Source organism: Acetobacter sp. UBA5411 (assembly GCF_002409645.1).
Classification (GTDB): domain Bacteria; phylum Pseudomonadota; class Alphaproteobacteria; order Acetobacterales; family Acetobacteraceae; genus Acetobacter.
In genome coordinates this window covers 2255-45326 of sequence record NZ_DHNR01000034.1, presented here as the reverse complement: position 1 = coordinate 45326, position 43072 = coordinate 2255, and the positions used below count along the sequence as shown (strand labels likewise).

Below are 43072 nucleotides of genomic sequence, written 5' to 3'. Positions count from 1 at the left end.
ACCGTGCATCATCTGGATAACTCCCGTTCTCAGAGGGTTCTGTGGCTGCTGGAGGAACTGGAACTTCCCTATGATATCCAGTTCTACAAACGTGACCCCAAAACCATGATGGCACCAAAATCTCTACGGGCCATTCACCCATTGGGCAAGTCTCCGGTCATAACGGATACGGATGGGAACGTAACGCTGGCAGAAAGCGGTGCTATTATCGAATACCTCATCAATAAATACGGTAATGGCCGGCTCGCACCTGCGCGCAATACTCCCGAATATACCCGCTTCATATACTGGCTGCATTATGCAGAAGGGTCAGCGATGCCCCCGCTATTGCTCAAACTGATATTCGGGATGTTACCAAAACAGACTCCTTTGCCCTTCCGTCCTTTTGCTTTCCTGATTTCAAAGGGAGCGCAAACAGGGTTCATAAATCCGCAGGTTAAACTGCATATGGATTATTGGGAACGCAGCCTGTCTGAAAGCAAGTGGTTCGTGGGGAGTGATTTTAGCGCAGCAGATATTCAAATGAGCTTCCCTCTTGAAGCGGCGGCTGCACGTGCAGGGGCAATGGATAATCGGTCGCATGTCAGAGCATTCCTGCGCTGTATTCATGACCGTCCTGCATATCAGCGCGCCCTGCATCGCGGTGGGGCATATGCTTACGCCGGCGAGGGCGGTACGCCTCCATCCTGAGCTGTGAAAGGGCATATACTCCTATGCTAGACTTAGGACCCATAGCCAGAAGATGAGGGTTGCTGCGAGACAGATGGCCGAGAAGAAGACTGTTGGACATCTGTCGTAGCGTGTTGCGACACGCCTCCAGTCCTTGAGCCTTCCGGACATGATCTCGATGCTGTTGCGCCGTTTGTATTTCTGCCTGTCTTATTTGACAGGTTTTCCGCAGGATCTCCGTCCTGGGATGCAGGGTCTGAGAAACGCGGTAGCGCCAGAGCAGAAACGGTTTAGACATCTCCTTGCCGTAGTCTCGCGCTATGGTCAGCAAGGATAACAGAGATGCTTGAGAGGGTAGTCATGGACGACGCAGCGCAAACAGTCGGGGCCGACAAGGGGTTCATGACCGACTATCTGCGTCAGTCAGCCGAGGCGATGGCGGCTTTTGCGCAGGATGAAGCGTCTCAATCTGTTATGCTGGATATGGGCGCACGGATTGTGACTGCGCTGGAAAATGGCGGACGGCTGCTGATTGCAGGCAATGGCGGCAGCGCTGCGGATGCGCAGCATATCGCGGGCGAGTTCACCGCCCGGCTGATGTACGATCGTCGCCCTCTGAGCGCAGTCGCGCTGACAACCGATACATCCGGCATCACCGCCATCGGCAATGATTACGGCTTTGCCGATATCTTCTCGCGTCAGGTCATGGCGCTGGGGCGGGAAGGGGACGTCTTTCTCGGCATCACCACATCAGGACGTTCTCCCAACATCCTGCGGGCCTTTGAAGCTGCGCGTGAAATCGGTTTGGTGACAGCGGCGTTCACAGGTCATGCAGGTGTACAGGGTGTGCACTGCGATGTGACGCTCGCGGTACCTGCCAACTGGACGCCCGTGATCCAGCAGTTGCACATCACCGCCGCGCATATCGTCTGCGGGTTGGTCGAACGGGCGCTCTGCCCGCGTCCCGTTGGTGTGTGAGCAGAAAACGGCTGTGACAGGTGAAAGCAGAGAGCGGTCGGGGGGAGACTTTTCCGTGCCTCCGGTCGATCCTGTGGAAGAACAGGCTTTTCTGGAACGGCGCTTGCTGGAGCTTCTGGAGAAGCGTCAGTCTGACGACCGGCACATTCAGGCGCTGGAAAGCCGTGTAGCCGATCTGGAAAGACAGCTTGCGGAGGCGCGTTTCGGCAGGATTGGGCCGGTTGTACTGCTGGTCGCGAGAAAACTGCTCAGACGGTTGTGGTCATACAGACGATTGTAAGAGACGGCTCCAGAAATCTGACTGAAATTTTTACAAAACAAAAAACGTCGCCCTCCTGAGAAAGGCGACGTTCGGAATATTACAACAGCCGCGGGGACACAGCTTTTCCTGAACCGCTTTCAGAGCGGCTGGAGAATATGAACCGACAAGGGGGCAGCCAGAAGCGGCTCCAGAATAGCGGCCATTTTCTTGAAATGCGGTGTTTCCATATGAGCCTGCAAGGCCTCACGGCTGTCCCAACGCTCAATGAAAATCAGCGTGTCGGGATTATCGAGATCGCGATGCGGCGTGTAACCGTGGTTGGTGCTTTCCGCCCGTGAGGGCTCCACACACGCCTTCATGGCTGCGGCGGCTTCCGCTTCCTTGCCGGGTTTCACCTTCACAATGGCGACAACTTCAATCTGAGACATCTGCGTGACTCCCTGATGCGTGGACAGACGATGCGGCATTCTGACGAAGCCAGCACCGATAACAGGCGCATAGTGTGGACGGGATCAGTGGTTCCGCCAAGTGCCGTGCCTCTATGGGGAGTTACCGTCAGTCGTGTATAAGCTGGTTAGATATCAGCATTGAACGCGGCACAGGGCTTCTGGCGTCGTGGTTTTCACGACATGGGAGAGAAAATGGCAGACACGCGTGAGCAGGCCGCAGCATGACACAGGATGCAGCCTTTCTTGTCTTCCTTGTTTTCTGCGGCGGCATGGCGGCGCAGTGGATTGCCTGGCGTTTCAAGCTTCCCGCCATTGTTCTGCTTTTTGGGTTGGGACTGGTTCTGGGGCCGGGACTGCATATCCTGCACCCCTCCACCCTGATCGGCCCGCTGTTCCACCCCATTGTCTCGCTGGCCGTGGCTCTGATCGTGTTTGAAGGCGGTCTTGCACTGGATTTCCGACAGCTCAGCGTGGCGGGTGAAGGCGTGATCCGCCTGACTCTTGTCGCGCTTCCCATCAACTGGATTCTGGGATCCGCCGCCGCGCATTATGTCGGCGGCTTGGCATGGGGCCCATCCTGCCTGTTCGGCTCCATCGTCGTGGTGACCGGCCCGACGGTCGTGCTGCCCTTGCTGCGTCAGGCCAAACTGAAACCGCGTATCGCCGCCTTTCTGCGCTGGGAAGCCATTGTCAACGATCCGGTAGGGGCGATTCTCGCCACTCTCGTGCTGGAAATTCTGCTGATGAAGCCGAACGAAGGCACGTCGATCTACTTCACCGAGATGATGCCGCATCTCCTGATCAGCATGATCGTGGCAATCGGTCTCGGCATTGGCGGCGGCTGGAGCGTCAAGCAGCTCTTTGTCCGCGATCTGATGCCCGAAACGCTCAAGATGCCGCTCCTCCTAACATTGGCGCTGGCAGTCTACGGGCTCGGCTCCCTGTTCATGGACGGGGCCGGTCTCATGGCGGCGACGGTCTTCGGTATGGCGCTGGCCAACATGCGTGTGCCGGGATTGAGTGAGTTGCAGCGGATGAAGGAGAGCCTCGTCGTTCTGATCGTCTCGCTTCTGTTCATTCTGCTGACTGCTGACCTTCATCGCGTCGTTCTGGCCCGTCTGTCCTGGTCCATCTTCGCACTGACCCTTGCGATGATCTTTATCGTCAGGCCGCTGGGCATTTATCTGGCGACGCTGCGGAGTGGTTTGAGCTGGAACGAGCGGATCTTTGTCGGCTGGATCGCGCCTCGCGGTATTGTCGCGGCGGCTGTGGCTGGTGTGTCAGGGATTCGCCTGAGCGAAGCGGGTTTCGCCAGCTCCGAATTCGTCATGCCCGCCGTGTTCGCGCTCATTGCGGCGACCATGCTGCTGCATGGATTTTCGCTGACCCCTCTGGCGCGAAAACTGAAACTGACGCTCTCCAATGTGCCCGCACTGGCGATTGTCGGGGCCAATCCCTGGACACGCAACATGGCTGAGATTGTGGTCAAGGCAGGGACGCCGGTGACCATGGTCGATACGGCGGCGCGAGGGCTGGTTCCTGCAAAGCGGGCGGGTATTCCGGTGCTGCACGCCGAGATGCTGTCTGATGCCGGCGCCGAGAGTCTGGAGGAGCTGCCTGCGGACTATCTGATCGCCGCCACACCGGACGCAATCTACAACGGCATGGTCTGTGCGCACCTCGCGCCCCATTTCGGACGGGCGCGCGTGTATCAGGTGAGCCCGGGCCTCAAGAAACTGGATGAGTATCGTGGTCTGAGCCGGGATGCGCGCGGCAAGCTGCTGGGTGAACCGGCATGGAACTTCACGCTTCTGGATACGCTCTATCAGGACGGCTGGCGCTTTGTGGCGCTGCCGGTCACGCCGGAAACCGAAGTGCAGCTTTCACGACGTGTTGAAGATCGCCTCGATTTTCTTACTCTTCGTCCCGGTGGCAGAATCATGATCCATTCTGCGGAAGAAGGACGGGATGCGCCGCCCGCTGTCGAAGAAGTGATCATCTCCATGGTGCCGCCCAGACCCAACGTTGCGCAGGTTAAGACGCCGCCTCAACCGTGATGGAGGCGAGACCCATGGCAAGGGCTTCCCTCAGATCGGCTTCGGTCAGGGCGATGCAGCCTTCCGTGGGAGCTTTGTCCGGCGACTGGAGATGCAGAAAGATTGCTGAACCACGGCCCGCGACCGGCGGTTCGTCATTGTAACCGAGCACGCCGATGATGTCGTAGACATGGTCCTCGCGCCACAATTCTTCGTGACGAGCGGGGTGCGGCAGCGTGATCTGCCGGTTGTAGTCGGCATGTGACTGATCATCGCACCAGCCATCCTGTCGGGTGATCGGCTCAAGTAAAAGGCGGGAGCCGTCGGCATGAACAGGCCCCAGTATCGGGCGGCTGATCCGGTCTGCGCGGTAAAACAGTTTGCGCAGCGGAAAGGTGCCCACCGGAGTGGCGTGATCCCCTTCTTCCTTGTGGAGTGTGATGCCGGCAGCGCCGATTACAGCCGGGAAAACCCGGTTTGCGCAATGCAGTCGTGCAGTGCAGCCGCTTTCAGGAATGAGTGTCGCATGTATCATGATCACGGTTCCGGTTTCAGATGAGGTTATCGGGGATCTGACTGTTGACGGGTTCTGTATCACCGTGTTGCTGCAAGAGCGTCATGGAGAGCCGGTATTTTGTATCGGCATGATGGCAGAGTGGAATTGGCGTTATCCTCCGTTTCATGCAAGTCTGTCACGACGCCGTGAAGCAGAGGTTCGGCACTTGTCCGCCGAAAGGGGGAAGTGAGTCGGTTGCCTCTTGCCGTAGGGGTAAAGGGCGCTTACTGAGCCCGCAAAAAGAAGAGGTAGTGAATGTCGGGCGCACGTCCAATCCTGATCGTTGATGATGACCAGACGCTGCGACAGATGCTGGTTGAGCAGCTGCAGGTCGAGGGTGAATTTCAGGCTGTAGAGGCCGATTCCGTTGCCGCCGCATGGGAGGCTCTGAAGGCTCCTGATGCGCGTTTTGACGCGATCATCCTCGATGTGACGCTTCCGGACGGAGATGGCCGCGACTTCTGCGTGGAACTGCGTCGGGCAGGGCTGCGGATGCCGATCGTCATGCTGACCGGTTCGGATGACGAGGCAGACATCGTGCGTGGTCTGGATGCCGGTGCGAACGATTACGTCGCCAAGCCCTTCCGCATCGCTGAACTGCTGGCCCGTCTGCGTGCCCAGCTTCGTATTTTCGAAAACAGCGAAGACGCGGTCTTTACGGTTGGTCCCTACACTTTCCGTCCCTCCGCCAAGCTGCTGGTTGAGACGACCCGCAACAAGCGTATCCGTCTGACGGAGAAAGAGGCGGCGATCCTCAAGTTTCTCTATCGCGCCGGAACACGTCCCGTGCCGCGTCAGGTGCTGCTGAACGAAGTCTGGGGCTACAACGCCGCTGTCACGACACACACGCTTGAGACACACATCTATCGTCTGCGTCAGAAGATCGAGCCGGATCCTTCCAACGCGACGCTGCTGATTACGGAGGGCGGTGGTTACCGTCTCGATCCGGAAGCTGGCGTTCCAGCCGCTTGATGGACAAACGCTCTTTCCTTCAGGAAAGGGCGTTTTTTATGGTGGTAGCCAGCTTTGTAAAGCGCTCCGCCAAGGATACAGCTCAAGCTTTAAATGACAGACATGCTCCTCCTGAATTCAGGAAGAGCCTGTCACGGTTTTTACTCCGGTTGCGGTGTGCAATCTGGCGTAACCGGCTGCCCTGCCATAACGGCCTTTGTGAAAACCTCTGAATCTGCAAGAGACGCGTTGACTGTCTGATCGTGATTCAGACCTTTATAGATATGAGCCTGAACGGTTGTTCCCGCCGCACAGGCAGCTTTGATCAGACCGAACTGAAGCGGAGGCGGAACGTCTTTATCCAGTTCCCCGGTGCCCATGAACAGTGGCTGAGCGAGCTTGAGAGTTGGATATTTCATCGCGGTCAAAGCCGGAGCAAGCGTCCTTGCAAAATCAGGCTTCAGCGCATTGCTGAAATTGAGCCCGTCTTTCTTCACCTTGTCCGTCAGTTCGTAGACGCAGAGATCGGCTGCTGCACGATAGGCAGGCATCGCCTTGGCCGTGAAGGTGTTTTCAGGACGGAAAGTCGGATCGTATCCCGATAGACCCTGTGCCAGATACAGGGTGTAGACCATCACAGGATTATATCCGGCATTTGTCTTCTGAGTTGATGCTGGAGCCGCTGTCATCTGCTGAAGCAGTTCCGGCGTAATATAGGGTGCACCGGTGGCAACGGTTCCACGGATATTCAGGTCGGGGGCGTAGGTCGGCGCAAAAGCCGCTGAAGCAAAAGCCGCTCCACCGCCCTGTGACTGTCCGACAATCATGATCTTGTTCTGTAGATCGGGAACGTTTTTTAGCGCAGCACGAACGCCATCCAGAAGACTGTAAGCTTCGACGCGCGTGTTGAGATAAGGATGCGTTCCTGCTGTGCCCAGGCCCTGATAATCGGTTCCCACGACGGCAAAACCCCGCTTCATCCATTCGGAAAGATAGCGACGGTTACGCTCGGTCCATGGATTGCTGGAGGGCGCACAGCGATCCGCCACGCCTACGGTCCCATGCGCCCATGCAACGATGGGCCAGCCTCCTTTGGGTGGCTGACCCGCGGGCAGAATGACTTCCGCCGTCACGGGAACCAGCCCAGTGCCGGTGACGCCGTTTGTCGAGAGATAGGTGATCTTGAGTGCCTTTCCTGCGTCTGGAAGGCTGAAGGAAGCAGGCAGTGTTTCAGAGGCGGAAAGGCTGCCCGGTCCGGATGGGGAAGGGGCTGTCTCTGCGGAGGCATGGACTGTCACAGCGGAAAAACAGAAGCTCCCGAGAAGGCTTGCCAGCATAAGGCGGGAACGACGAGAAAACATAAGACATCCTTTTCTTGAACGGCATTGTGCAGCCAGTGTCGAAAGTTAAACTTATCAATGATAAGATTCTTCTGGGCGCTGCTTGTCAAGGCGTTGAACTGATCGGATGGGTGGGGGATAAGCGAAAGATGCAGACCCAGCATTTAAAGAAAAACTATCATCACGGAGACCTGCGTGCCGCTCTTCTGCATTCGGCACGCACACTCCTTGAAGAGCAGGGCATTGCCGCTCTTGGGCTGCGGGCGATCACGCGGCATGCAGGGGTGTCATCTGCCGCCGCCACGCCGCATTTTGGCAATCTGACGGGTCTGCTGAGCGCGCTTGCGACGGCAGGATATGAAGAACTTGCCGCAGCTCTTGAGCCAGTCCTTCCGGAGGGCCCGCATGCAGCCGGGTTGGTTTATGTGCATTTTGCCATGCGCAATCCCGGGCTGTTCACGCTTATGTTCCGAAGTGATCTAATCGATCGGTCCGATCCCGCGCTGGCAATGGCGGCAGACCGCACATCCCGCATGTTCACTCAGTTGATTGATGATCTTGAAGACAGACTGCCGCAAAAGACGCGGGCAGGAACGCGCGCCGCCCTGTGGGGAAAAGTGCATGGATTGGCTGTGCTGGCGATCGACGGGCTACTGGACGCGCTGCTGACCAGTCGGGGCGAGGGGCTGACGCTTGAGGAGCTTCTTGAGGATGCCTTGCGATAGAAGGCGATCTGTCGCTTCACGCGGTCTTATACTGATTACCGACTAAAGCTATGGACGAGCGGTGCGGGCGGCATTTCGCGGGCGACCGCATCCCGGACATTTTGATCAATTTTCTCAAGAGTAAATAATCCACCCCCTGCAAGGGCGATTAAAGAGACCAGAATCAACAGCTGTTTTTCTTCATGGGTTGATTTTCCTCGCTTCTCATGAGGGAGGACTGGGCGGTTCTGAAAACCCTGAAGTGCAACTGCACCCATAGAAAAGCGATTTTCAATAAGGAATATTTTTAATGGGTGTTTCTGGAATATCGTTTTTCCGTTTCGGCCTTTTTTCCATTGCGTCAGTGCAATTCTGGCTCTCCGAACGGCCATGATATGGAGTGTCAGGAAACCCTCCGATACTGTTCCATAACGCAAAATTCTGTCTGTAACTGACTTTACAGGCGTTTACATTGTCAGCGCTGTTGAGGATGATCTCGTTCCGATACCGTAAGAACGGACCAGAGACAGGAAGTTATGACTGAGACAACGACGTCCCGATCAGAAGAGAGCACCAGGCCGCAAGACTATTCCCGTCGGCAGTTCGCCCGGCTGGCAGGGCTTCTCGGAGCCGGAGCGTCCTTTTCCCGGATCGTCCCCTCTGCGCGGGCGAATACGCCTGGCACCGGACAAAAGACTTCCTCCATCTTTCTGGATAAAAATGAATACTGGACCGGTCCGCTGCCACAGGCCGCGCAGGCGGCACAGCGAGAAATCCTCTCAGGTAACCGGTATGACCCGGACAATCTGCATGACGATTTTCTCCGGACCGTCGCCAGCGTGGAACATGTTCCGCTCGACCGCGTACTGGTCTGGCAGGGATCGACGGACCCGTTGATCCGTAGCGTCCCGGCCTTCTGCTCACCAGAACGAGGATTGGTGACGTGCGATCCGACCTTTGAGGTTGTCTGGGAAGTAGCGAAATATCTCGGAATTCCGCTCCAGCGCGTGCCGCTGACGGCTGCGGACCGTTATGCGACAAACGCCAGAGCCCTGCTGGCGGCCAACCCGAAGGCCGGTCTCTATTATCTCTGCGCGCCGAACAACCCGACCGGCACACCCACATCACTGGATGAAGTCAGGTGGCTTGTGGACAACAAGCCGTCTGACGCCGTTGTTCTGGTGGACGAAGCCTATATTCACTTCTCAAACAGCCCGAGCGCCCTGTCCTTGATGGGAGAACGCAAGGATCTTCTGGTTCTCCGGACCTTCTCGAAACTGTTCGGTATGGCGGGCCTTCGGGTGGGCCTGAGTTTCGCTCATCCCGATCTGCATCAGCGCATGATGCGATATGATGGGGAGGCCGCCACCGGCTACACCAATGTTTCCGCGCTCGCTGGAGCCAGAACCAGCCTTCTCTTGCCGGATCAGGTCAGAAAACGGCGCGAAAGCATGACGGCGGTCAGAAACTCTGTCGAGCAGCATCTTATAAAAAGAGGAATCAAATTCATCCCCGGCAGTCAGGCCAACATGATCATGGTCGACTGGGGACGCCCGGTGGCGGAAGTAACCAAGGCTTTTGAACAGGGCGGGATTATCATTGGTCGTAGCTGGACGATCTGGCCGAACATGTCGCGTGTCACGATCGGCTCGGCGGAAGAGATGCAGCGTTTCAACCAGCAGGTAGACCGGATTTTCGGAACCTGATGGGAGTTAAGCCCCCAGATCCAGCATCACCGGCACATGGTCTGACGGCGAGGCCCAGTTTCGCGCCTCCCGGATGACCTGCATGCCGTGCAGCACATCCGTCAGGTCAGGCGTCACCCAGATATGGTCCAGCCGCCGCCCGCGATTGGAGGCGCTCCAGTCTCGGTTGCGGTAGGACCACCATGTGTAGAGCTTTTCTGTCGGTGGCACGAAGTGGCGCATCGCGTCGACAAAGCCCGTGTCGAGCCACGCATTGAGGCGCGTCGTCTCCGGCGGAGTGTGGCTGACGATCTTGAGAAGCTGCTTGTGGCTCCAGACGTCATGCTCAAGTGGAGCGATGTTCAGATCGCCGACAATCACCGTGCGCTTGCGATGATGCGTCTGAAACCACTCGGTCACCTGATCCACAAAAGCCAGCTTGTGGGCGAATTTCGGGTTTTCCTCGACATCCGGAATGTCGCCACCCGCCGGCACATAGAAATTGTGGATTTCGACCGGACCATGCTCGCCGGCAATGCTGGCTGCTGCATGACGACAATCCCCGCGTTCACACCAGTCGGGTGCATCCGGAACGGGTGACAGCGGGTGACGGGCAAGGATCGCTACGCCGTTGTAGCTTTTCATGCCGCGTCGGACCTGATGCGCGTAACCCAGCTCGGTCAGTGCCTCGGACGGGAACAGCTCGTCCGGCACCTTGGTTTCCTGAAGGCAGATCACGTCAGGACGCAGTTGCCTGTCCAGCTCCGCAAGCAGCGGAAGACGGAGGCGAAGCGAGTTGATGTTCCAGGTCACGATACGCATGGGGCGTGGTGGATCGCCCAAACGCCGCTCCGAGGCAAGGGGGATTCTGTCGGGTCTGGTCAGCGCTGTGTCACGCAGGGCACAGTAGGGACGGCCCGTTTGACGGGCGCGCTCTTGCAAACTCCCGATATGGACCCGATTTCTCAGCCATGACATCCGATTCCAGCCGTCAGGCCGCTCCCGCCCCGATTACCGAGGAGGTGCTCGCCCTCCATAATTCGCTGCTCACGCTCGACAGCCACATCGATATCCCGTGGCCGGACCGGGATGACGCGTTCCTCGACACGCCGGATCGCTTTGTCGATTTCCCCAAGATGCAGCGCGGCCATCTGTCGGCAGGTTGCTTCGTCGCCTATCTGCCGCAGGGAAAGCTGGACGCTGAAGGGCACAAGGCCGCGCAGGAACAGACCATCGCCATGCTTGAGGCGATCAACCGGATGCAGGGCACGCGCAACGGCATCACGGCCCGCGTCTGTCCCACGGTGGATGAGATCGAAGCCGCGTGGCGTGACGGAGCGCTGGCGGTCGTGCCGGGTGTGGAGAACGGCTACGGCATGGGCGACGATATCGGCATGCTGGCGAAGTTCCGGACGTTCGGGGCGCGCTATGTCACCCTGACCCACAACGGGCACAACGCTCTGGGCGATTCCGGCCAGCCGAGCCGGGTGCTCGGTGATCCGGCAGCGATGCACGGTGGTCTGTCAGCGCTTGGACGGGAGGCCATCGCCGAGATGAACCGTCTCGGCATGCTGGTCGATGTCTCGCACACGGGTCGTGAGACGATGCTTCAGGCTGTCGAGGTCTCTTCGGTGCCGGTGGTGGCGACCCATGCCTGCGTGAAAGCCCTGTGCGATCATCCGCGCAATCTCGACGATGTGCAGCTTGATGCCTTGAAGGCCAGCGGCGGTCTGATCCAGATCACTGCGATTGGGGGTTTCCTGCGCCCTCGTGCGGAACTGGCCGGACGTCGGGCGACTGTCGCGGACTACATGGATCACCTCGACTACGTCGTGAAACGGCTGGGGGTCGAGTATGTCGGGATTTCATCGGATTTCGACGGCGGTGGACAGCTGGAAGGCTGGGAAAACGCAGCGGCGTCTCCCGCGTTGACAGCCGAACTGATGCGTCGTGGATACGACCGCAGCGAGATCCAGGCGTTCTGGGGCGGCAACTTCCGACGGCTTCTTCGCAAGGGTGAGGAAGCTGCCACGGCGGGTCTGTAACAGGGGCGGATTCGCCTCTGTGAACAAACCGGGATCGCTGCGTGAAGCGGCGATCAGAATGGGATTGTCGATTTTGTCCACCTCCGGGATTGACTCCCTGTATTTCCATTCACTTTTGCCGATTCGGCCCTTCGGGGAAAATGTTCAGGTGATAAAATACATTAAAAACAAAGAGTTAACTGCTTTGATTAAAAAATATGCAATCCAAGATTCAAGGCGGAAGACCGGGGGGTCCATCAATCTGTCATCTTTTCTTCCACAAAGTTATCCACACGTTCGGTGGATGAATACTCCATGACAGACGAAATCCTTGGAGCGACTGCGGAAATGCCGGAGTCCCCCCTCACGGGCGTGGAGGTCATTCAGACCGCGCTGAAGACCATGCCGTTGTCGCCGGGCGTCTACCGGATGATCAACGCGAAGGGCGAGGTGCTCTACGTCGGCAAGGCGCGGGCGCTGAAGAAGCGTGTGACCTCCTACACGCAGCTTTCCCGCCTGCCGGAGCGTCTGCGCCGGATGGTGTCCGAGACGGCCTCCATGGAGATCGTCACGACCCATACCGAGGCCGAGGCGCTGCTGCTCGAGGCCAACTACATCAAGCGCATGAAACCGCGCTTCAACATCCTGTTGCGCGACGACAAGAGCTATCCGTGGCTGATGCTGACGGGCGGACATGAGTTCCCGCAGCTCGCCAAGCATCGTGGCAAGATGGACAAAAGCTCCAGCTACTGGGGACCGTTCGCTTCGGCATGGGCCGTGAACCAGACGATCAATATCTTGCAGCGGGTGTTCCAGCTTCGGACCTGCTCGGACTCCGTGTTCTCGTCCCGCACGCGTCCCTGCCTGCTGTTTCAGATCAAGCGCTGTTCCGCGCCGTGTGTCGACCGGATCAGTCGTGAGGATTATGCGGGGCTTGTCCGGCAGGCGAAGGAGTTTCTCGCCGGTGAAGGCGCGACACTGAAAGCCGAGTTCGCGGCGGAAATGGAGCAGGCGGCGGAGGCTCTGGACTATGAGCGGGCGGCTGTTCTGCGTGACCGTATCCGGGCGCTGGCCAGCATGCAGGAATCGACGGTCGTCAATCCGTCCAGCATCCGTGACGCCGACGTCATTGCGGTCTGGCAGACGGCGGGGCAGGCCTGTATTCAGGTGTTCTTCATCCGTGGTGGGCGGAACAACGGCAACAGAGCCTTCTATCCCGCGCACACGAAGGACGAGACGGACGCCGACATTCTGGCGGCCTTTCTGGCGCAGTTCTACGACGATAAACCCCCACCGGCACTGCTGCTGGTGAATCGCGAGCTTGAGGAAGCGCCTCTGCTGAGCGAGGCGCTGGGGATCAAGCGCGGCCACAAGGTCGAGATCCTGCGTCCTCAACGAGGCGAGCGTCGCGAGGTGGTGGAGCATGCCGAGACCAACGCCCGGGAGGCGCTGGAACGCAAGCTGGCCGAGAGTGCCGGACAGGCGAAGCTGCTGGACGGGGTCGCGAAGGTGTTCGGCCTTGATGAGCCACCGAACCGGATCGAGGTGTATGACAACAGTCACATCATGGGGACGAACCCCTATGGCGTGATGATCGTCGGCGGTCCGGAGGGCTTTGATCGACGGTCCTATCGGAAATACAGCATCAAGAGCGGGATCACCCCCGGCGATGACTTCGGCATGATGCGTGAGGTTCTGGAGCGACGCTTCGGGCGTGCGCTGAAGGAGGCGGCGGAACAGGGGCGGGAGAAGTCGGCCGACTGGCCGGACGTGCTGCTGATCGACGGTGGCGCGGGGCAGTTGTCCGCCGTGCAGAGCGTTCTGGACTCGCTGGGCGTGCGGGATGTGAAGCTGGTGTCGATCGCCAAGGGACCGGACCGCAATGCCGGGCGCGAGTGGTTTCACACGCTTGACGCGCCGCCGTTCCAGCTCGAACCGCGCGACCCGGTGCTCTACTACCTCCAGCGGCTGCGTGATGAAGCACACCGGTTCGCCATCACCACGCATCGCGCCGGTCGCTCCAAAGCCTTCGTGAAATCGGAACTGGACGAAATTCCGGGCATCGGTCCGACCCGCAAGCGGGCTCTCTTGAACCATTTCGGCTCGGCGCGCGGCGTTAGTCAGGCGGGTCTTGCGGAACTGGAAGCGGTGGCGGGCGTGAACCGGGAGACGGCCCGCGCCATCTACGGACATTTCCATCCCGACTGGACGCCTGCCTGACAGGCTGACGCTTGCTGAGGCTGAGTTGAAGATCATCGGAGTATGATCAGGCAACGGGTTTCTCCGGACCTCACGTTTTTTTAACGTCGGGGAAATCTCTCGTCGCAATAGCTTTCCTGCTGATAAAAAAGGCAGATCTTCTGCTATGCGCCGTTCCTGTTCGTGGCAAAGTGGAGTAACGTGGTCCCCATGATAACCGATCTGCCGAATCTCCTGACCCTGTCGCGGATCGTCGCCATTCCGGTTCTGGTCGTGCTTGTGGCCATGAATCGTGCGGAGGCGGCTGCCGGGGCGTGTCTGCTCTTCATTGCGGCGGCGGTGACGGATTATTTCGATGGTCATCTGGCCCGCTCCCGCCAGATGCAGTCGGATCTTGGGCGGATGCTGGACCCGATTGCCGACAAGCTGCTTGTCGGTGCGTCCCTGATGGTGCTGGCGGGGCTGGACAAGCTCACCTATGGCGCGCTCTGGCCTGCCATCGTGATTCTGTGTCGTGAGATTCTGGTCAGCGGTTTGCGGGAATATTTGGCGGGCACGCGTATCAGCCTGCCTGTCACACGGCTGGCGAAGTGGAAGACCGGCTTCCAGATGACCGCCATTGGTTTCCTGCTGGCAGGTGACAGCACCGGCGTGCTGCTGCACATGCCGTGGCTGCCGGTTAGCCTGATGGGGTCCGTGATGCTGTGGATCGCGGCGGTTCTGACGCTGATGACGGGATGGGATTATCTGGTGGCCGGATTGCGGCATGTGGAAAAGGCCGGAGGCACCGAAAAGACAACGGGCTGAGCGTGACCTGTTCGCCACGCTCCCACCTTCTCATGCCGTGAGAATGTGAAAGAACATGACTTTCAGGTAAGCTGGAATTTACCTGTGGCTGTCACGCTTGTATCAAAGCCCGCACTACGCGGACCATCTGGACGAGGAAGAACTTATGCGGAAAGCCGCTCTTGTAGCGTCATTACTGGTGTTGAGCGGTTGTTCCGGCTTTGACAAATGGCTTACCGATACGGCGACACTCCCGGGAGCCAATCCCAACGCGCCTAGTGGGGAATCGGAGACGCTGCGTCGCGTGCGTGGATACGCCACGACGGAAACACCTCTGCTGCCGGAGGCCGGAAATATCTGGCCGGGCGCGCCGAAGCCTCTTCCTTCACTGTCTGATGTGGCTTCTGACCATGATTCCCAGGTGGGAGGAGCCGCTGGCGATCTTCCTGATGGCGGCAAGCTGTCTATCGGCGAGGATTTCCAGGATTCCTTCTCCGGTGCAGGCACAGCTGCCGCGCTGCCCAGCGTAGAACCTGATGTCGCCTCCAAATTCGGCGGCGGAAAAACCGCCAGTTCCACCATCGAAATTCCGAACGGTGACGGCACAACGACCCTGATTCATCCGGATGGCTCGATCAAGACCGTGCAGACATCCTCTCTCCATCACGGTGACGCGGCAGCTGGCGCTGCCAAGAGTGGTGGTGCAGGAAAGGCTTCAGCACATCCTCCGGTTCCCCCCAAGGATGAAAAAGATGTCGTTATTCCGGTAACGCCGCTGCTTTCGACCGATCCGGCGAGCAAGCAGTAAGAAGCATTGCTCTCGAGAGAAAAATTACGGGCTGCCGTACATGTCGGGTAGGATGAGAGTCCTGCTGCCTGATTGGTAAATGCCAGTCCCGTATAACTGGAGCGCGGCAGACAGTCAGAACAGGAATTCGGCATGAGCGATAGTGTGACAGTTCTCTATTTCGCTGGTCTGCGCGAGCAGGTTGGACGTGAAAGTGAAACGGTCACTCTCGCTCCGGATGTTCAGACGGTAAAAGACTTTCTGGCAGTGCTCCGCCAGCAAGACGCTGCTTTTAACACCGTTTTTTCCCAATTTCCCCGCATGCGAGTGGCGGTCAACAAGGTCATGGGTGACCTTTCAACCGCCGTGCAGAATGGGGATGAAATCGCTTTTTTCCCTCCCATGACCGGAGGATGAGCGGCATGACGCAGCAGTCTAGAATCCGTGTTGTGGTGCAATCCGCGCCCTTTGACGTGGGGACGGAAACGGCGCGACTGCTGGCCCTTGATCCGGAGACGGGTGGTTTAGGCTCTTTTCTTGGCGTTGTGCGCGGAGGTGGCGGACTGGTCGCTCTTGAACTGGAGCATTATCCCGGCATGTGCGAGCAGACCCTGATGACGCTGGCGGAAGATGCGTTGCAGCGATTCAGTCTGGTCGGATGCACGATCATTCATCGTGTGGGACGGCTGGTTGTTGGAGAGCCCATTGTGCTCGTGCTGGCCTCAGCCGCGCATCGTGGTGCGGCGCTGGACGCCACGCGCTTTCTGATTGATCGTCTGAAAACCGGTGCGCCGTTCTGGAAAGCCGAAGAGTTTGCCGACGGGCGGCGCGTCTGGGTGGAAAGCCGACAGGAAGACGAGGCCATCGCTGCAGGGTGGTGAGCCAGTCCCACTTATGAGCAAGATGGCCGCGCTTCCTGACGCTCTACGCTGACAGCACCTTGTAGATGGCCTGTGTCAGCGTTCGCAGCTCTTCTGGGGTAATAGTGAAAGCCGGTGTCAGGTAAACAATATTCCGGAATGGCCTGATCCAGACGTTTTCGGCGATAAAGCGTGTCCGGAGTGCTGCCGGGTCGGCAATCCTGTCCAGTTCCACCACACCGATGGCACCCATAACCCGCACATCCTTCACACCCGGTAGTGTGCGGCAGGGCTCCAGTTGTTCACGAAGAGCCGTTTCAAGGGCAGCAACCTGTTCAAGTCGAGGTTCCTGTTCGAACAGGTCGAGCGACGCGTTGGCGCAGGCACAGGCCAGTGGGTTGGCCATGAAAGTCGGGCCGTGCATCAGGGCATGTTCGGGATTATCGGAAAGAAACGCTTCGTACACATGACGCCGCGCAACGGTCGCAGCCAGCGCCATGGTGCCGCCGGTGAGCGCCTTGGACAGTGTGATGATGTCCGGCACGATTCCGGCCTGCTGACAGGCGAACATCGTTCCCGTCCGGCCAAAACCTGTGAAGATTTCGTCCAGAATCAGCAGCAGTCCATGCCGGTCGGCAGCATCGCGCAGACGGCGCAGCACATCGGGCGAGTGAAACAACATGCCACCCGCGCCCTGCACCAGCGGTTCGACAATGATGGCGGTGATTTCGTGAGCGTGGGTGTTCAGAAATGCTTCAAATGCCGCCGTGGTCGCCTCATCCCGGGGCAGGTCGATCACATGCTGTGCGGGCATCACCCCGGCGAACAGATGATGCATCCCTTCCTCGGGATCGCAGATTGCCATCGTGGCCAACGTGTCGCCGTGATAGCCGCCCTTGAATGCCAGCAGTTTCGTGCGTCCGGTCTCTTCGCGATTGAGGCGATACTGGATCGCCATCTTCATCGCCACCTCGACGGCGACGGAGCCGGAGTCCGTATAGAACACCCGTTCCAGATCACCCGGCAGCAGAGCGGTCAGTCGGGAAGACAGCCGCAGTGCGGGTTCATGTACCATGCCGCCAAACATCACATGCGGCATGCGGGCAAGCTGGGCCTCCGCACAGGCACGGATATGCGGATGGTTGTAACCGTGGCACGCCGTCCACCATGCCGCCACGCCGTCCACCAGAGACCGTCCATCCTCAAGGATGATCCGGCTGCCTTCCGTCGCGTAGGCGGCCAATGGGGCTGGAGCGGTCTTCATCTGGGAGTAAGGAAGCCAGATATGGGGCAGACCGTCTTCATACCAGTCGGGTGAGGACAAGGGAGAACTCCTTTGGGGCGGCATTGGGCGTCTCTCTCATATCAGCGCGGTGGCTGGTTGCCATCCTTGCAACGATGGAAAGCCCCCCTTCGGGTGGGTTTGAATCCGCGCTTCATATCTTCAGATGTAGAGGTAATTCTAGAAATCCCTTTATGATATCAGTAATAAATGGAAAGAAGTAAGTGCAGGAAAGCAGCACTATCCGTCTGTAGAAAGAAAGGTTCCGAGAGTGGGAAAAGCAGCGAACGCCATTGCATGATTGACCCTTAATCAGCGTTCCGGCACCACCTTGGCAGCATGACCCGATTTGATTCCCTTTTCAGGCAGGCCGTCGATGCGCTTCAAGCGCAGGATCGGCGGCGCATTCTCCGGCCCATGACTGCAGTGGGTGGGGCGCGTTTTGAACGTCCGGATGGCGCTTGTCTGATTGATTTCTCATCGAATGACTATCTCGGTCTGTCGCAGCATCCCCGACTGAAAGAGCGGGCCGCCGACTGGGCGCTGCGTTATGGAGCCGGGAGTGGCGCATCCCGCTTGGTGACCGGCACGCGTCTGCTGCACGAGCAGGTTGAGGGACGGGTCGCTCGTCTCAAGAAAACCGAAGCGGCCTTGCTGTTCGCTTCCGGCTGGCAGGCCAATGCCTCGCTGGTGCCGGCTCTTGGGCGTCTGTCCTCGGAACAGATGGGGGCCGCTCCGCTAGTTTTTGCGGACAGGCTGAATCACGCCAGTCTGCATCAGGGATGTGCTGCGGCGGGCGTCCGGCAGATCCGGTTCCGGCATAATGACCTCGATCATCTTGAAACACTCCTGAAAGCCCGTGACAGTGAACCGGGCCTGAAGCTGATCCTGACCGAAAGTGTCTTCAGCATGGATGGCGACCGGGCCGATGTCCCCGGTCTGGCTGCTTTGGCGGAGCGGTATGACGCTTTCCTCTGCCTCGACGAGGCGCACGCCACGGGTGTGCTTGGGCTTCACGGCGCGGGGCTGGCGAGCGAGGCGCCAGAAGGCGTGCATCTTATCATGGGCACGTTCAGCAAGGCGCTGGGTGGAATGGGTGCCTACATTGCAGGTTCCCGCGCCCTGTGTGACTGGCTGATCAACAGCGCTTCCGGCTTCATCTATTCCACAGCCCTGCCGCCTGCCATGCTTGGAGCTGCGGATGCGGCGCTGGAACTGCTGCCTGATCTGGATGCGGAGCGGACGCGTGTTGCGCGTCATGGAGAAATGCTGCGGCAAAGCCTGCATGAAGCCGGACTGACGACAGGCGCTTCCAGCACTCAGATCGTGCCTGTCATGCTGGGCGAGGCGGTGACTGCGCTGTCTGTTGCGGCAAGGCTGGAAGCGGACGGAATGCTTGTCGCCGCGATTCGGCCGCCGACCGTGCCAAAGGGCGAGAGCCGCCTGCGGATCACCCTGTCAGCCGCGCATACGGAGGACGATGTGCAGCATCTTGCGGACGCGGTTGTGCGTCTGTGTGGTGTGGCCTGATGCAGATTGTTCTTGTGCATGGCTGGGGTTTTATGCCCGCGATGTGGAAGCCGGTGCAGGACAGGCTCGGACAGCCCACCGTAACGCCCGATCTGGGATTCTTTGGTCCGGCGGAGACAGACTTGCCGACCGGTCAGCCTCTACTGGCGGTTGGACATTCTCTCGGACTGCTCTGGCTACTGACCCAAATTTCTCTGCCGGAAGGCAGTGTTGTCCTGGGGATCAATGGATTTACACGCTTCAGCCGGGCGAATGATTTTCCGGCTGGTTGCCTGCCTCGCGTGCTGGATCGGATGATGAGGGGGCTGGAGCGGGATGCTGTACCGGTTCTGCGTCAGTTTCGTGAGAACTGCGGTCTTTCCGGACAGGAAACAGAGAATTTCGGCAATCCGGAAACGACACGTCTCATGGACGGACTGAGCCTTTTGCAGAAAGGTGACGCTCGCGCAAAGGGAAATCGCGTGCATGCTACTCTGGCAAGTCGGGACGATGCGATTGTCAGTCAGGCTATGACGGAGGCGTCGTTTCCGTCGGAACAGATCGAGTGGCTGGAAACAGGGGGGCATCTCCTACCTCTGACCCATTCGGATCAATGCGCGACATTCATTCTGAAAGCCTGTGAGGAAATCTCTGCCGATGGTCGATAAACACCCGCAGACGAAGCAGGAACGCACGGCCATAGCGGCGCGATTTGGTGCGGCTGAAAAGTATGATTCAGCGTCGACTATTCAACGGCTGGTGGCACGTCGACTGCTCGACAGGATCGTTCGTAAGCTTGGTGACCACAAGCCTGCGCGTATTCTGGAATTTGGCTGTGGTACCGGCGCTTTTACGGCGCTGTTGAAAGAACGCTGGCCAGATGCAGAACTGCTCGCGACCGATCTGGCTCCCGAAATGCTTGAGCGGGCCAAGGCGCGGTGCGGGAATGATGTAGCGTTCGCCGTCATGGATGCGGCGTCGCCGAACCTCACAGGCTCTTTTGATCTCGTCTGCGGCAATCTGGCTCTGCAATGGATCGATCCGCCGGAGCAGGCTCTGTCGGCGCTCTATGGTTTGCTGGCCCCGGGAGGTCTGCTGGCGGTTTCCACGCTTTCCGCAGACTCTTTTTCGGAGTGGCGACAGGCGCATGCGCAGGAAGGCGTTGCGGCGAATATCCGTGTTTACCCGACACGCACCTCCTTTCAGAAAGGATGGCCAGCGAATGTCGTCGGTGCAGCGCTACAGGCTCCGTTTGGACAATGGGTTTTTGAAACACTTGTCGAGCAGACGCAGGGTGGCTTGGCTTTTCTGCGTGGCCTGAAGCAGATTGGCGCAACCGCGCCCGTTGACGGCGGACATCCTTTGACCGCCGGCGCTCTTCGGAAAGTGGTGCGTCGTTTCGATGTGCAGGGAGCGGCGCTGACATGGGATGTCGCGCTCGGTCTTTTCCGCCGTCCGCCACGGGCGGGCGTTTTTGTGACGGGCACAGATACCGGGGTGGGCAAGACCTTTATCTCCGCCTGTCTGACCAGAGCGTGGGATGCGCTGTACTGGAAGCCCCTCCAGACCGGACTGGCGGAGGAGGCGGGAGATACGCCCACGGTCACGGAGCTTGCAGGCGCGGATGCGGATCGCATCCTTCCTCCGGCCGATACTTTTCTCGCGCCTTTATCTCCGCAGGCTGCGGCAGCCGCGGAGGGGAGGGCAGTTGATGTGAGCCGTCTGGTTCTGCCATTGAACCAGCCAGAACGTCCTCTTGTCGTGGAAGGGGCTGGCGGCGTGGATGTGCCTGTCACGAAAGATCTTCTGCTGATCGATCAGATTACGGAGTTTGGTCTGCCAGTGGTGGTCGTGGCGCGCAGCGGACTGGGAACGGTCAACCATACCCTGCTCACTCTTGAAGCGCTGCGTCGCCGAGGGATCGGGATTGCCGGTGTCGTGCTGAACGGGCCGCCCAATCCGGGTAATCGGGCGGCGATTGAGGAGCATGGTCACGTCGCAGTGCTGGCGGAAGTGCCGTTCTTTGAAAATGTCACTGCGGAAAGTGTGAAGGACGCGGCGCGTCTCATGCCGCGGTGGAGCTATCTGGAGGAGTGAAAGACAACGGCTCTTCCTGCGCAAGGCCGGTGTCGTAAACTCCTTCGCAGTAAACCTTCAATAAGGAACAATCAAAGTTTTTGGGTGTCGCCTTTTTTCCAAAAAGGTGACGTCGTCAAAAGCTTTTTGCAAAAAGCTTCACCAAAAACTTCCTTGTGATTTACCGTAGGGTTTGTGAGCAGGTTCTGCCGAGACCGCTCACCGCCTGCGCGAGCGTTGCGGCGTGTCACGTGACGGTGTTGTGTCCCGTGGAAGAGCAGGCACCGGCAGCGCCACTAGTTTGAGGCCGAGCGTGCTTTCCACTTTCCGCATCGTCTTGCGTTCTTCCGCGGAACAGAGTGTTGCCGCCCATCCCATGCGTCCCGCCCGTCCTGTGCGGCCGATCCGGTGCAGATAATTGTCGGGCAGTTCGGGAGGGGACATGTTGATGACCTGTCCCACCTGCTCAACGTCCAGACCGCGTGCGGCGATGTCGGTGGCGACAAGAATTGTGGCTTTCCCGCTCGAGAAAGCCTCGATAGCGGTATTTCTCGCGGGCTGGGTCAGGCCGCCATGCAGCCCTACAACTTTAAGTCCCCGTTTGCGGAATTGTTTTGTCAGAAGATCGGCCTCGTCGCGGGTCGATGCGAATACGATTGCGCTGCGGTCAGGATGACGACGCAGGAGCGCTTCCGCAGCCGCCGGTTTGGCGGCCTTGTCAACGAACAGCACGGCCTGCCGGATGCTGGGTTTTTCATCTTTTGCCGGTTCGATCCGCACCGGTTTGTACAAAAACTGCTGGGCAGCGGTCATCGTTTCCTGTGAGCCGGTGGCGGACACAAGGACGGTCTGCCGGTCACGCGGCAGAAGCGCCAGAATACCCAGCATTTCGTCACGGAATTCGCCGGTCATCAGACGGTCACCCTCATCGAGGACGAGAAAGCGGCATGATGCCGACTCAATGCGTTCCGTGCGGAGCATGTCCAGCAGACGACCGGGCGTCGCCACGATCAGACGGGCGGTTTCAGGTGGGGCGTCATATTCCCTGTCAGGATCGTCTTTTGTGCCACCGTAGACAGCAAAAGGTTCAAGCTCAGGGCGAGTGGCCAGCAGCGTGCCCATTTCGGCGACCTGTCGCGCCAGTTCCCGCGTCGGGACGATGATCAGGGCCGTATTTTTTTTCTTGCGAAGAAGATAATCGAGCAGTGGCAGAAGATAGCAGGCGGTCTTGCCTGTTCCTGTCGGGGCAAGAATTTCCGCATCATGGCCGGAAAGCAGCGCCGGAATGGCCGCTTTCTGAATGGGAGTGGGATCCTTCAGGCCTGCCTTTCCAAGTCGGGCAAGCAGGGCGGGATTCAGCTTTAGAGAAGAAAAACCGCCGTTTTCCGCGCTTTTCTGGTTTGTGGATGTGTGGGAAGACGCTGCGGTCGATGAAGGCATGATGAGTATCCGAAGGAGTCCGGTGGACGTAATCGCGGCACGGACCACGGTCGGTCCGGACAGTCTGCCAAAGACAGAGGCAGAGCGTTACGGCAGACATATGCCAAAATACCATCGCGGATGCCATGTTTCCATGACATCCGTTCTGGCCGAAGGGATACTATCCTGAGAGTCGTAAGTGTTCACACGATCGATCTGTTCTGGATAGACTGTATCGTTTCGCTTTTCGAAACGGGTTTGCGGCGATCAGACTTCAGGCTGCTTCTGCAAGCTGTGAAAGATCTTCGTTATTATTGTGGTTGTTATACAAACGGGCCTGCCGGGGTGTCTGTATGGCGAGCCAACTGATGGGGTGGCCAGCAGCCAGCGGCTCAAGCCCGGCCTGTTCACGCACAGTACTGCATGAATGAAAATGGATCTCACTCTGCATCTTCTGTGATCGTCTATGAATAAAACTTCTGCTGACTCCAAGTTCTTTTGCTGAACTTCTAAGTGTCATCTTTTTCTTATTAAGAAGAAATGAAAGTTTTTCGTCCTGCTCGGTGGACCATATCAGTGCGCGAGGCATTAAATACTCTCTTTCTTTTGTGATCGGGTGAACATCTCCATTATTGCGATACCAACTGAAAAACGAAGGCAATATTTAACGATGGATTAACGGAAAGGGGGGTGTTGCGATAATAAGTGGTATAATTTTATTTTTTGTTTTTATATTTATACATTCATTTCTGCATATATTAGTTGCGTTATAGAGATACGATGTATCGAATAATATGTTTTTATTCATGATAAAAAATATCAAAAAATATAATTGGATAATAAAAAAGAATAAGTCCGCAATAAATTGCTGGTTCTGAAAAGGGTTATGATACGCTATCTCATTGAAATGGCTTGATTAAATCAGAGACAGCTTCATCCGGGATGCGTGGAGGGAAAGTTGCTCGGAAAATGGTACAAAAAGAACGACTTCGTCATTCTTATTGTGCCATATTGTGAAGCCCGTCCAAATGAGAACATTGCGGGCTTCTTTCCCTAAAAATGCCGTTTTTTGTGTCTCACCACACGAGACCGGCCAGACAGGCGAGTGCGAATCCAACACCTATGTCCCTGTTGGCCCGGAATTGGATGAGACAGAGACGCGGATCCTGTGGATTGACGGAAACAGCCTGCTTCAGCAGCAGGGCGATGCAGACAAGCGCAGCGGGATAGAAACCGACACCGGTATGCGCGAGAAAGCCTGCGCCCACAAAAGCAAGGCCTGCGGCGGTGTAACAGACGCCGACAAACTCTCTGGCGCGCCCCTGCCAGAGAAGAGAGGTGGATTTCACGCCAATCCGGGCGTCGTCATCCATGTCCTGAAAGCCGTAGATGGTGTCGAAACCCAGCTGCCATAGGATGGTCGCAGAGTACAGCAGGATCTGGGTCATGTCGCAGCGGTCCGCCACCGCGGCGTAGCCCATGGGTGCGCCGAAGCCGAACGTGAAGCCCATGACAAGCTGCGGCCACCATGTGAAGCGCTTCGCCAGCGGGTAAAGCCCGACCAGTATAAGAGAAGAAACGCCGAGCAACTGGGTCAGAGGATTGAGTTGCAGAAGGATACTCAGCCCGATCAGCAGCAGAAGGAGCAGAAACAGCGCCGCATGACGCATTCTCAGAGCGCCGGATGCAAGCGGTCGGCCTGCGGTGCGTGTGACCTGCCGGTCGATATCCCGGTCCCACATGTCATTGACGACACATCCGGCGGACCGCATCACAAGACTGCCAATTCCGAACAGCACCAGCAGGCGCACGCGCTCAAGCGGTGAAGTTGTCCCTCCGGCATCTGGCAACAGGATGCCCCATGCGCCCGGAAGGAAGAGAAGCCATGTGCCGATCGGCCGGTCCAGACGCGCCAGAAGCGCATAGGGACGTAACGGCGCGGGAAGGCGGGAAATCCAGCCGGTGCTACGAATATCCGTGTGCGGAGTGGCTGTACCTGACACTGCAATCCCTCTTCACTGGTTCTCTGGCCGGGGCTTTTCACCCTGGGCCGGGCCATCCGTCAGCCCGGTTCTTCGGAAACAACACTGACCCGGGCTTCATAGGCTTCGGGGGCTTCGGACTTGACCGGAGAACGAATCCCGTCGAAACCGCGCCGATTGATGCGGGGCAGACCCGTCGGGGTCAATGGTGTCAGGTCAACCTGACGGATTCATGGCCTTTGCACTGCTCCGAGCCTGCGAGAAAGCGCCCGCCGATGTCAGCCCATCATACTCTTCCACGCCTGTATCTCCCTGCGGATGTTCCGCTGACTGGCGAGGCCGTCATACCGATGTCTCCCGAACAGGCCCGGTATCTTGGGACCGTCCTGCGCAAAGGGGAGGGGGACGCCGTCAGGGTCTTCAATGCCCGGGACGGGGAATGGCTGGCCCGGATCGCGTCCGTCAGAAAGGACAAGGGCTCTTTCACGATCACGGAGAGACTGCGTCCTTTCATTGATGAGCGCGGCTGTGTTCTCGCTTTTGCACTTTTAAAGCGTGATGCGACGGACCTCGTCATCCGGATGGGAACAGAGCTTGGCGTATCGCGCTTCGCGCCACTGATTACTGAACGGACGGTCGGCCAGCGAGTGAATGAAGCACGGCTCGAATCGATTGCCATTGAGGCCGCCGAGCAGTGCGAGCGGCTGACAGTTCCGCAGATTTCCGCTCCGGTGCGTCTGGTTGATTTTCTGGGAGCATGGCCTGCTGAAAAACGCCTTTTTGTTGCCGTAGAACGACTTGAAAGCCAGCCGGAGACGCAGAAAACCGGGAGTGACCTTTCCGCGAATCCTTTTGCAGGAGCAACGGATGGGGACGGTATTCTGACGGGTCCGGAGGGAGGTTTCAGTCCGGGGGAACTTGACGTTACGCTGGCGCGCCCCTTTGTTACGTCCATCACATTGGGAAACAGGGTACTGCGCGCCGAGACAGCCGTCGCCGCCGCGCTCTCCCTGTTCGATTCCCAGCTCCGAAATATCTGAGGTCGGGACGCAAGCCCGATCGCCCCTGAGTGGAAGCACAGAAGCCCGATGTCGAATCCTGCCGATCAGGACACCCGCTCCATCACATCCACACGCGATCTCGTGGATGTTCTGGCTGCAGGAAACAAGCCCCGTGATCTCTGGCGGATCGGCACGGAGCATGAAAAATTCGGTTTCATCCGGCCTGAAGCCGCAACAGCGGAACGTCCGGCCTTTTCCTCTCCGGACTATGAGCATGAGGGGATCGGCGCGCTCCTGAAGGGCGTCGAGCAGCAGGGCGACTGGACACCCATCACAGATGGACCCGCTGTGATCGGGCTGAAAGGCGCCGGGATCAACAAGGGAGCGGCCATCTCTCTGGAGCCTGCCGGCCAGTTCGAACTGTCAGGCACGCCGCTGGCCAGCCTGCACGAGACGCGGACAGAGCTGGAGCGTCATTTCGACACCATCCGCGCTCCTGCTCGCGCCCTTGGGCTCGGCTTCGCGCCGCTCGGTTTCCATCCCTTCGCCACACGCGCCTCCCAGCCGTGGATGCCCAAGAGCCGCTACGCGATCATGCGATCCTACATGCCGAAGGTTGGCACGATGGGCCTCGACATGATGCAGCGGACCTGCACTGTGCAGGTCAATCTGGATTTCTCATCCGAGGCGGACATGGTGCGCAAGATGCGTGTCTCCCTCGCGCTTCAGCCCGTTGCGACCGCGCTGTTCGCCAATTCACCGTTCTATGAAGGCAAGCCGAATGGCTGGCTGTCCAATCGGGCGCAGGTCTGGACGGACACGGACAACGCCCGCTCAGGCATTCCGGCTTTTTGTTTCGAGGAGAGCTTTGGCTTCGAGCGCTATGTCGAGTGGGCGCTCGATGTGCCGATGTATTTCATCGTGCGCGACGGGAAGCTAATTGATGTGTCCGGTCGGTCCTTCCGGGCGTGGCTCAATGGTGAGAGACAGGATGGACTGGACGGTCTGACGCCGACCATTGGTGACTTTGAAGACCATCTGACGACCCTGTTCCCGGATGTGCGCCTGAAGCAGTTCCTCGAAATGCGTGGGGCCGATGCGGGATCGGCCGAGATGATGCTGGCGCAGTCTGCTCTGTGGGTTGGACTGCTTTATGACGATGCAGCGCTGGCTGCGGCGGAAAGTCTTGTGCGCGAACATGACTGGGAGACGTACCGCGTGCTGCGGGGTGATGTTCCGGCCCGTGCCCTGAACACGCCGTTCGGTAGCGGAACGGTGCGCGATGTGGCCGCCCGCATGGTGGATATCGCGACTCATGGGCTGCGCGCCCGGGCGCTGCGTAACGAATCCGGGCAGGATGAAACGGTGCTGCTCGCACCGCTTCAGGCGCTTGCCGCAGGTGCGCCGACGCAGGCCGAGCGCTGGCTGGAACGCTATAACGGACCGTGGGCGGGCGACGTGAAGCGTATCCTTCTGGAGGCAGAAGTCTGACGTTCAGACTTTCTTTTCAGATTGGGCGATACAGAGTGTTGAAAGTAAAAAGTAACTTATAGAAGGATGCATTCATGGTGCGGCCCTGCCCCGATCCTGGAGCCGCGACAAAGACAGCAACGGATGACCCGCGGTCCGTCCGGTTGCGTCTGCTGGAGACGTCGGATCTCCATATGTTTCTGCGTGGATGGAATTATTATCAGGCTGAAAAGGATCATGGTGTCGGGCTTGCCCACATCGCCACCCTGATCCGGGCCGCCCGCGATGAGACGCCAAACTGCCTGTTGTTCGATAATGGCGATACCTGTCAGGGATCGCCGGTCGGTGATTTCATGGCCGGAAGCAAGGGCGGTGAGGCTGCCCATCCGATGATCCGGGCGATGAACCTGCTCGGATACGATGCCGCGACGATCGGCAATCATGAGTTCAATTACGGGCTGCCCTTTCTCAGGGAGCAGCTCAAGGATGCCGCCTTTCCGTTAGTCTGCAGCAATGTCACACTCTGCAATGGCGCGCCGCTTCTGCCGTCGTCTGTCGTGCTGGAGCGTGAGGTCATCGACAATCGCGGCGAGAAGTGCTGCCTGCGGATTGGTGTGATCGGCTTTGTTCCACCGCAGATCATGGTGTGGGACGCCATCCATCTGCACCAGCAGGTCATGGTGATGGATATGGTGGATGCCGCGCGGCAGCTCGTGCCCGAACTGCGGACCCGGTGCGATCTCATCGTGGCGCTCTGTCACTGCGGCATCTCGGCGGAACCGCGGCAGGGGGGAGAAGAGAACGCGGCTCTTTATCTCGCGGAAATCGAAGGCATAGACGCGCTGCTGCTGGGGCACACCCACCATGTCTTTCCGGGAGAGCATCATGACAATCTGCCCGGTGTGGATGCCGTGGCCGGAACGCTGCACGACGTGCCTGCCGTCATGCCCGGTTTCTGGGGCAGCCATCTGGGCGTGATCGACCTGATGCTCCGGCAGACGGAAAGAGGCTGGGTCTGCGAGGATTTTCAGGTCGAAGCCCGTCCCGTGTGTCGCCGGGAAGAGGGACGCGCCCACGCTCTTGTGCATGAAGATCCGGCCATTCTCGAGGAAATCCAGCCTGAGCATGAGGCGACCATGGCCTGGATGGACGAGCCTGTCGGCTGGACATCCGTCCCGTTGACCAGCTGGTTCACCTTTCTGGGGTCTGATCCGTGTCTGGCGTTGGTGAATGCGGCTCAACTGGCGTTTGCCCGTCCTTTGCTGGCCGGAACGGAGTGGGAGAATCTGCCGCTGCTGTCAGCCGCTGCACCCTTCCTTGCCGGCGCGATGGCGACGGATGCCTTTGTGAACATCCCGGTCGGTGAACTGACGATCCGCGATCTGGTGAGTATCTACCCCTTCGCCAACACGCTGAGCGTAGTCCGCTGTAGCGGCGCTGACCTGAGGGAATGGCTGGAACGCTCCGCGACCGTTTTCAATCACGTCATACCGGAACAGGAGACGGCCCAGCTCCTGCTGAATCCGGTGCCGCCGGTTTACACGTTCGACGTGATTATGGGGGACGCTATAAGTGGCGCTCTGACCTATACGATCGATATCAGCTCTCCCCGTCGCTACTGTGAACAGGGGCGTCTCGTCGATTCGTCGGCCAGACGCATCCATGATCTGTGCCTCGACGGACGCCCTGTTGAGGACGGACAGATGTTCGCTGTGGTGACGAACAACTACCGTGCTTCAGGTGGAGGGCATTTTCCGGGTACAGGCAGGGACCGGGTGATTGTCACGACGCATGAGCATAACCGCGATCTTCTGGTTCGTTATGTCAGGCAGCAGGGCTGCCTTTTGCAACCTCATGCCGGGAACGGGTGGCGCTTTCGACCGCTCCCTTTTGACGCAACGGTCTGTATCGACCTGCCCATAAGCGCGTCTGTCGCCGCCAGCCAGCGCGGTGATCTGACCTTTATGGAGCCAGTGGAGGGCGGTAGCCGGTATCGGGTCGGACGGCCTCATTTCTACACATGAAAACGTAGTCCGTTTTTCCCTGAGCGACCGCTCAGGGGGAGGAAGTTGGCCTGAACGGTCCGAACCGGCTTGACGTGCGCCGCGCCTCCGCCCATTCCTGCGCCATCATGCGTGTCGCCGCCATTCTTCTCGCGGCCGGGACCGGCAGCCGTTACGCCGCCGCAACCGGCTCCACCACCGCCAAGCAGTTCATCTCGCTTGCCGGTCGCCCTGTTATTCGCCATGCCGCCGAGGCGCTGGCCCCTCATGTCGCGCTGATCCAGCCCGTCGGTGATGTCGCATCGCTGACCGAAGCGCTGGACGGTATGACGACCCTGTCGCCTGTCGCGGGTGGCAAGGAGCGTCAGGACAGTGTCCGCGCGGGTCTCGAGGCGCTGGCTGCTCTACCGGAAGCCGAGCGTCCCGACGTCGTGCTGGTGCATGACGGCGCTCGGCCTTATGTGACTGCCTCCGTGATCGAAGGTGTGCTCAAGGCGCTGGAAGAGCATCCGGGCGCCATTCCGGCCGTGCCGGTCGCTGATACGCTCAAGCGTGGCGAAGATGGCGTCATCACGGACACAGTGTCGCGCAAGGATCTGTTCCGCGCCCAGACGCCGCAGGGTTTCCGTTTCACCATTCTGCTCGACCTGCATCGTGCTGCTGAAACATCCGGTGATTCCACTGCCACCGACGATGCCCTCCTGCTCGAATCCGCTGGTTTCAGCGTGGCGCTCACACCCGGTTCCGAAGACAACATCAAGCTGACCTATGAGGAGGATCTGGTGCGCCTCGAACGCCTGATTGGCCCCACCCTGCTTCCCCGCACCGGCTTCGGCTACGATGTCCACGCCTTCGAGGAAGGTCGTCCGCTCATCATGTGCGGCATCAATATTCCACACGATCGCGGCCTCGCCGGTCATTCAGACGCGGATGTCGGCATCCATGCGCTCTGCGACGCCATTTACGGCGCGCTGGCCGAAGGCGATATCGGTCGTCATTTCCCGCCCAGCCAGAACGAATGGAAAGACGCGGACAGCGCCCGCTTCCTCGTCCATGCTGGTGAGCTGGTCCGCAAGAAAGGCGGCATGCTGGTCAACGCCGACCTGACCCTGATCTGTGAACGCCCGAAGATCGGCCCGCACGCACAGGCGATGCGCGAGCGTCTGGCTTCATTGCTTCAGGTCGATGTGGACCGGATTTCGGTGAAGGCCACCACGTCCGAGCGGCTCGGTTTTACGGGGCGCGAAGAAGGAATTGCCTGCACGGCGACGGCGACAGTGCTGGTTCCGTAAGCCGGAGGTAGCGATTGAATCCTTATGTGGTGAGGTGAGCCTTTGCCTCACCACGTTCAGGAATATTAAGAAAATTTCTTCAGCCTGCATGCAGGGTCATCATGTCCTCAATAGCATCGCATGCGAGATGGGTGGCGCGAGACAGATGGCGTGTGCGGTCACATGCCAGAGCCAGGGTGAGGGAAGGTATGTCCGCGCCGACAAGCGGGACAAAAGCCAGTTGTCCGTCTGTGACTTCAGACATTACGTCCAGATAGCTGAGAAAACCGATACCGATACCAGCCCGGACGAGTGAAATAATCATCTGTACATTATTCGCCCGTGCGGCCACGGCGGGTGTCAGGTTGGCTGTCGCTGTCAGTCGGGCAAAGACAGAGGCAAGAGCAAGCGGTTGTTCCGCGATAATCATCGGATAACCGGCGCACTCGGCCAGCCTGACCGCAGATTGTTGAACCAGCGGGTGATCCGGGCGACAGACAAAACCGAGAGGAAAGGTGATCTGTCGGATCACCGTCAGATCACGGGTTTCCTCCGGGTCGAGAATGAGCGCGAGATCGCCTTCCCCGGACAGAAGAGCTTCGCAGAGTCCGTGGTTGTCCCGGATATTCAGATTCAGCACAACGCCGGGATGACTGTGCTTTATGCGCGTAACCAGTTCCGGCAGGAAAGCGCGGGCGAGGGCTTCTGGCGCCAGAAGATCGACCTGACCCCGCCTTATGCCTTTCAGATCCTCGACCTGACGATTGATGTCTTCAAGATCCTTCACCCACCGTCGTGCATAGGCATAAAGAATCTCGCCTGCCGCGGTGAGGCGCATGCCGCTTGGGAGGCGTTCAAATAACGGCATCTGCAACTGCTGTTCAGTCAGAAGAATGTGCCGGTTGATGGCGGAGCCTGCGATGCGCAGATCGTCAGCGGCCTTTCGTATGGACGCGTTGCGGGCGACGGCGAGAAAATAGATCAGGAAGCGTGAGAACGGCTGCATGCGTTCTCCTTATGAGCATGAAATATGATCAATTATGATATATCTGAGATCGGGTCGGATGTGAAATGATTTCCATGAAAGCCGCCGTATCGTCCGGCAGGTTCAGGAGACTCGTTGATGACCACAGCAACTGCTACCAAACCCGCCGGACCTCACGCCCTGCCGCGTAACATGACCTTCGAGGTCGAGGACTGGAACATCCTTGCCCGCTGCTGGCATCCGGTGGCGCTGGAACGGGAACTCGGCGACCAGCCACTGGGTGTAACGCTGCTGGATGCTCCTCTTGTGGTCTATCGCTCGGACAGTGACATCGTCATCGCCGATGACCTGTGTCCCCATCGCGGTGTTCCACTGAGCATGGGAAGCGGCAATGGACAGAGTATCGCCTGTGCCTATCACGGGTTTCGCTTTGGTGATCATGGTCGATGCGTGAAAGTGCCTGCGCATCCTGACAACGCAATTCCCTCGAAACTCAATCTGAAGACGTATCCGGCTGTGGTGCGTTACGGCCTGATATGGACCTGCCTGAGGCTGGAAGGCGACGAGATCACGATTCCTCCAATGCCACACTGGGACGATCCGGACTTCCAGCAGATCAATTGCCCGTGGATCGATATCGCCGGTTTTGCGGGACGGCAGGTCGAAGGGTTTATCGATGTCGCGCATTTTGCCTTTGTTCACACAGACACTTTTGCCGATCCCGACAATCCGGTTGTGCCTCCTTACAAGACGCGGCTGACGCCAGACGGGTTTGAGGCTGAGTATCGCAGCAGTGTTGGCAATTACCCTATAGGCAGTTCGGAGCGGGGCCGCGCCGGGTTTGAGTGGCTACGTCATTTCCGTGTGCATGTTCCATTCATTGCGACGCTGGAGATTCATTTTCCGGATGACGGTCGCCTTGTCATCATGAATGCCGCGTCTCCGGTTTCGGCGCGTAAAACACGGATGTTCGCGCCCATGTGCCGGAACTTCGACAAGGAACTTCCCTTGCAGGATGTCTATGATTTCAATCTGGAAGTGTTTGAGGAGGATCGTGCGCTCGTGGAGGCGCAGAAGCCCGAAAACCTGCCGCTGGACCCCACGCTTGAGGCCCATGTGACGGCGGACCGCAGTTCCATCGCGTATCGTCGTGCCCTGCGTACGATGGGCCTGAGTCAGTTCTTTTCGGTCTGACGGGAATTGAGCCCATGTCCTCCCTATTTCCCGTCCTTGTTGATGACGCCGTACCGGAAGGTGACGGCTGCGTGCGCTTTCGCCTTGTCGCCTCCAACGGGGATGATCAGTTGCCCGGTTTTGAACCCGGCGCGCATGTCGATGTCGTGACGCCCTCCGGTCTGGTCCGTCAGTATTCCCTGTGCGGGTCAGCCGATGATCCCTCGGCGTACGAGTTGTGTGTGCGACGCGAGGAAGCCTCCCGTGGCGGATCGGACTCCTTGTGTGCACAGGCGCGGAAAGGCATGGAGTTGCAGATATCCATGCCACGCAATGCCTTTCCGCTGCCTGAAGCACAGCGCTACGTTCTCGTTGCCGGTGGGATTGGCATCACGCCTCTGCTGTCCATGATCAGAAGGCTGGAGCGGAAAGGTGCAGACTGGCAGCTGTATTATTATGCGCGTAACCCGGAGAGCGCACCTTTCGGAGCCATGCTGCGCGAGGTTCCGTACGCACGGCGTGTCCGGTTCAGTTCGAGCCTTCGCAACGGCTATCCCGATGCCCTGACAGCGCCGTTCGCCGGAGCCGTGATCATGCTGTGCGGTCCAGATGGTTTCATGAAAGCGGTGCGTGCTCGTGCCGAAGAAGCTGGTTGGCCTCAGGATGCGATCCGGACGGAATATTTCCGTCCGTCCGAGACATCCATTTCTCTGACGGACCAGCCTTTTCAGGTTGTTCTTGCGCGCTCGGGGCAGGTTGTAACGGTGCCGCCGGATCAGAGTATTGCATCCGCTCTTATGGTTGCCGGGATTGATGTCAGCCTGTCGTGTGAGCAGGGGATCTGCGGGGCCTGTGTCGTGCCGATTCTGGCTGGAGAAGGTGAACATCGGGATATGGTTCTGACCGAAGAGGAGCAGGAGCGCAGTATTGCCCTATGCTGCTCCCGCAGCCGGACGCCGTCCCTTACGCTGGATATGTAATCAGTCCAATCCTGAAGTGTTTCTGGGAGTTTAGTTTATTGGAAAATGATGGATATTTCTGAATGTATGAAAATTCAGAGATGGCTTTCTATCATGAGCCTGTCGCCTGAGCCGGTCTGGCTGTTCCGTTAGGTCTGACAGGCACCTTTCGTCAGATCTGACTGTTCCAGTTGAGCATTCTGGAGTTGGAAACGCAGGCTCACTCCAGTCCAAGAACGCCGTCGACAGCCCAATGCCACTGATAGAGCGCAAGATCGTCCATGGTCTCGCCTGCAGGCACGCGAAGGCGACCGCGGTGGTCATGAATTGGTCCGGTAAAGGGAGACCAGCCCCCCAGAATACGGGATCGCACTTCATCAGCCTGACGTCGAACGCTTTCAGGTACACGGGTGCCCCATGCGTCACGGTCCGCTCCCGCGCCCAGCGGCAGGAAACAGGGCATCGGTGTCCAGCGGCCCTCCAGACGGGCGCGGACCTGATCGACATAGTGCTGCCGGAAGTCATAAACGACTGAACTGAGATAGGCGTCAGGACCGTAGGCGCGTTCATCGTTGTTGGACATGATGGCCCAGAGTCCTCGTTCCTGAGCGAGCCTCAGATAGCCGGCTTCATCCATGATTCCACACAGAACATCACAACCGCTGTCCGCAAGAGCCGTCGCAGCGCTGAGCGAGGCCTGCGGATCGAACCAGGCGTTGATGGACACGACGCGAACAGTGGCATCAGGTCGGACGGAACGCGCTCCGAGCAGATAGGCGTTGGCGCTGGCATAGACAGAGGGTAGGGGAAACGAGGCGATGTAGCCGATCTGGCCCGTGCGGCTGAGCAGCCCCGCAGCAACACCCAGAATATAGCACGGATACCACTGCGCGACATAATACCAGCTCGCATTGCGAGCCAGTCGGGTGCTGTTGCATTGTACGAAGGCGACGTCCGGCGCTTTGCTGGCGACATCTATCAGGAAATCACCGTAATCGGCTGTGGCAAGAACGAGATTTGCGCCTTCGGCGACGAACTGTCGCAAAAGCCGCGTGGCATCGGCTGAATAGGGTACGTTTTCGACCCATACTGTCCGCAGGCGCGGGAAGGCAGCCCTAACAGCGGCGACAGCCTCGTTGTGGACCGTACTCCACCCACCATCCGAAACAGGGCCAACATGCGCGATGGCCAGAAGAGCATCCTGCTCACGGATAGGCGGGAGCAGGGGAGGCGTAACCCAGGGAGCGGCGAGGCGTGCCAGAGCTGGATCGGGTGTGGCCGACAGTGCTCTGTTTCCGCCCAGAACACACGCGGCCAATCCGGAAGCCGTCAGGCCAAGAGCTGTGCGTCGGGAAAGGGTGGGCACGGAAAGTGGCGCTTCAGCCATCAGATATTGTTGAGCCAGGGAAACATCGCGTCGAGCAGGATATCGGGTGCGACGACGTGCGGAGCGTGTCCTGTATCGACGGAACGGATGACAGCGCCCGGAGCGAGTTCACACATCAGCTTCTGCAATGCGAAGGTGACAGAGCGATCCTGTGTTGCCTGAACATACAGCCGGGGGATTGTGCCGTAACGCTCCGGTGTCAGTTGTGCGGTTAGCGCTCGCCCCTGCTCTCCCTGCGGGGTGAACCGGCGCGACGCAATGACGGCCGGACCGGGAGCGTAGTCCTGCAGGAAAAAGGCGATGGCGGCTTCAGGCGGCACAACGGAGACTTTTTTATCGACCGGCCAGAGAAGCCACGGCGTAATGCCCGAGGCCGTGGGGTCCTGCGGGAGAAGACGCTGCACGACCTCGCCAAAACCCATGTCGGAGGGCAGCATCATCGCGGCGATATACACGATGCATCGCACACGCTCGGGATGGCGTTCCGCCAGAGCGGACGCGACGACGCCGCCTCCGGAATGAGCGACGAGCGTAAAGGAGCCTGTCAGACGGACGATGATCGCATCCAGATAGGCGAGGTAACTCTCCATGGAGGCGCTCTCCGGAGGAGCGCCGTCTGCGCCATTTCCGGGCAGATCGACCGGAATGGGGATGTAGCGCCCGGGAGCGCGCTGCTCCAGCGCGGCTATGAATCCGTCCCAAACCCAGGAGCCCTGCCACGCTCCATGAATCAGGATCATGGGTTTAGAAGCGCTCATCGGCCGTAGGTTTTCTGATACATTTCGCGGAGATGATCCTGCACCGTGATGGGGGCGTATTTCGGAGTTTCGCCAGCCGCGAGACAGCCCGGCAGACAGGAGATGACATAATTCGGGTTGCCGCTGTGGAAGAACGGCACCGAATAGCGGTCCGCGCCGGATGTGTTCACCACGCGATGGAGCGTGGAGCGATAGCGGTCATTGGTCCAGCGGGCGATCATGTCTCCAAGATTGACGACATAGCTGCCGGGGATCGGGGTGGCGTGAATCCACTGATCGTCAGGCCCGCGCACCTGAAGCCCGCCGCTCGCGTCTTGAAGCAGAAGAGTCAGACCGCCGAAATCGGTATGCGCACCGCAGCCTTTTTCTCCGGGCAAAGGATCGGGCGGCTGCGGGGGGTAATGCAGGAGGCGCAGAGTGGACAGCGGTCTGAGGCAGAAGCGTTCGAAATAGTCTTCGTCGAGACCCAGTGACAGCGCAATCCCGTGCATCAGCCGTTCCGCCAGCACATTCATGGCGGCGAAATACGCGGTCATGGCCGGGCGGAAACCGGCGCTGTCAGACGGCCACTGGTTGGGGCCCTGATTGAAACCCAGTCCCGGCGTTCCGGCGGGCAGGTCTTCACCGATATAGAACCCCTCTTTCAGATCGGGCGGGGTTCCGGCTTCAAGCGTCTGGTTGCGCAACGGTTCGTAGCCGCGATTACATGGCGAACGGGCTTTATCGAGCAGGTCCTTTTCCGCTGCCGGACGAGCGAAGAATGCCCGGCTTTCAGCCAGCACGGCATCGATCAGTCCTTGCGGGATACCGTGATCCACGCAGTAGAAAAATCCTGTATCGGTACAGGCGTTTCGCAGGGCATCGCCAACGGCCTGACGTTGCGCGAGGTCCGACGAGCAGAGACCCGAGACCTGAATAACGGGCAGCCTGTCCCTGCTGACATGGCGGGCCTGTGCGTGCATGGCGTATCCTTGGACTGACGGATATCAGGAGCACGAGCATAGCTATGCATCACGCTCAGTTCAATGTTGCGATATTGCAACAAAATCTGCGCGGGGTACGGAAACGCATGTATTAATCAGCATGTGTCGAAAATGCTCAGAGGTCTCTGCCGTAGAGTGTCGGGCAATATGTGTGCGGGATCAGAACCCGGAGCATCCCCGCTCAACACTCACCCCGACTGACTGCTGCCTGAACCGCATCTTGTAAGCGTCGCGAACCGCCTCAATCCGTCCCGGAAGATCTGTACTGTCCGGCGTCACGATCCAGACCAGTCGGGAAGGCTCGGAACCCACCCGATCGGTGTCCCGATCCCGCCAGAACCCCTGAGCAGGCAGGACGGACAGACCATCCGGAAAACGTGGAACGATGTTCGTTCGGAGAAAGTCCTGCCAGTCGGCGTCGGTCACGGAGCGGCCATCCGGCAGGGTCAGGCCAAACATCAGTGTCACATGCAGGTCGTTGGACGCAGCCAGCCTGTGACAGAGAGGAGAGGGGAGCGCTGGAGAGCATCCGGCTAGCAGCGTCCCCAGCAGCAGGAAAGGAGCGACTCTCGCCTGCGCCATTCAGTGGGTATCGCCCTGTAATCCCCGACGCACTGCCTTTCCTTCCTCAGACTCTGGGTCAATCAGGCCAATCCGCAGGAACAGGTCGATCAGCACCAGATTGACGTTGAACTTGAACTCGTCCGTGTCCCGCACCAGCCGGAAGACCTCGCCGATGGGCAGAAGCAGGAACTCCTCAACCTCCCCATCTGCGGGCATGGGCTGAAAGCTCTCCGCCAGAACAAGGTCGTAGCAAACCAGCCGGTCGCGCCGCAGTCCTTCCGGGCGTTCGAGCGCGTAATGCAGCAGTCCGACTTTCTTCGCGTCCCGTTTCACAAGATCAGGCGGAAGGCTCGCTTCCTCCTCGGCTTCCTTGAGGATCGCGGCGTCGGGCGTAAGACCTGCCGGGACACCGCCCGCAACAAGGTGATCCAGCTTGCCGGGATCAAGCCGCTTGTTCCGGGCGCGACGACCGATCCAGAGATGCAGCCCGTCTTCCTTACGGACCAGACCGTTCAGATGCACACCAACACCAACAAAACCGAACAGGGGCAGCGCGCCCCGGTCGATGCGTCCGAGCGGTGGCTGTCCGTCGTCGCCCCACACGTCGAACAATTCATTGTGCGTGCGGTAGAGGCCCCGGCGGGCAAGCTCTTCGCCGATCGATTCGAGACGTGTCGGATCCGGGAGGGACAGGCCGCCTGAGGCGCTGTCTTCCGTCAGGCCCATGTCTTTCAGCGCGGGAACGATTTCCGGATCGACATAGCCTGCCAGAACGCCATTGACCCTGAATGGCAGACGTTTGCCGGGCAGGGTGGCCGTGTTGCAGGCCCTGATGTGCCGCATGAAGCCATCTGTGGAGAGAGTGCTCATGAGCGGCGTCCTGTAGACAGTCCGCACACGGTTTCTTCGGAAACTGGGGTCATCATGCTCTTCCGACGAATTCTGACCGGCGTTGTCCGGCCCATCTCCCTCCTACGGGGCGATGTTGGCTCTGACAACATTGCGGTGTGACGAGCAGTTCGACTGTCTGCGGGGTTGCAAAACAGCGACAACGTGCCACATCGGACACAATGAGCCCGCCATCAAGATCTGCTGCGTCGCCCGGCAAGCCTGCCGGAGTGACCCTTGCCCGCCTGCTTCCCTATCTCTGGCCGCGCGATGACCCGAAGCTGAAGCTGCGCGTGACGGCGGTCGCCCTGCTGCTGCTGGCCGCCAAGCTGGTCACTGTGTCTGTGCCGTGGGTGTACAGCCGGATTATCGACACGCTGTCCCACCCGGCAGGGATCGCCACCGTGCCGGTATTGCTGATTATCGGTTACGGTCTGGTCAGGCTGGTCGCATCCGCGTTCAACGAGTTGCGTGACGCGGTGTTCGCGCCCGTCCGCTACCGGGTCGCCCGGGATGCGGCGCTTCGCAGTTTCATGCACATGCATGACCTGTCGCTGCGCTTTCATCTCGATCGTCGCACTGGAGGCGTTACGCGCGCCATCGAACGAGGCACGGAAGGCGTGGAGACGCTGCTGAGGATGGGGCTGGTGATCTTGCCGACCCTGCTCGAAGCTATTCTTGTCATCGGTCTGATCTGGAAGGTGTTCGACTGGCGCTATGCCGCCCTCGTTCTGGGTGCGGTCATTGGCTACGTGGTCTTCACATTTTCGTTCACCTCATGGCGAATCGGTATTCGTCGTCGGATGAACGACATCAACAGCGAGGCGACCGGCAAGGCGCTGGACAGCCTGCTGAACTACGAGACCGTCAAATATTTCGGCAACGAGGCGCATGAGGCGAAACGCTACGGCGACGCCCAGACTCGCTACGCCAAGGCTGCCGTTCACACCCAGTATTCCCTCAGCGCCCTGAATTTCGGACAGGTGGTGATCATCTCGCTGGCGCTCACGCTGGTGATGCTGCTGGCCGGGCACGATGTGGCGGCAGGCCATCTGACTGTGGGGCAGTTCGTGCTGATCAACACCTATCTGTTGCAGCTCTACGCCCCGCTGAATTTTCTTGGCTCCATCTACTCGTCCATCCGCACGTCGCTGGTCGATCTCGAGCATATGCTCGGATTGCTGGACGAAACGGTGGAGGTCGCCGACCCCGCGCACCCGCTCCCGCTGGCGGCCCATCTGAAGGATGCGCCGCCAGTCAGCGTGGCCTTTCAGGACGTGCATTTCGGATACCGCAAGGACCGTGAAATCCTGCATGGCGTCAGTTTTTCCGTGCCTCCCGGTGGTCTGATTGCGATTGTCGGTCCGACAGGAGCGGGAAAATCCACCATCAGCCGCCTTCTGTTCCGGTTTTACGACACTTGGTCCGGGAAGGTGCTGATCGACGGACATGATGTTCGCGATTACCGGCAGGCCGATCTGCGGGAAGCAATTGGCGTCGTGCCGCAGGATACTGTGCTGTTCAACGACACGATCGGCTACAACATCGCTTACGGACGTCTTGGCGCCACGCAGGACGAAATCGAGCAGGCGGCGAAGCTGGCGCGTATCCATGACTTCATCCTGTCCCTGCCGGAAGGCTACAAGACGCGGGTGGGCGAGAGAGGCCTGAAGCTTTCAGGAGGCGAGAAGCAGCGTGTGGCGATTGCCCGCACGATCCTGAAAGATCCGCGCCTTCTGATACTGGATGAGGCCACCAGCGCCCTCGACACGCATACCGAACGGGAGATTCAGTCGGCTCTGAGAGCCGTTTCGGCTGAACGTACCACAGTCGTGATCGCACACCGCCTTTCAACCATCGTCGAGGCAGACGAAATACTGGTTCTGGGCGATGGACTTGTGAAGGAGCGGGGATGTCACGCTGACCTGATCGCTCGTGGTGGCCTGTATGCCGCCATGTGGGCGGCACAGGACGCCGGGCAGGATACAGCACCGGACTCCGGTGTGGCGGCATCGGCTCCCGCTCACGGGTAACCGACAGAAACAATCACACTCCGGCACACTACCGGAGCAGCATGGGAGACTAAACATGGCAGAGAATATTCCTGAGGGAAGTGGCCAGATGGAACAGGTGTCGGAAGAACTGACCAAGTGCGCGATGGTCATCGAACACGCCATCGACCACCTGCTCGAAGAAAATCACCCGCCTCTGGCTGTGGCGTCGGCGCTGCTGGGCGGCTCGCTGGGGCTTCTGTCCCGCACGATGGATCGTGAGACGATTCTGCGTATTCTGGACAGCGCCGTGCAGAGCGTGCGTGCCGGTGAGCTGGAAGACGCTGAAAAAGAGCGCAAGGCAGGAAGCGCCTGAAGGGTCTTCTCTTCCAGATTAAGCCCTGAGCCGGGTGCGATACGCTGTAAAAAGTGGCGGAAAGCCGTCTTTCCGTCACTGTTTGCTTGACGGGACGCGATGCCTCCGTCATAAGCCGCGCCTGATTGTAAGGATGAAAGCCGGGCTCTGCCTCGGCCCCGTTCTGTTTTTTGACCGAGGATAAACCGATGTCCCGCCGTTGCGAGATCACAGGCAAGGGTGTGCTGACGGGCAACAATGTCAGCCACGCCAACAACAAGTCCCGCCGCCGTTTCCTGCCGAACCTGCAGGAAGTGTCGGTTCTTTCCGACATTCTCGGCACGCCGATTTCCATGCGTGTGACCACGCGCGGCCTGCGCACCATCGAGCACAACGGGGGCTTGGACTCCTATCTGCTCGATACGCCGAATCGTAACCTGACCACCGAAGCTCAGGTGATCAAGCGTCGTATTCTGCGTGCACAGAGCAAGAAGCAGGCAGCCGCCTGAGTCACTCTGCCGGTCATGATTATGGCCGGCACCCTGATCGCCCCCGCGCCAGCGGGGACCGCGTGATCACACAACCCGCAAAAACGCAGAGCGCGTTTGAAGGGGTAGAGGGCGCGGGGAGATTTTCTCCTGTCGCGCCCTGTGTGTTTGTCGCTTTCCTCTAAATTTCTGGTTCAGCCGTTTCCCGGAGAAGCCCCGTGTCAGCCCAGTCCGAACTCTCGAAAATCCGTAATATCGGGATTACCGCGCACATTGACGCGGGTAAGACCACGACGACCGAGCGTATCCTGTATTACACAGGTGTGTCGCATAAGATCGGCGAGGTCCATGAGGGCAACACCACGACCGATTACATGGCGCAGGAGCGTGAGCGCGGCATCACCATCACGTCCGCAGCCGTGACCTGCGTGTGGGACGATCACCGCATCAACATCATCGACACCCCGGGCCACATCGACTTCAACATCGAAGTGAACCGTTCGCTCCGCGTGCTCGATGGCGCAATCTTTATCATTGAAGGTGTGGCCGGTGTGCAGCCGCAGTCCGAGACCAACTGGCGTCTTGCTGACCGCTACAATGTTCCGCGCATCATCTTCATCAACAAGCTCGACCGTACGGGCGCCGACTTCTACTACGCTTTCAGCACGCTGAAAGAGAAGCTGGACATCGTTGCGATCCCGCTGCAGCTGCCGATCGGCGCTGAAGAAAACTTCGTCGGCGTTGTCGATCTGATCGAGATGAAGGCGATCGTCTGGGAAGGCGGCGAGCTCGGCGCGAAATTCCACGACGAGGAAATCCCGGCTGACCTGAAGGAAAAGGCTGAGGAAGCTCGCCAGAACCTGCTCGACACAGCCCTGGCCGTCGATAACGACGCCATGGAAGAGTATTTCGAGAAGGGCGACGTCTCCGTCGAGACCCTGAAGAAGTGCATCAAGAAGGGCACGATTTCCGGCGAGTTCCGTCCGGTCCTGTGCGGCACGGCCTTCAAGAACAAGGGCGTTCAGCCTCTGCTCGACGCCGTCATCGACTTCCTGCCGGCTCCGGACGACGTGGAAGGCATCCGTTGCGCTCCGCCGGAAGGCGAGGAAGAGACCGACTCCAAGGATCTGCCGATCATCCCGGTCGACCCGAACGGCAAGTTCGCTGGTCTGGCGTTCAAGATCATCAACGACAAGTACGGCACACTGACCTTCGTCCGCGTCTACCGTGGCGTGCTGAAGACCGGTGACACCATCCTGAACACCACAAAAGGTCACAAGGAGCGTATCGGTCGTATCTACCAGATGCATGCCGACAAGCGTGAAGAGTTGTCCGAAGTGCACGCTGGTGACATCGCCGCGTTCGTGGGTCTGAAAGACACGCAGACGGGTGACACGCTGGCAGACAGCTCTGATCCGGTCGTTCTGGAGCGTATGAGCTTCCCGGTTCCGGTTATCGACATCTCCGTCGAGCCGAAGACGAAGGACGCCGTTGAGAAGATGACACTGGCCCTGCAGAAGCTGGCTGGTGAAGATCCCTCACTGCGTCTGAAGACAGATCAGGAAACAGGCCAGACCATTCTGTCCGGCATGGGCGAGCTGCATCTCGACATCATCGTTGACCGTCTGCGTCGTGAATACGGCGTTGAAGCGAACGTTGGCGCACCGCAGGTTGCTTACCGTGAGACGATCACGAAGCCGCACATCGAGACCTATACCCATAAGAAGCAGTCTGGTGGTTCGGGTCAGTTCGCTGAAGTGAAGATCGAGTTCGCTCCGCATGAAGGCGAGATCGAGTTCGAGAACAAGGTTGTCGGCGGAACGGTTCCGAAGGAATACATTCCGGCTGTAGAAAAGGGCATCCGGGTTCAGGCTTCCAGTGGTGTGCTGGCAGGCTTCCCGACCGTGGACTTCAAGTTCACCCTGCTCGACGGTAAGTACCATGACGTTGACTCGTCCGCTCTGGCGTTCGAAATCGCGGCAAAGGCTTGCTTCCGTGAAGGCATGAAGAACGCCGGTCCGGTGATTCTTGAGCCGATCATGGACGTGGAAGTCACCACACCGAATGATCACGTCGGTGACGTGGTGGGCGATCTCAACCGTCGTCGTGGCATGATCCAGAGCCAGGAAACATCGGGTTCCACGGTTATGGTTCGCGCTCAGGTGCCGCTGAAGGAAATGTTCGGCTACATCTCGCACCTGCGTTCGATGACAAAGGGTCGTGCATCCTTCACGATGCAGTT

Annotated in this window: 42 protein-coding genes and 1 pseudogene; 26 read left to right on the top strand and 17 right to left on the bottom strand. The window is 59.0% G+C overall.

Going from position 1 to position 43072, the window contains the following annotated elements:
• The coding region (locus tag B3759_RS11975; protein ID WP_291366123.1) for a glutathione S-transferase at positions 1-690 on the top strand (690 nt) is incomplete at its 5' end.
• Between the two features lie 21 nt (positions 691-711).
• Here B3759_RS11975 and B3759_RS11970 read toward each other — a convergent pair.
• Positions 712-930, bottom strand: a pseudogene (locus B3759_RS11970) (transposase); the annotation flags it as partial.
• A gap of 81 nt (positions 931-1011) precedes the next feature.
• Here B3759_RS11970 and B3759_RS11965 point away from each other — a divergent pair.
• The gene (locus B3759_RS11965; RefSeq protein ID WP_291366122.1) at positions 1012-1647 is read left to right on the top strand and encodes a D-sedoheptulose 7-phosphate isomerase; all 636 of its coding nucleotides are present in this window, start codon (positions 1012-1014) and stop codon (positions 1645-1647) included.
• Positions 1648-1702: 55 nt separating this feature from the next.
• A complete protein-coding gene (locus B3759_RS11960; protein WP_291366121.1) occupies positions 1703-1927 on the top strand; it encodes a hypothetical protein in 225 nt (74 codons plus the stop codon).
• Between the two features lie 119 nt (positions 1928-2046).
• Here the strand turns inward: B3759_RS11960 and B3759_RS11955 are convergent, their stop codons facing one another.
• Positions 2047-2337: a putative quinol monooxygenase gene (locus tag B3759_RS11955; protein ID WP_010667379.1), complete on the bottom strand. Its 291-nt coding sequence runs from the start codon at positions 2335-2337 to the stop codon at positions 2047-2049.
• 242 nt (positions 2338-2579) lie between these two features.
• Between B3759_RS11955 and B3759_RS11950 the strand changes: the two genes are divergently transcribed.
• Positions 2580-4415 (top strand): cation:proton antiporter, encoded by a 1836-nt coding sequence (locus B3759_RS11950; protein ID WP_291366120.1) that lies wholly within the window; start codon positions 2580-2582, stop codon positions 4413-4415.
• On the opposite strand, the gene B3759_RS11945 is transcribed toward B3759_RS11950, so the two are convergent.
• Complete coding sequence (locus B3759_RS11945; RefSeq protein ID WP_291366119.1) at positions 4393-4929, bottom strand: L,D-transpeptidase family protein; 537 nt, start codon at positions 4927-4929, stop codon at positions 4393-4395. The genes B3759_RS11950 and B3759_RS11945 overlap by 23 nt on opposite strands.
• A gap of 276 nt (positions 4930-5205) precedes the next feature.
• On the opposite strand from B3759_RS11945, the gene B3759_RS11940 reads away from it, so the two are divergent.
• Positions 5206-5922 carry a response regulator transcription factor gene (locus B3759_RS11940; protein ID WP_185229886.1) on the top strand — a complete coding sequence of 239 codons (717 nt, stop codon included), beginning with the start codon at positions 5206-5208 and terminating at the stop codon, positions 5920-5922.
• Between the two features lie 140 nt (positions 5923-6062).
• Here the strand turns inward: B3759_RS11940 and B3759_RS11935 are convergent, their stop codons facing one another.
• On the bottom strand, positions 6063-7238 hold the full coding sequence (locus tag B3759_RS11935; protein WP_408736490.1) for an alpha/beta hydrolase: 1176 nt from the start codon (positions 7236-7238) through the stop codon (positions 6063-6065).
• Positions 7239-7390: 152 nt separating this feature from the next.
• Here B3759_RS11935 and B3759_RS11930 point away from each other — a divergent pair, with 152 nt between their 5' ends.
• A complete protein-coding gene (locus B3759_RS11930) occupies positions 7391-7966 on the top strand; it encodes a TetR/AcrR family transcriptional regulator (RefSeq protein ID WP_291366117.1) in 576 nt (191 codons plus the stop codon).
• A 35-nt stretch (positions 7967-8001) separates the two neighbouring features.
• On the opposite strand, the gene B3759_RS11925 is transcribed toward B3759_RS11930, so the two are convergent.
• On the bottom strand, positions 8002-8337 hold the full coding sequence (locus B3759_RS11925) for a hypothetical protein (RefSeq protein WP_291366116.1): 336 nt from the start codon (positions 8335-8337) through the stop codon (positions 8002-8004).
• 144 nt (positions 8338-8481) lie between these two features.
• Between B3759_RS11925 and B3759_RS11920 the strand changes: the two genes are divergently transcribed.
• A complete protein-coding gene (locus B3759_RS11920; RefSeq protein ID WP_291366115.1) occupies positions 8482-9651 on the top strand; it encodes an aminotransferase class I/II-fold pyridoxal phosphate-dependent enzyme in 1170 nt (389 codons plus the stop codon).
• Between the two features lie 6 nt (positions 9652-9657).
• On the opposite strand, the gene B3759_RS11915 is transcribed toward B3759_RS11920, so the two are convergent.
• A complete protein-coding gene (locus tag B3759_RS11915; RefSeq protein ID WP_291366217.1) occupies positions 9658-10452 on the bottom strand; it encodes an exodeoxyribonuclease III in 795 nt (264 codons plus the stop codon).
• Positions 10453-10601: 149 nt separating this feature from the next.
• Between B3759_RS11915 and B3759_RS11910 the strand changes: the two genes are divergently transcribed.
• The 6 genes from B3759_RS11910 (at position 10602) to B3759_RS11885 (ending at position 16307) form a co-directional block, all read left to right on the top strand.
• Positions 10602-11675 carry a dipeptidase gene (locus tag B3759_RS11910; protein ID WP_291366114.1) on the top strand — a complete coding sequence of 358 codons (1074 nt, stop codon included), beginning with the start codon at positions 10602-10604 and terminating at the stop codon, positions 11673-11675.
• 294 nt (positions 11676-11969) lie between these two features.
• A complete protein-coding gene (gene uvrC, locus B3759_RS11905; protein ID WP_291366113.1) occupies positions 11970-13874 on the top strand; it encodes an excinuclease ABC subunit UvrC in 1905 nt (634 codons plus the stop codon).
• 189 nt (positions 13875-14063) lie between these two features.
• A complete protein-coding gene (pgsA, locus tag B3759_RS11900) occupies positions 14064-14660 on the top strand; it encodes a CDP-diacylglycerol--glycerol-3-phosphate 3-phosphatidyltransferase (RefSeq protein WP_291366112.1) in 597 nt (198 codons plus the stop codon).
• A 145-nt stretch (positions 14661-14805) separates the two neighbouring features.
• Positions 14806-15447, top strand: coding sequence for a hypothetical protein (locus tag B3759_RS11895; protein ID WP_349679300.1), 642 nt, complete (start codon positions 14806-14808; stop codon positions 15445-15447).
• Positions 15448-15579: 132 nt separating this feature from the next.
• On the top strand, positions 15580-15843 hold the full coding sequence (moaD, locus tag B3759_RS11890) for a molybdopterin converting factor subunit 1 (protein ID WP_291366111.1): 264 nt from the start codon (positions 15580-15582) through the stop codon (positions 15841-15843).
• Positions 15840-16307: a molybdenum cofactor biosynthesis protein MoaE gene (locus B3759_RS11885; RefSeq protein ID WP_291366110.1), complete on the top strand. Its 468-nt coding sequence runs from the start codon at positions 15840-15842 to the stop codon at positions 16305-16307. Before moaD ends, B3759_RS11885 begins: the two co-directional genes overlap by 4 nt.
• Positions 16308-16350: 43 nt before the next feature.
• Here B3759_RS11885 and B3759_RS11880 read toward each other — a convergent pair whose 3' ends face one another.
• The gene (locus tag B3759_RS11880) at positions 16351-17634 is read right to left on the bottom strand and encodes an adenosylmethionine--8-amino-7-oxononanoate transaminase (protein WP_291366109.1); all 1284 of its coding nucleotides are present in this window, start codon (positions 17632-17634) and stop codon (positions 16351-16353) included.
• A gap of 273 nt (positions 17635-17907) precedes the next feature.
• On the opposite strand from B3759_RS11880, the gene bioF reads away from it, so the two are divergent.
• The 3 genes from bioF to bioD are packed head-to-tail and all read left to right on the top strand — an operon-like array spanning position 17908 to position 21174.
• Entirely contained in the window at positions 17908-19098 is a 1191-nt protein-coding gene (gene bioF, locus B3759_RS11875) for an 8-amino-7-oxononanoate synthase (RefSeq protein WP_291366108.1), read from the top strand.
• On the top strand, positions 19098-19745 hold the full coding sequence (locus B3759_RS11870) for an alpha/beta fold hydrolase (protein ID WP_291366107.1): 648 nt from the start codon (positions 19098-19100) through the stop codon (positions 19743-19745). The genes bioF and B3759_RS11870 overlap by 1 nt, the downstream gene beginning before the upstream one ends.
• Positions 19735-21174, top strand: coding sequence for a dethiobiotin synthase (bioD, locus tag B3759_RS11865; RefSeq protein ID WP_291366106.1), 1440 nt, complete (start codon positions 19735-19737; stop codon positions 21172-21174). The genes B3759_RS11870 and bioD overlap by 11 nt, the downstream gene beginning before the upstream one ends.
• 198 nt (positions 21175-21372) lie before the next feature.
• Here the strand turns inward: bioD and B3759_RS11860 are convergent, their stop codons facing one another.
• The 4 genes from B3759_RS11860 to B3759_RS11845 all read right to left on the bottom strand — a co-directional run bounded on the left by B3759_RS11860 (position 21373) and on the right by B3759_RS11845 (position 24760).
• Positions 21373-22593, bottom strand: a complete 1221-nt coding sequence (locus B3759_RS11860; RefSeq protein WP_291366105.1) for a DEAD/DEAH box helicase — start codon at positions 22591-22593, stop codon at positions 21373-21375.
• 253 nt (positions 22594-22846) lie between these two features.
• Positions 22847-23161: a hypothetical protein gene (locus B3759_RS11855; protein WP_291366104.1), complete on the bottom strand. Its 315-nt coding sequence runs from the start codon at positions 23159-23161 to the stop codon at positions 22847-22849.
• 487 nt (positions 23162-23648) lie between these two features.
• Positions 23649-24575, bottom strand: coding sequence for a 4-hydroxybenzoate octaprenyltransferase (gene ubiA, locus B3759_RS11850; protein ID WP_291366103.1), 927 nt, complete (start codon positions 24573-24575; stop codon positions 23649-23651).
• A 59-nt stretch (positions 24576-24634) separates the two neighbouring features.
• The gene (locus B3759_RS11845) at positions 24635-24760 is read right to left on the bottom strand and encodes a hypothetical protein (protein WP_291366102.1); all 126 of its coding nucleotides are present in this window, start codon (positions 24758-24760) and stop codon (positions 24635-24637) included.
• Between the two features lie 69 nt (positions 24761-24829).
• On the opposite strand from B3759_RS11845, the gene B3759_RS11840 reads away from it, so the two are divergent.
• The 4 genes from B3759_RS11840 (at position 24830) to B3759_RS11825 (ending at position 30320) form a co-directional block, all read left to right on the top strand.
• Positions 24830-25594, top strand: a complete 765-nt coding sequence (locus B3759_RS11840; protein WP_291366101.1) for a 16S rRNA (uracil(1498)-N(3))-methyltransferase — start codon at positions 24830-24832, stop codon at positions 25592-25594.
• Positions 25595-25642: 48 nt separating this feature from the next.
• Entirely contained in the window at positions 25643-27046 is a 1404-nt protein-coding gene (locus B3759_RS11835; RefSeq protein ID WP_291366100.1) for a glutamate--cysteine ligase, read from the top strand.
• A gap of 74 nt (positions 27047-27120) precedes the next feature.
• A complete protein-coding gene (locus B3759_RS11830; protein WP_291366099.1) occupies positions 27121-29049 on the top strand; it encodes a bifunctional 2',3'-cyclic-nucleotide 2'-phosphodiesterase/3'-nucleotidase in 1929 nt (642 codons plus the stop codon).
• A 107-nt stretch (positions 29050-29156) separates the two neighbouring features.
• A complete protein-coding gene (locus B3759_RS11825; protein WP_291366216.1) occupies positions 29157-30320 on the top strand; it encodes a bifunctional 2-C-methyl-D-erythritol 4-phosphate cytidylyltransferase/2-C-methyl-D-erythritol 2,4-cyclodiphosphate synthase in 1164 nt (387 codons plus the stop codon).
• A gap of 79 nt (positions 30321-30399) precedes the next feature.
• On the opposite strand, the gene B3759_RS11820 is transcribed toward B3759_RS11825, so the two are convergent.
• Positions 30400-31305, bottom strand: a complete 906-nt coding sequence (locus tag B3759_RS11820) for a LysR family transcriptional regulator (protein ID WP_291366098.1) — start codon at positions 31303-31305, stop codon at positions 30400-30402.
• Between the two features lie 117 nt (positions 31306-31422).
• Here B3759_RS11820 and B3759_RS11815 point away from each other — a divergent pair, with 117 nt between their 5' ends.
• Both B3759_RS11815 and B3759_RS11810 read left to right on the top strand, forming a co-directional pair.
• The gene (locus B3759_RS11815; RefSeq protein ID WP_291366097.1) at positions 31423-32478 is read left to right on the top strand and encodes an aromatic ring-hydroxylating oxygenase subunit alpha; all 1056 of its coding nucleotides are present in this window, start codon (positions 31423-31425) and stop codon (positions 32476-32478) included.
• A 14-nt stretch (positions 32479-32492) separates the two neighbouring features.
• Complete coding sequence (locus tag B3759_RS11810; RefSeq protein WP_291366096.1) at positions 32493-33437, top strand: PDR/VanB family oxidoreductase; 945 nt, start codon at positions 32493-32495, stop codon at positions 33435-33437.
• A 199-nt stretch (positions 33438-33636) separates the two neighbouring features.
• On the opposite strand, the gene B3759_RS11805 is transcribed toward B3759_RS11810, so the two are convergent.
• The 5 genes from B3759_RS11805 to B3759_RS11785 form a co-directional block, all read right to left on the bottom strand.
• Positions 33637-34803 carry a BMP family ABC transporter substrate-binding protein gene (locus B3759_RS11805; RefSeq protein ID WP_291366095.1) on the bottom strand — a complete coding sequence of 389 codons (1167 nt, stop codon included), beginning with the start codon at positions 34801-34803 and terminating at the stop codon, positions 33637-33639.
• Positions 34803-35561 carry an alpha/beta fold hydrolase gene (locus B3759_RS11800; protein WP_291366094.1) on the bottom strand — a complete coding sequence of 253 codons (759 nt, stop codon included), beginning with the start codon at positions 35559-35561 and terminating at the stop codon, positions 34803-34805. Before B3759_RS11800 ends, B3759_RS11805 begins: the two co-directional genes overlap by 1 nt.
• The gene (locus tag B3759_RS11795; protein WP_291366093.1) at positions 35558-36523 is read right to left on the bottom strand and encodes an isopenicillin N synthase family dioxygenase; all 966 of its coding nucleotides are present in this window, start codon (positions 36521-36523) and stop codon (positions 35558-35560) included. Before B3759_RS11795 ends, B3759_RS11800 begins: the two co-directional genes overlap by 4 nt.
• Before the next feature lie 180 nt (positions 36524-36703).
• Positions 36704-37126, bottom strand: coding sequence for a DUF3574 domain-containing protein (locus B3759_RS11790; protein WP_291366092.1), 423 nt, complete (start codon positions 37124-37126; stop codon positions 36704-36706).
• Positions 37127-37978: an NUDIX hydrolase gene (locus B3759_RS11785; protein WP_291366091.1), complete on the bottom strand. Its 852-nt coding sequence runs from the start codon at positions 37976-37978 to the stop codon at positions 37127-37129. It abuts the gene before it with no gap.
• A 200-nt stretch (positions 37979-38178) separates the two neighbouring features.
• On the opposite strand from B3759_RS11785, the gene B3759_RS11780 reads away from it, so the two are divergent.
• From B3759_RS11780 to fusA, 4 genes are all read left to right on the top strand, one after another.
• The gene (locus tag B3759_RS11780) at positions 38179-40029 is read left to right on the top strand and encodes an ABCB family ABC transporter ATP-binding protein/permease (protein ID WP_291366090.1); all 1851 of its coding nucleotides are present in this window, start codon (positions 38179-38181) and stop codon (positions 40027-40029) included.
• Positions 40030-40084: 55 nt separating this feature from the next.
• Positions 40085-40363, top strand: coding sequence for a hypothetical protein (locus B3759_RS11775; protein ID WP_010668080.1), 279 nt, complete (start codon positions 40085-40087; stop codon positions 40361-40363).
• Positions 40364-40551: 188 nt separating this feature from the next.
• Positions 40552-40851, top strand: coding sequence for a 50S ribosomal protein L28 (gene rpmB / locus B3759_RS11770; protein ID WP_010668081.1), 300 nt, complete (start codon positions 40552-40554; stop codon positions 40849-40851).
• 197 nt (positions 40852-41048) lie between these two features.
• The coding region (gene fusA, locus B3759_RS11765) for an elongation factor G (protein WP_291366089.1) at positions 41049-43072 on the top strand (2024 nt) is incomplete at its 3' end.

Coding starts and splice junctions, on each gene's coding strand:
- B3759_RS11965 (WP_291366122.1), top strand. CDS start 1,012: ATGCTTGAGAGGGTAGTCATGGACGACGCAGCGCAAACAGTCGGGGCC.
- B3759_RS11955 (WP_010667379.1), bottom strand. CDS start 2,337: ATGTCTCAGATTGAAGTTGTCGCCATTGTGAAGGTGAAACCCGGCAAG.
- B3759_RS11950 (WP_291366120.1), top strand. CDS start 2,580: ATGACACAGGATGCAGCCTTTCTTGTCTTCCTTGTTTTCTGCGGCGGC.
- B3759_RS11945 (WP_291366119.1), bottom strand. CDS start 4,929: ATGATACATGCGACACTCATTCCTGAAAGCGGCTGCACTGCACGACTG.
- B3759_RS11940 (WP_185229886.1), top strand. CDS start 5,206: ATGTCGGGCGCACGTCCAATCCTGATCGTTGATGATGACCAGACGCTG.
- B3759_RS11935 (WP_408736490.1), bottom strand. CDS start 7,238: ATGCTGGCAAGCCTTCTCGGGAGCTTCTGTTTTTCCGCTGTGACAGTC.
- B3759_RS11930 (WP_291366117.1), top strand. CDS start 7,391: ATGCAGACCCAGCATTTAAAGAAAAACTATCATCACGGAGACCTGCGT.
- B3759_RS11925 (WP_291366116.1), bottom strand. CDS start 8,337: ATGGCCGTTCGGAGAGCCAGAATTGCACTGACGCAATGGAAAAAAGGC.
- B3759_RS11920 (WP_291366115.1), top strand. CDS start 8,482: ATGACTGAGACAACGACGTCCCGATCAGAAGAGAGCACCAGGCCGCAA.
- B3759_RS11915 (WP_291366217.1), bottom strand. CDS start 10,452: ATGCGTATCGTGACCTGGAACATCAACTCGCTTCGCCTCCGTCTTCCG.
- B3759_RS11910 (WP_291366114.1), top strand. CDS start 10,602: ATGACATCCGATTCCAGCCGTCAGGCCGCTCCCGCCCCGATTACCGAG.
- uvrC (WP_291366113.1), top strand. CDS start 11,970: ATGACAGACGAAATCCTTGGAGCGACTGCGGAAATGCCGGAGTCCCCC.
- pgsA (WP_291366112.1), top strand. CDS start 14,064: ATGATAACCGATCTGCCGAATCTCCTGACCCTGTCGCGGATCGTCGCC.
- B3759_RS11895 (WP_349679300.1), top strand. CDS start 14,806: ATGCGGAAAGCCGCTCTTGTAGCGTCATTACTGGTGTTGAGCGGTTGT.
- moaD (WP_291366111.1), top strand. CDS start 15,580: ATGAGCGATAGTGTGACAGTTCTCTATTTCGCTGGTCTGCGCGAGCAG.
- B3759_RS11885 (WP_291366110.1), top strand. CDS start 15,840: ATGAGCGGCATGACGCAGCAGTCTAGAATCCGTGTTGTGGTGCAATCC.
- B3759_RS11880 (WP_291366109.1), bottom strand. CDS start 17,634: ATGCCGCCCCAAAGGAGTTCTCCCTTGTCCTCACCCGACTGGTATGAA.
- bioF (WP_291366108.1), top strand. CDS start 17,908: ATGACCCGATTTGATTCCCTTTTCAGGCAGGCCGTCGATGCGCTTCAA.
- B3759_RS11870 (WP_291366107.1), top strand. CDS start 19,098: ATGCAGATTGTTCTTGTGCATGGCTGGGGTTTTATGCCCGCGATGTGG.
- bioD (WP_291366106.1), top strand. CDS start 19,735: ATGGTCGATAAACACCCGCAGACGAAGCAGGAACGCACGGCCATAGCG.
- B3759_RS11860 (WP_291366105.1), bottom strand. CDS start 22,593: ATGCCTTCATCGACCGCAGCGTCTTCCCACACATCCACAAACCAGAAA.
- B3759_RS11855 (WP_291366104.1), bottom strand. CDS start 23,161: ATGCCTCGCGCACTGATATGGTCCACCGAGCAGGACGAAAAACTTTCA.
- B3759_RS11840 (WP_291366101.1), top strand. CDS start 24,830: ATGTCAGCCCATCATACTCTTCCACGCCTGTATCTCCCTGCGGATGTT.
- B3759_RS11835 (WP_291366100.1), top strand. CDS start 25,643: ATGTCGAATCCTGCCGATCAGGACACCCGCTCCATCACATCCACACGC.
- B3759_RS11830 (WP_291366099.1), top strand. CDS start 27,121: ATGGTGCGGCCCTGCCCCGATCCTGGAGCCGCGACAAAGACAGCAACG.
- B3759_RS11825 (WP_291366216.1), top strand. CDS start 29,157: ATGCGTGTCGCCGCCATTCTTCTCGCGGCCGGGACCGGCAGCCGTTAC.
- B3759_RS11820 (WP_291366098.1), bottom strand. CDS start 31,305: ATGCAGCCGTTCTCACGCTTCCTGATCTATTTTCTCGCCGTCGCCCGC.
- B3759_RS11815 (WP_291366097.1), top strand. CDS start 31,423: ATGACCACAGCAACTGCTACCAAACCCGCCGGACCTCACGCCCTGCCG.
- B3759_RS11810 (WP_291366096.1), top strand. CDS start 32,493: ATGTCCTCCCTATTTCCCGTCCTTGTTGATGACGCCGTACCGGAAGGT.
- B3759_RS11805 (WP_291366095.1), bottom strand. CDS start 34,803: ATGGCTGAAGCGCCACTTTCCGTGCCCACCCTTTCCCGACGCACAGCT.
- B3759_RS11800 (WP_291366094.1), bottom strand. CDS start 35,561: ATGAGCGCTTCTAAACCCATGATCCTGATTCATGGAGCGTGGCAGGGC.
- B3759_RS11795 (WP_291366093.1), bottom strand. CDS start 36,523: ATGCACGCACAGGCCCGCCATGTCAGCAGGGACAGGCTGCCCGTTATT.
- B3759_RS11790 (WP_291366092.1), bottom strand. CDS start 37,126: ATGGCGCAGGCGAGAGTCGCTCCTTTCCTGCTGCTGGGGACGCTGCTA.
- B3759_RS11785 (WP_291366091.1), bottom strand. CDS start 37,978: ATGAGCACTCTCTCCACAGATGGCTTCATGCGGCACATCAGGGCCTGC.
- B3759_RS11780 (WP_291366090.1), top strand. CDS start 38,179: ATGAGCCCGCCATCAAGATCTGCTGCGTCGCCCGGCAAGCCTGCCGGA.
- B3759_RS11775 (WP_010668080.1), top strand. CDS start 40,085: ATGGCAGAGAATATTCCTGAGGGAAGTGGCCAGATGGAACAGGTGTCG.
- rpmB (WP_010668081.1), top strand. CDS start 40,552: ATGTCCCGCCGTTGCGAGATCACAGGCAAGGGTGTGCTGACGGGCAAC.